At 68.4% G+C, this 56,107-nt stretch carries 58 protein-coding genes (2 of these 58 running past the window's edge); 24 read left to right on the top strand and 34 right to left on the bottom strand.

Features of this window, described 5'->3' with window-relative positions:
* From CJ179_RS19565 to CJ179_RS19555, 3 genes are all read right to left on the bottom strand, one after another.
* Window positions 1-359, bottom strand: the beginning of a protein-coding gene (locus CJ179_RS19565) for a glutamyl-tRNA reductase (RefSeq protein WP_072939879.1). It extends 1,078 nt beyond the left edge of the window; 359 of the gene's 1,437 nt are visible here — the first part of the coding sequence; the start codon lies at window positions 357-359; its stop codon lies beyond the left edge, outside the window.
* The gene (locus CJ179_RS19560; RefSeq protein WP_179377613.1) at window positions 356-1,210 is read right to left on the bottom strand and encodes a redox-sensing transcriptional repressor Rex; all 855 of its coding nucleotides are present in this window, start codon (window positions 1,208-1,210) and stop codon (window positions 356-358) included. Before CJ179_RS19560 ends, CJ179_RS19565 begins: the two co-directional genes overlap by 4 nt.
* Window positions 1,211-1,350: 140 nt before the next feature.
* On the bottom strand, window positions 1,351-1,611 hold the full coding sequence (locus CJ179_RS19555; RefSeq protein ID WP_072939874.1) for a glutaredoxin family protein: 261 nt from the start codon (window positions 1,609-1,611) through the stop codon (window positions 1,351-1,353).
* A gap of 179 nt (window positions 1,612-1,790) precedes the next feature.
* On the opposite strand from CJ179_RS19555, the gene CJ179_RS19550 reads away from it, so the two are divergent.
* Window positions 1,791-2,777 carry an HAD family phosphatase gene (locus CJ179_RS19550; RefSeq protein ID WP_072939871.1) on the top strand — a complete coding sequence of 329 codons (987 nt, stop codon included), beginning with the start codon at window positions 1,791-1,793 and terminating at the stop codon, window positions 2,775-2,777.
* A 15-nt stretch (window positions 2,778-2,792) separates the two neighbouring features.
* Here the strand turns inward: CJ179_RS19550 and CJ179_RS19545 are convergent, their stop codons facing one another.
* From CJ179_RS19545 to CJ179_RS19500, 10 genes are all read right to left on the bottom strand, one after another.
* A complete protein-coding gene (locus tag CJ179_RS19545) occupies window positions 2,793-3,812 on the bottom strand; it encodes a lysophospholipid acyltransferase family protein (RefSeq protein WP_072939868.1) in 1,020 nt (339 codons plus the stop codon).
* Window positions 3,809-4,852 (bottom strand): NAD-dependent epimerase/dehydratase family protein, encoded by a 1,044-nt coding sequence (locus tag CJ179_RS19540; RefSeq protein ID WP_083395791.1) that lies wholly within the window; start codon window positions 4,850-4,852, stop codon window positions 3,809-3,811. Before CJ179_RS19540 ends, CJ179_RS19545 begins: the two co-directional genes overlap by 4 nt.
* A 199-nt stretch (window positions 4,853-5,051) precedes the next feature.
* Complete coding sequence (locus CJ179_RS19535) at window positions 5,052-5,153, bottom strand: 30S ribosomal protein bS22 (protein WP_003402602.1); 102 nt, start codon at window positions 5,151-5,153, stop codon at window positions 5,052-5,054.
* Between the two features lie 200 nt (window positions 5,154-5,353).
* Entirely contained in the window at window positions 5,354-5,590 is a 237-nt protein-coding gene (locus CJ179_RS19530) for a helix-turn-helix domain-containing protein (protein ID WP_005258384.1), read from the bottom strand.
* Between the two features lie 125 nt (window positions 5,591-5,715).
* Window positions 5,716-6,531, bottom strand: a complete 816-nt coding sequence (gene proC / locus CJ179_RS19525) for a pyrroline-5-carboxylate reductase (RefSeq protein ID WP_072939866.1) — start codon at window positions 6,529-6,531, stop codon at window positions 5,716-5,718.
* A 36-nt stretch (window positions 6,532-6,567) separates the two neighbouring features.
* Window positions 6,568-7,410: a thioesterase family protein gene (locus CJ179_RS19520; protein WP_095862551.1), complete on the bottom strand. Its 843-nt coding sequence runs from the start codon at window positions 7,408-7,410 to the stop codon at window positions 6,568-6,570.
* Window positions 7,407-8,042 carry a MerR family transcriptional regulator gene (locus CJ179_RS19515; protein WP_072939861.1) on the bottom strand — a complete coding sequence of 212 codons (636 nt, stop codon included), beginning with the start codon at window positions 8,040-8,042 and terminating at the stop codon, window positions 7,407-7,409. The genes CJ179_RS19520 and CJ179_RS19515 overlap by 4 nt, the downstream gene beginning before the upstream one ends.
* 84 nt (window positions 8,043-8,126) lie before the next feature.
* Complete coding sequence (locus CJ179_RS19510; RefSeq protein ID WP_095862550.1) at window positions 8,127-9,068, bottom strand: sugar phosphate isomerase/epimerase; 942 nt, start codon at window positions 9,066-9,068, stop codon at window positions 8,127-8,129.
* Between the two features lie 7 nt (window positions 9,069-9,075).
* Window positions 9,076-10,374, bottom strand: coding sequence for a hypothetical protein (locus tag CJ179_RS19505; protein WP_095862549.1), 1,299 nt, complete (start codon window positions 10,372-10,374; stop codon window positions 9,076-9,078).
* Window positions 10,371-11,324, bottom strand: coding sequence for a Ppx/GppA phosphatase family protein (locus CJ179_RS19500; RefSeq protein ID WP_095862548.1), 954 nt, complete (start codon window positions 11,322-11,324; stop codon window positions 10,371-10,373). The genes CJ179_RS19505 and CJ179_RS19500 overlap by 4 nt, the downstream gene beginning before the upstream one ends.
* Before the next feature lie 66 nt (window positions 11,325-11,390).
* Between CJ179_RS19500 and CJ179_RS19495 the strand changes: the two genes are divergently transcribed.
* Both CJ179_RS19495 and CJ179_RS19490 read left to right on the top strand, forming a co-directional pair.
* Window positions 11,391-12,176 (top strand): hypothetical protein, encoded by a 786-nt coding sequence (locus tag CJ179_RS19495; RefSeq protein ID WP_095862547.1) that lies wholly within the window; start codon window positions 11,391-11,393, stop codon window positions 12,174-12,176.
* Between the two features lie 69 nt (window positions 12,177-12,245).
* Window positions 12,246-12,581: a hypothetical protein gene (locus tag CJ179_RS19490; protein WP_072939847.1), complete on the top strand. Its 336-nt coding sequence runs from the start codon at window positions 12,246-12,248 to the stop codon at window positions 12,579-12,581.
* A gap of 102 nt (window positions 12,582-12,683) precedes the next feature.
* Here the strand turns inward: CJ179_RS19490 and CJ179_RS19485 are convergent, their stop codons facing one another.
* The 8 genes from CJ179_RS19485 to CJ179_RS19450 all read right to left on the bottom strand — a co-directional run bounded on the left by CJ179_RS19485 (window position 12,684) and on the right by CJ179_RS19450 (window position 21,063).
* Window positions 12,684-13,373 (bottom strand): response regulator transcription factor, encoded by a 690-nt coding sequence (locus CJ179_RS19485; RefSeq protein ID WP_072939844.1) that lies wholly within the window; start codon window positions 13,371-13,373, stop codon window positions 12,684-12,686.
* Window positions 13,370-14,578, bottom strand: coding sequence for a cell wall metabolism sensor histidine kinase WalK (locus CJ179_RS19480; RefSeq protein ID WP_095862546.1), 1,209 nt, complete (start codon window positions 14,576-14,578; stop codon window positions 13,370-13,372). Before CJ179_RS19480 ends, CJ179_RS19485 begins: the two co-directional genes overlap by 4 nt.
* Before the next feature lie 149 nt (window positions 14,579-14,727).
* Entirely contained in the window at window positions 14,728-15,483 is a 756-nt protein-coding gene (locus CJ179_RS19475) for a phosphoglyceromutase (RefSeq protein ID WP_174705472.1), read from the bottom strand.
* A 43-nt stretch (window positions 15,484-15,526) separates the two neighbouring features.
* Window positions 15,527-17,122, bottom strand: coding sequence for an AMP-binding protein (locus tag CJ179_RS19470; protein ID WP_095862753.1), 1,596 nt, complete (start codon window positions 17,120-17,122; stop codon window positions 15,527-15,529).
* A gap of 106 nt (window positions 17,123-17,228) precedes the next feature.
* Window positions 17,229-17,720, bottom strand: coding sequence for a YbjN domain-containing protein (locus CJ179_RS19465; RefSeq protein ID WP_095862545.1), 492 nt, complete (start codon window positions 17,718-17,720; stop codon window positions 17,229-17,231).
* On the bottom strand, window positions 17,717-19,075 hold the full coding sequence (mshA, locus tag CJ179_RS19460; protein WP_174705471.1) for a D-inositol-3-phosphate glycosyltransferase: 1,359 nt from the start codon (window positions 19,073-19,075) through the stop codon (window positions 17,717-17,719). Before mshA ends, CJ179_RS19465 begins: the two co-directional genes overlap by 4 nt.
* Window positions 19,076-19,087: 12 nt before the next feature.
* Window positions 19,088-19,915, bottom strand: coding sequence for an alpha/beta fold hydrolase (locus CJ179_RS19455; RefSeq protein ID WP_095862544.1), 828 nt, complete (start codon window positions 19,913-19,915; stop codon window positions 19,088-19,090).
* Window positions 19,861-21,063, bottom strand: coding sequence for an MFS transporter (locus tag CJ179_RS19450; RefSeq protein ID WP_072939827.1), 1,203 nt, complete (start codon window positions 21,061-21,063; stop codon window positions 19,861-19,863). Before CJ179_RS19450 ends, CJ179_RS19455 begins: the two co-directional genes overlap by 55 nt.
* Window positions 21,064-21,119: 56 nt before the next feature.
* Between CJ179_RS19450 and CJ179_RS19445 the strand changes: the two genes are divergently transcribed.
* Genes CJ179_RS19445 through CJ179_RS19435 form a run of 3 tightly spaced genes read left to right on the top strand, consistent with a single transcriptional unit; the run spans window position 21,120 to window position 23,381 of the window.
* Window positions 21,120-21,893, top strand: a complete 774-nt coding sequence (locus CJ179_RS19445) for a PIG-L family deacetylase (protein ID WP_095862543.1) — start codon at window positions 21,120-21,122, stop codon at window positions 21,891-21,893.
* A gap of 47 nt (window positions 21,894-21,940) precedes the next feature.
* Complete coding sequence (locus tag CJ179_RS19440) at window positions 21,941-22,345, top strand: PaaI family thioesterase (protein WP_095862752.1); 405 nt, start codon at window positions 21,941-21,943, stop codon at window positions 22,343-22,345.
* Between the two features lie 4 nt (window positions 22,346-22,349).
* The gene (locus tag CJ179_RS19435) at window positions 22,350-23,381 is read left to right on the top strand and encodes a tocopherol cyclase family protein (protein WP_095862542.1); all 1,032 of its coding nucleotides are present in this window, start codon (window positions 22,350-22,352) and stop codon (window positions 23,379-23,381) included.
* Here CJ179_RS19435 and CJ179_RS19430 read toward each other — a convergent pair.
* Entirely contained in the window at window positions 23,374-24,039 is a 666-nt protein-coding gene (locus CJ179_RS19430) for a cysteine hydrolase family protein (protein ID WP_095862541.1), read from the bottom strand. The genes CJ179_RS19435 and CJ179_RS19430 overlap by 8 nt on opposite strands.
* 120 nt (window positions 24,040-24,159) lie before the next feature.
* On the opposite strand from CJ179_RS19430, the gene CJ179_RS19425 reads away from it, so the two are divergent.
* On the top strand, window positions 24,160-24,744 hold the full coding sequence (locus tag CJ179_RS19425; RefSeq protein WP_095862540.1) for a DUF742 domain-containing protein: 585 nt from the start codon (window positions 24,160-24,162) through the stop codon (window positions 24,742-24,744).
* 82 nt (window positions 24,745-24,826) lie between these two features.
* Here CJ179_RS19425 and CJ179_RS19420 read toward each other — a convergent pair whose 3' ends face one another.
* Window positions 24,827-26,101, bottom strand: a complete 1,275-nt coding sequence (locus tag CJ179_RS19420) for an ROK family transcriptional regulator (protein ID WP_072940413.1) — start codon at window positions 26,099-26,101, stop codon at window positions 24,827-24,829.
* A gap of 481 nt (window positions 26,102-26,582) precedes the next feature.
* On the opposite strand from CJ179_RS19420, the gene CJ179_RS19415 reads away from it, so the two are divergent.
* From CJ179_RS19415 to CJ179_RS19400, 4 genes are all read left to right on the top strand, one after another.
* Window positions 26,583-29,018: a penicillin acylase family protein gene (locus tag CJ179_RS19415; RefSeq protein ID WP_095862539.1), complete on the top strand. Its 2,436-nt coding sequence runs from the start codon at window positions 26,583-26,585 to the stop codon at window positions 29,016-29,018.
* Window positions 29,019-29,102: 84 nt separating this feature from the next.
* Entirely contained in the window at window positions 29,103-30,401 is a 1,299-nt protein-coding gene (locus tag CJ179_RS19410) for an MFS transporter (RefSeq protein ID WP_095862538.1), read from the top strand.
* A gap of 170 nt (window positions 30,402-30,571) precedes the next feature.
* On the top strand, window positions 30,572-31,519 hold the full coding sequence (locus CJ179_RS19405; protein ID WP_072939807.1) for a TauD/TfdA family dioxygenase: 948 nt from the start codon (window positions 30,572-30,574) through the stop codon (window positions 31,517-31,519).
* Window positions 31,520-31,528: 9 nt separating this feature from the next.
* Window positions 31,529-32,275 (top strand): SDR family NAD(P)-dependent oxidoreductase, encoded by a 747-nt coding sequence (locus CJ179_RS19400; RefSeq protein WP_072939805.1) that lies wholly within the window; start codon window positions 31,529-31,531, stop codon window positions 32,273-32,275.
* A 347-nt stretch (window positions 32,276-32,622) separates the two neighbouring features.
* Here CJ179_RS19400 and CJ179_RS19395 read toward each other — a convergent pair whose 3' ends face one another.
* On the bottom strand, window positions 32,623-33,807 hold the full coding sequence (locus tag CJ179_RS19395) for an Ig-like domain-containing protein (protein WP_095862537.1): 1,185 nt from the start codon (window positions 33,805-33,807) through the stop codon (window positions 32,623-32,625).
* Between the two features lie 32 nt (window positions 33,808-33,839).
* The gene (locus CJ179_RS19390; RefSeq protein ID WP_095862536.1) at window positions 33,840-34,931 is read right to left on the bottom strand and encodes a UDP-N-acetylmuramate dehydrogenase; all 1,092 of its coding nucleotides are present in this window, start codon (window positions 34,929-34,931) and stop codon (window positions 33,840-33,842) included.
* Between the two features lie 26 nt (window positions 34,932-34,957).
* On the opposite strand from CJ179_RS19390, the gene CJ179_RS19385 reads away from it, so the two are divergent.
* The 4 genes from CJ179_RS19385 to CJ179_RS19370 all read left to right on the top strand — a co-directional run bounded on the left by CJ179_RS19385 (window position 34,958) and on the right by CJ179_RS19370 (window position 38,710).
* Complete coding sequence (locus CJ179_RS19385; RefSeq protein WP_095862535.1) at window positions 34,958-35,455, top strand: DUF2505 domain-containing protein; 498 nt, start codon at window positions 34,958-34,960, stop codon at window positions 35,453-35,455.
* A gap of 51 nt (window positions 35,456-35,506) precedes the next feature.
* Window positions 35,507-36,007, top strand: coding sequence for a DUF2505 domain-containing protein (locus CJ179_RS19380; RefSeq protein WP_005560412.1), 501 nt, complete (start codon window positions 35,507-35,509; stop codon window positions 36,005-36,007).
* 21 nt (window positions 36,008-36,028) lie between these two features.
* Entirely contained in the window at window positions 36,029-36,826 is a 798-nt protein-coding gene (locus tag CJ179_RS19375; protein ID WP_072939793.1) for an SAM-dependent methyltransferase, read from the top strand.
* Between the two features lie 336 nt (window positions 36,827-37,162).
* Window positions 37,163-38,710 (top strand): TROVE domain-containing protein, encoded by a 1,548-nt coding sequence (locus CJ179_RS19370; RefSeq protein ID WP_095862534.1) that lies wholly within the window; start codon window positions 37,163-37,165, stop codon window positions 38,708-38,710.
* Window positions 38,711-38,726: 16 nt separating this feature from the next.
* On the opposite strand, the gene CJ179_RS19365 is transcribed toward CJ179_RS19370, so the two are convergent.
* Window positions 38,727-39,344, bottom strand: a complete 618-nt coding sequence (locus CJ179_RS19365) for a hypothetical protein (protein WP_072939789.1) — start codon at window positions 39,342-39,344, stop codon at window positions 38,727-38,729.
* A gap of 113 nt (window positions 39,345-39,457) precedes the next feature.
* Between CJ179_RS19365 and CJ179_RS19360 the strand changes: the two genes are divergently transcribed.
* Entirely contained in the window at window positions 39,458-40,225 is a 768-nt protein-coding gene (locus CJ179_RS19360; protein WP_072939786.1) for a DUF2993 domain-containing protein, read from the top strand.
* A 12-nt stretch (window positions 40,226-40,237) separates the two neighbouring features.
* Here the strand turns inward: CJ179_RS19360 and deoC are convergent, their stop codons facing one another.
* On the bottom strand, window positions 40,238-40,903 hold the full coding sequence (gene deoC / locus CJ179_RS19355) for a deoxyribose-phosphate aldolase (RefSeq protein WP_072939783.1): 666 nt from the start codon (window positions 40,901-40,903) through the stop codon (window positions 40,238-40,240).
* 57 nt (window positions 40,904-40,960) lie between these two features.
* Here deoC and CJ179_RS19350 point away from each other — a divergent pair, with 57 nt between their 5' ends.
* Together CJ179_RS19350 and purU are read left to right on the top strand one after the other, a co-directional pair.
* Window positions 40,961-41,794 carry a class I SAM-dependent methyltransferase gene (locus CJ179_RS19350; RefSeq protein WP_072939780.1) on the top strand — a complete coding sequence of 278 codons (834 nt, stop codon included), beginning with the start codon at window positions 40,961-40,963 and terminating at the stop codon, window positions 41,792-41,794.
* A 13-nt stretch (window positions 41,795-41,807) separates the two neighbouring features.
* Window positions 41,808-42,692 (top strand): formyltetrahydrofolate deformylase, encoded by an 885-nt coding sequence (purU, locus tag CJ179_RS19345; protein WP_072939778.1) that lies wholly within the window; start codon window positions 41,808-41,810, stop codon window positions 42,690-42,692.
* Between the two features lie 13 nt (window positions 42,693-42,705).
* Here purU and CJ179_RS19340 read toward each other — a convergent pair whose 3' ends face one another.
* Window positions 42,706-43,377: a GntR family transcriptional regulator gene (locus CJ179_RS19340; RefSeq protein WP_072939776.1), complete on the bottom strand. Its 672-nt coding sequence runs from the start codon at window positions 43,375-43,377 to the stop codon at window positions 42,706-42,708.
* 194 nt (window positions 43,378-43,571) lie between these two features.
* Between CJ179_RS19340 and CJ179_RS19335 the strand changes: the two genes are divergently transcribed.
* From CJ179_RS19335 to CJ179_RS19325, 3 genes are read left to right on the top strand one after another with little or no spacing between them, the layout of a single operon-like run.
* Window positions 43,572-44,324, top strand: coding sequence for an HpcH/HpaI aldolase/citrate lyase family protein (locus tag CJ179_RS19335; RefSeq protein WP_072939773.1), 753 nt, complete (start codon window positions 43,572-43,574; stop codon window positions 44,322-44,324).
* The gene (locus CJ179_RS19330; RefSeq protein WP_072939770.1) at window positions 44,321-45,673 is read left to right on the top strand and encodes an MFS transporter; all 1,353 of its coding nucleotides are present in this window, start codon (window positions 44,321-44,323) and stop codon (window positions 45,671-45,673) included. Before CJ179_RS19335 ends, CJ179_RS19330 begins: the two co-directional genes overlap by 4 nt.
* A 1-nt stretch (window position 45,674) precedes the next feature.
* A complete protein-coding gene (locus CJ179_RS19325; RefSeq protein ID WP_095862533.1) occupies window positions 45,675-46,475 on the top strand; it encodes a carbon-nitrogen hydrolase family protein in 801 nt (266 codons plus the stop codon).
* Window positions 46,476-46,543: 68 nt separating this feature from the next.
* On the opposite strand, the gene CJ179_RS19320 is transcribed toward CJ179_RS19325, so the two are convergent.
* The 4 genes from CJ179_RS19320 to CJ179_RS19305 form a co-directional block, all read right to left on the bottom strand.
* Entirely contained in the window at window positions 46,544-47,386 is an 843-nt protein-coding gene (locus CJ179_RS19320; protein WP_072939764.1) for an enoyl-CoA hydratase-related protein, read from the bottom strand.
* Window positions 47,387-47,430: 44 nt separating this feature from the next.
* Window positions 47,431-48,948, bottom strand: a complete 1,518-nt coding sequence (locus CJ179_RS19315) for a class I adenylate-forming enzyme family protein (protein ID WP_095862751.1) — start codon at window positions 48,946-48,948, stop codon at window positions 47,431-47,433.
* A gap of 82 nt (window positions 48,949-49,030) precedes the next feature.
* Window positions 49,031-50,512: an MFS transporter gene (locus CJ179_RS19310; RefSeq protein ID WP_072939761.1), complete on the bottom strand. Its 1,482-nt coding sequence runs from the start codon at window positions 50,510-50,512 to the stop codon at window positions 49,031-49,033.
* 3 nt (window positions 50,513-50,515) lie between these two features.
* The gene (locus CJ179_RS19305) at window positions 50,516-51,475 is read right to left on the bottom strand and encodes a PDR/VanB family oxidoreductase (protein WP_072939758.1); all 960 of its coding nucleotides are present in this window, start codon (window positions 51,473-51,475) and stop codon (window positions 50,516-50,518) included.
* Window positions 51,476-51,625: 150 nt separating this feature from the next.
* Here CJ179_RS19305 and CJ179_RS19300 point away from each other — a divergent pair, with 150 nt between their 5' ends.
* The 3 genes from CJ179_RS19300 to CJ179_RS19290 are packed head-to-tail and all read left to right on the top strand — an operon-like array spanning window position 51,626 to window position 54,025.
* A complete protein-coding gene (locus tag CJ179_RS19300; protein ID WP_072939756.1) occupies window positions 51,626-52,405 on the top strand; it encodes an SDR family NAD(P)-dependent oxidoreductase in 780 nt (259 codons plus the stop codon).
* Window positions 52,406-52,427: 22 nt separating this feature from the next.
* Entirely contained in the window at window positions 52,428-53,330 is a 903-nt protein-coding gene (locus CJ179_RS19295; protein ID WP_072939753.1) for an alpha/beta fold hydrolase, read from the top strand.
* Window positions 53,331-53,368: 38 nt separating this feature from the next.
* Window positions 53,369-54,025 carry a TetR family transcriptional regulator gene (locus CJ179_RS19290; protein ID WP_095862532.1) on the top strand — a complete coding sequence of 219 codons (657 nt, stop codon included), beginning with the start codon at window positions 53,369-53,371 and terminating at the stop codon, window positions 54,023-54,025.
* Between the two features lie 81 nt (window positions 54,026-54,106).
* On the opposite strand, the gene CJ179_RS19285 is transcribed toward CJ179_RS19290, so the two are convergent.
* Together CJ179_RS19285 and CJ179_RS19280 are read right to left on the bottom strand one after the other, a co-directional pair.
* Entirely contained in the window at window positions 54,107-55,600 is a 1,494-nt protein-coding gene (locus CJ179_RS19285) for an aldehyde dehydrogenase (RefSeq protein ID WP_072939747.1), read from the bottom strand.
* A 19-nt stretch (window positions 55,601-55,619) separates the two neighbouring features.
* Window positions 55,620-56,107, bottom strand: the 3' portion of a protein-coding gene (locus CJ179_RS19280) for a mycofactocin-coupled SDR family oxidoreductase (protein WP_072939746.1). It continues 337 nt past the right edge of the window; the window shows 488 of its 825 coding nt (coding positions 338-825); its start codon lies beyond the right edge, outside the window; its stop codon occupies window positions 55,620-55,622.

Below are 56,107 nucleotides of genomic sequence, written 5' to 3'. Positions count from 1 at the left end.
TGCCCCAGGATCTGCTGCTCGCCGATCACCATCGAGTCGAGACCACTGGCCACGGCGAACAGGTGCTCCGCCGCAGCCTCGCTGTAGCGGACGTACGCGTGCCGGTGCAGATCGGTCAGATCGAGCCCCGAATGGTCGGCGAGCAGTTCGCCGACCTCGGCCAGCGCACCGTGGAACGCATCGACGACGGCGTAGATCTCCACCCGGTTGCAGGTGGAGACGATCATCGCCTCCGAGATGTGCGACGACGCCAGAAGCTTGTCCGTCAACTTCGGGCGATCGGTGTCGGTGACAGCCACCCGCTCGAGAACCGGCACCGGGGCCGTCCTGTGCGAGACCCCGACAAGCAGAACACTCACGGCGCGATCACTGATCCGTTTCTTGGTGCGGTGGACGGGACAGCCGAATGTCCGATGCGGACGCGGGGAGCGGTGGGTACCGATTCCGTGTTGCGTGCGCTGTTGAACGACAGGACCTGCATTTCGACCGCGAGGTCGACGCGGCGCATCTCGACGTGATCGGGGACGTCGAGGGAGGTGGGCGAGAAGCTGAGGATGCAGCGCAGTCCGGCGCGCACGAGACGGTCGGCGACTTCCTGCGCCGCCTCGTCGGGGGTCGAGATGACTCCGATGGTGGCCTCGAGTTCGGCGCAGGCCTGCTCGAGTTCGTCGACGTGCCGCACGGTGAGGTCGCCCACCGGCGCACCGACCCGCGCCGGGTCGCTGTCGAACAGTCCGACCATGGAGAACCCGCGCCGGCCGAAACCGCCGTAGCCGGCGAGCGCCTGGCCGAGGTTCCCGACGCCGACGAGCACCACCTTGTGTCCGCGGTCCAGGCCGAGCGCCCGCTCGATGCGGGCCCGCAGGCGCGTCACGTCGTAACCGACGCCCCGCACACCGTTCGGGCCCAGGAAGGAAAGGTCCTTGCGAAGCTTCGCGGAGCCGACACCGGAGGCGGCGGCGAGTTCCTCGCTCGAGACGATGATCGTGCCGCGTTCGGTCAGCACTCCGAGGACCCGCAGGTATGTCGCGAGGCGCGTCACCGTAGCCTGGGGGATGTCCCGCGATTCGGCGAGCGGGGCCGCGCCGGTGCTCGAGGGGGCCGGCGACCCGACCACAGACTGCCCGACCGCCCCCGTGACGCCAGGGGCCACAGACCCATGCGTCTGGTGCGTTTCGGTCACGTCGTTGGCTCCTCGTCCGACCGGCATTCGATGCCGTTCTTCACGATGCTCCGGGGAATTGTTCACACCACGGTAACTGCTTGTGAACCCATGCACAAAGTCGCTGCGACTGCGCGACATGCGGTCCTACCTGCACGGCATCGGACGATCCCACTTTTAGGGTTCCCTTACTTGCGTAAATCCGAGCGAAGGCGCTCTTCGTCAACCTCCCAGTAACTGTGCTCACGTCCGTCGAGCAACACCACCGGCAATCGGTCGCCGAATTCGGCCCGGATTTCGGGGTCCGTGGCCGCCGCCGCGTCGACGTCTATGCACGTCAGTTCCAGCCCGAACTCCTCGCACAGAACCAGCAACCGCTCGCGGGCCGGCGCGCACGCACCGCACCCCGCCCTCGTGAGAAGCGTCACCTCGTGTCCACCCGTGCTCATGCCCCGCCACTTCCTTTCGACGCCTCCGGTGGAGTCACTGTGCCGTTTCGGGGTCCGCGGACGCCAATCGGCTCGGAGATGAACGTCACACAGTTCCCCCCGCGGGGCCATCCACCCGCCCCGTCCCCGATTCGGGGGATAGGCTGCTCCCAGAGGCTTCTGCGATACGGGAGGTGCGAGTGCCTGCGCGATCACTACCGAACGGCTCGGGTTTCGGTTCAGGTCTGGCGGGGATCATCCTCCCGGGCCGACGCCAGTTCAGGAATCCGCTGGGACCCAGCGAAGCCGAGGTACGTGCCAACGTCGCAGGTGAGGCGAGCGCCGACGCGGCCCTCGCACTTCACGTCGCGTCCGGCGAGGACACCGAACTGGTCGAACACGACGTTCCCCTCGACCTGACGGCCGCCGCGTTCTTCGACGTCGACAACACGATGGTCCAGGGCGCCTCGATCATCCACTTCGCGCGCGGGCTCGCCGCCCGCAAGTATCTGAAGACGTCCGACCTCCTCGACTTCGCGTGGAAGCAGGTCAAGTTCCGCGTCACCGGCAAGGAGAGCAGCGACGACGTCGCCTCCGGCCGGGAGAAGGCCCTGTCGTTCGTCTCCGGACGGTCGACGGCCGAACTCGCCCGGCTCGGTGAGGAGATCTACGACGAGGTGATCGCCGACAAGATCTGGCCCGGCACCCGGGCGCTGGCGCAGATGCACCTCGACGCCGGACAGCAGGTGTGGCTCGTCACCGCGACCCCGGTGGAACTGGCGCAGGTCATCGCGAAACGCCTCGGCCTCACCGGCGCCCTCGGCACGGTCGCCGAGAGCGAGGACGGGATGTTCACCGGACGTCTGGTCGGCGACATCCTGCACGGCCTCGGCAAGGCACACGCCGTGCGTGCCCTCGCGGTCCGCGAGGGCCTCAACCTCAAGCGCTGCACCGCCTACTCGGACAGCCACAACGACGTGCCGATGCTGTCGCTCGTCGGGACCGCGGTCGCGATCAACCCCGACACCGATCTGCGTGAGCTCGCCAAGAACCGGGGCTGGGAGATCCGCGACTTCCGGACCGGACGCAAGGCCGCCAAGATCGGCGTTCCCACCGCGCTGCTCCTCGGCGCGGCAGGCGGCGCACTCGCCGCCGTCGTCGCGCGCCGCCGCGAACAGGCGGCCTGAGCCGCCCGCCGCGGCTCAGCCCAGGAACACGTTCCGGCGCTTCGCGAGGAGCCGGTACAGCGTCTGCTGGATGGTCTCCCGGACGTGGTCGGTGACCTCGAACAGTTCCATCGGGTCGTCGGCCGCCGACGCGTCGTACGTGTCGGTGACGATCGGCTTGCCGAACTCGATGTACCACTTCGACGGCAACGGCACGAGCCCGAGCGGCCCGAAGTGCGGGAAGAGCGGGGTCACCGGGAAGTACGGCATCCCCAGCAGTCGGGCGAGCGTCCCGAGTTCACCGATCTTCGGGTAGATCTCCTCGGACCCCACGATCGAGCACGGAATGATCGGCGCACCGGTCCGCATGGCGGCGGACACGAAGCCACCGCGGCCGAACCGCTGCAACTTGTACCGTTCGCTGAACGGTTTGCCGATGCCCTTGAAACCTTCGGGGAACACGGCCGCGACCTCCCCGTCCTGCAGCAGGCGCACGGCGTCCGGGTGGCACGCGAGCGTGTGCCCGGCCTTGCGTGCGACACCACCGACGAGCGGCATCTCGAACGCGAGATCGGCGGCCAGCATCCGCAGCGGGCGATGCGCAGGGTGATGGTCGTGAACGGCGACCGAGGTCATCAGGCCGTCGATGGGCAGCACACCGGCATGGTTGGCGACCACCAGCGCACCGCCGGTCGATGGAATGTTCTCCAGACCGCTGACCTCCACGCGGAACCACTTGTCGAACAGCGGACGCAGGATGGGGAGCCACACGTTCTCGGCGAAGTGGGGGTCGTAGCCGAAGTCGTCGACGTGATAGTCGCCCGAGAGCCGGCGGCGCACGAACTCGGCGGTGTTGACGATCTGCTCGGCCAGGGCGTGGCGGACGGCGTCGACCGCCGAGGACTCGGTGACGGGCTGGGGTGGGGTGATCACGGAGGGCGGCGGCATCGCGGACGGATGTCTGCTCTCGCTCTGCTCACGCCTCGAACGTCCGATAGCGGTCCCGCGCGCGGCTGTCGCACCGTGCAACGGAATGACCTTCGCCACTTCGTTCACCTCTCCCCTTTCGCCGTGCCGGTAAGAGCGAGTAGTGCGTTCTCTGCTGCGTCGACCCATTCGTTCTTGATGATCGCCTTGACGCCGGCAGCACGAGCGAAGTCGTCGAGCGCCTGCATCGAGGTCCACCGTGGCTCGAAGGATAGTTCGGTTCGCATGCGCGTGGTGTCCAGTCCGCAACCGAAATGGAAGTACTCGAGTTGCTCGGTGGTGTACGACCGCATCACCGGCCCCATCAGCGCACGTCCGAGGTTGCGGAACAACCCGAACGGCATCGGGACCTCGATCCGCCCGGCGCGGCGGATGGCCTGCGACATCATCACGACGCCGTCGCCCGCGACGTTGAACGTGCCCGCCGGACCCGACACCGTGGCCCGTTCCAGCGCGGCCAGCGCGTCCTCTTCGTGCAGGACCTGCAGGCGTGCGTCCCGCCCGAGAATGGTCGGCACGACCGGTGAGGTGAGGTACTGCGCGACCGTCGCGTTGAGTCGCGGCCCGACCAGCGGTGCGAGGCGGACGATCGACACGCCGATGTCGGGGCGCCTGCGCCCCATTCCGCGCAGATACCCCTCGATCTCGATGCAGTCCCGCGCGTACGCGCCCGCCGGGCGGCGCCGGGCGCTCATCTCCTCGGTGAACTTGGCCGGGTCCTTGGCGCTGCAGCCGTAGACCACGGAGGCCGAACGCAACACGACCTTACGGACGCTCGGAGCCTTCTGGCAGACGGCGAACAACTGCATCGCGCCGATGACGTTCATGTCCTTCATGGCCGCGCGACTACCCGACTTCGGCGGGCGCGCCAGCGTCGACGCGTGCACGACGGTATCGACCTCGGCGTTACGAATAACCTTGCCGATCAAGGGATTCCGGATGTCGGCGCGCACGAACTCGGCGCGGCCCATGCGGCGCAACATGTCCTTGCTCGGCGACACCGCGTCCACCGCGATCACCCGCTCGATGGCCGGATTCTGAGCGAGCCGGGTGACCAGATATCCACCCAGAAACCTGCTGGCCCCAGTGACCAGCACGACGCGCGGCACCGCCGTCCGCGTAGTACTGTCTTCGTCACTCACAACCACTAAGACCCCCGATCACGTAGCGAGTGACGTCAACGATACGTGCAGGAAGGGGATGGCGCTCCGCACAACGACAATTGGTCGGTCGCCCGATACGCGACAGGCCCGCCGTGAAACGACGGATGCCCGCCACCAAAGGTGACGGGCATCCAGACGCAACTCTTTACTTACCGAGTTTCCTGCGCTGCACTCGGGTGCGGCGAAGCAGCTTACGGTGCTTCTTCTTCGACATGCGCTTGCGTCGCTTCTTGATCACTGAACCCATAGCGGGTGTCCCTCACGTTCTTCTCTAGCGTTCCTGCGCACGCCGATCACGTACGCTCGCGCCACTCTGGCGCCTGGGCCTCGTTTTAACTAGCTCAGCGCCTTACGACACCAGCTGGCTGGTACGACAGTCGCTAATCGTACCGGTGCGGGTCCTCTCCCCGAAAACGAGGTCGAAGTGACCCTCTTCGTGCCGATCGGTCAACCGGCGTCGAAGTACGAGGTTTCGAGGTAGTCGTGCACTGCTTTCGCATGCACTCTGAACGAACGGCCCACGCGGACGGCGGGCAGTTCGCCGCTGTGCACCAACCGATACACAGTCATCTTGGACACTCTCATCAGCGTCGCTACCTCGGCGACGGTGAGAAATTGCGTTCCGGCCAGTGCCGGTTGTCCGTCCGGGGCCGAGCCCTTGGACGGCTTTTTTGCAGACGTCATCAACCACTTACCTCCGGCACGTCTCGCGCCGCCGGCTTCCCCTCCGGCGGAACAGACACGCACGTGCTACTTCGAGCTTAGCGGGACGGATGGGGTTACTGCGACGGGTGTGGGCAATCGAATATTCATTCGGTCGTCGTGCCGAGTTCGGCAGAACGAATTTTCGCGGCTTCGAGGGCGTCGAAAAATGCTGTTCGGAGACCGTTTCCCTCCAGCCGGCGGATCGCCGCCGCGGTGGTTCCGCCGGGCGAAGTCACGGCGGCACGAAGTTCGGTCGCGCTCTCCCCCGACCTGTCGAGCATGGCCGCGGAGCCGACCATGGTCTGCACGACCAGTTCGGTCGCGGTCGCCCGGGTCAGTCCGAGCCCCACGCCCGCGTCGATCATGGCCTCGGCGACCAGGAAGAAATAGGCCGGACCGGAGCCGGAGACGGCGGTGACGGCGTCGATCTGCGATTCGGGGACGACGACGACCTTGCCGACCGACGACAGGACGCCGCGGACCAGTTCGAGGTGTTCCTTCTTCACGTGCCTGCCGGGCGCGAGCACGCTGACGCCCTCACCGACCAGCATGGGCGTGTTGGGCATGACCCGGACCACGGGGAACCCGGCGGGCAGTCTCGTCTCGTAGAAGGCGGTGGGGATACCGGCAGCGAGCGAGACGAGCAGCTGCTCGCGCTCGCCGTCGAGTTCCACCTTGGACACCTCGGTGAGCGCGGATTCGACGTCTCCCGGCTTGACGGCCATCACGATGACGTCGGCGCCTTCGGCGGCGTCGGACGGGGTGGTGACCCGCACCGAGTACGCCGCTGCCAGCTCGTCGGCGCGCGCCGGGTGCTGCTCGGCCACCACCAGATCCTTGACGGCGTGACCTGCCTGCAGAAGCCCCGAGATGAGGGCCTCGCCGATCTTGCCGCCTCCGATTACCGCGATTCTCGTCATGGCGAACAGCCTGCCACGACGCTCTGCGGCGCCTTCCTAGCGGGGGATCATCGCCAGTTGCCGGCTCTGCACGACGATCGCCCCGGTGGAGTCGAGGACGGTGTGGTCCTCCTCGAACCATGCGCCGCCGAGCACCGTGCTGCTGGCCATCACGCGCAGCCAGCCCGGCGCGGGCTGCCTGCGCAGGTAGGTGGTCAGCTGGACCGTCGGCGCCCAGCCGAACATGCCGCGGTTCATCGTCACGGGGGCGCTGATGTCGCCGGTCATGATCGCGAACAGCGCCGCCGTGTCCGGGTCGCTCTCGTCGCCCGCGCGCGGTCGCACCCACATGCGGACCTCGGGTTCGCCCTGGTTGCCGGTCAGGAAATGCGCCGACGTCCCGTCGACCCGCATGTCGCAGCCCTGGGCCACGTGGACGATCTGCCCCATCGGGTGGTCGGCCGTGAGCACGACGGCGTCGGCGGGCGGTTCCACCGGGAGCTGCGCCAGGGCGTGGTCTCCGCTGTACTGCGGCTCCCCCACGTCGGGGACGCCGAGCGTGACCGACGCGTGGACGGCAACGCGGTCGCCCTGCGTCAGCTCCACGTCGACGAACGACACCTGCTTGCCCTGCTTGCGCACCGTCGTCGACAGCGTCACCTCGCCCGGGTCGGGGGCGGACAGGTAGTTGGCCCCGACCGCGAGGGGCTGCACCCGGGCCGGCCCGGCATCGCCGGTCTCGTCGAGCAGTCGCCTGCGGGCGGCGGCGGCGCAGAGCGACATCATCGAACCGCCGTGCACCTTGGGGCCGATGGTCCAGATCGGGTCGATCGACGCCCGGTACGTCCCGTCACCGGCAGCGGTGAGGACGTTGAGATCGTGGAAGGGAGTTGAGCTCACTGCTGGTCCTGTTCTTCGGGGTTCCGGAGACGCTTCTGTGCGACGTCCTGGTGTGCGAGCCGGCGCATCGCGGCGATCACCGGTTCGTAGACGGCCGTGCCCAGCACCGCGTACCGGATCGCATCCTCGGCCGATGCGGTGGGCATGAGCCCGATGTCGATCTCGGCGATCCCGCGCACGTGGCGCCCGTAGGCGTCGAGTCGCTCCTCGGTCATCGGGATGCCGGCTTCCTCGAGTGCCACGAGGGCACGTTCGAGCTGACCGACCGCGACGTACCGGGGGTCGTAGACCTGCCCGAGCCTGTCGAGGACGGCGCGGGCCCGGGGGAACTCGTCGGCGTCGTCGGCGGGGGTGTCGAGGTAGGGCGGGAGTTGCGCGATGGCCTGGCCGAGCACGTCGAACAGTGAGCCGTCGGGATGGTCGACGAGGCGGAGTATCTCCCGGATGCGGGGAATCGGCAGTCCGGCTCCGGCCAGCGCCTTGACGAGGCCGAGGCGCTGCACGTGCTCCTCGCCGTACCGGGCCTGGGTGGCGCTCGTCGCCTCGCCGGGCATCAGCAGACCTTCGCGCAGGTAGTACTTCACCGTCGCGAGCGGAACGCCGGTACGGGCGACCAACTCGGAAACGCGCACGGCCCCTCCTTCGACAACCAGACTGGATACTGAAACTATCCAATGTGGCCCCGAGCTTACCGCAGGAGAAGCTCGGCAGACGCCTCAGGTGTCGTCGTGATCGCCACCGGAGTGGCTGCGTGGCGACCCCGACGCGGCGCGTCCCGGTTCGAGATGTTCACGGGCGAAGGCCAGCGCCTGCGCGAGCATCGACGACCGTTCCCGGCGGGTTCGGGCGTTCTGCGTGTTGATCTCGACCACGGCCTGCCCGTCGAACCCGGTGTCGACGAGGTGCCGGCACAGCTGCGCGCAGGGCTGGGCGCCGTGACCGGGAATGAGGTGCTCGTCCATCGACGCGCCCCGGCCGTCGGCGAGGTGGAGATGCGCGAGGCCCTCCCCCATCCGCTCCGCCAGTTTCATCGCATCCATCCCGGCCGTGGCCGTGTGCGACAGGTCGAGCGTGTAGTGGGCGTGCCCCGAATCGGTGGGGTCGTAGGACGGGCTGAACGCCGACAGCGCGGCCCCGGGTCCGCCCCGCCGCCGCAACCGCTCGGCGGATCTCTCCTTGCTGCCGAAGAAGCCGTCCGCCCGCATCGGGAACATGTTCTCCACCGCGACGATCACGTCGCTGCGCCGTTCCAGGTCGGCCACCTGATCGGCGAAGCCGTCGGCGTACCGGCGCTGCCAGCGGAACGGGGGGTGCACCACGACGCTCGTCGCCCCGAGCGATTCGGCGGTGCGGACGGAACGCTCCAGCTTCGCGACGGGGTCGGCGCCCCACACCCGCTGCGAGATGAGCAGGCACGGCGCGTGGATCGCCTGAACCGGGATCGCGTACCTGCGCACCAGCCCGGCCACGGCGGCGGCGTCCTGGCTGACCGATTCGGCCCACACCATCAGTTCGACGCCGTCGTATCCCAGATCGGCCGCGTACCGGAAGGCCGCCTCGGTGTTCTCCGGGTACACCGAGGCCGTCGACAGGCCCACCAGTACCTTCCGCCCACGCGGTGACCGTCGAATCTGCTCGTGCCCACTGTCCCCGACCATGAGCAACTCAGCCCGACGCAAGCATGAAGGCTAACGGCCCCAGAGTGACGATCATCCCGACGACGACGGCGATCACGAAGCTGGTGATGTCGTCGGTGCGGCGCAGGATGCGGACCATGGCGACCAGGCCCACGATGACGAGCAGCGCCAGAATCAGCGCGACCCACGGGAAGACGTCCCACAGCTTCTCGAAACCCTTGAAGAGCAGGGCCCCGGCGATCACGGCCACCACACCCTGGCCGATGAGAACGGCCCACTCACGGGTGGAGTTCTCGCCGGCCTCGTCCTTGCCTGTCTTCTCCGCTTTCGCGGCCTTCTCCGCCTTCGCCTCCTTGCGGGAACGGCGCGGGGTGTCGGACTTCTGCGTGTCGTCGCGCTGGCCGGTGTCCGCCTCGTCGGTGGCGGCCTCGATGAGGTCCGTCTCCTCGGCCGCGTTCGCCGCATCCGAGTCCCGGGACTGACGCATCAGGTCGCCGGCCAGCGTCGATCCGGACAGCAGCGCGGGCTCCGGCTTCGCCTTGGCGGGAGCCTCCGGCTTCGGCGTCTTCACGAACTTCGACGCGCCGTTCGACGCCGCTGCCGTACCCGACTTCGCTGCCGTACCCGACTTCGCTGCCGTACCCGACTTCGCTGCGGCGCCCGCCTTCGCCGGGGTTCCGGGTTTCGCCGGGGCCTCGGGCTTCGCGGGTGCGTCGGACTTCGCGGCCGGTTCGGCCTTGGCCGTTGTGTCGGGCTTGGCCGTTGTGTCGGGCTTGGCCGGGGGTTCGGCCTTCGGCGCCGGTGTCACCCGCGGAGCGGCGGCGGTCGGCTCCGGCTTCTTCACGATCGGGGCGGCCACCGTCGGAGCCGGCGTGGCGGCGGCCTGCGGCGCCGGCGGTTCCTTCCGGACGGACCGGCTGACCCAGGTTCCCTGTTTTTCGCGCGACGTCCCGCCCGACACCACGGCGCGGCCACGGCCGGCGGGGCGACTGGCGATGGGTTCGTCGTCGTCATCGTCGCTGTCGTCGACTGGAGCCTTGAAAGCGGCCGTGCGCTCGTCGGCCCTCGCCGACGGTGCTGCCGGCGCCGACGGTGCTGTCGGCGTGGGTGTGCGCGACGGCTCGGGCGCGGCCGGTTCCGGTTCCGGTTCGGATTCGAGTGCCCGCGATTCGGACGGATCCCGGACCACCGGAATTTCACCGGTCAACTCGGCGACGGAGATTCCTCCCGCGACGCCGCGCCGACGCCGCCCGCCCCGGGACTCCACCTGCTGCCCGTTGCGTTTGAGCAGTTCTGACACAGAGATCTGCTGACTGTCCTCGGTCATCGAGCACCCACCATCAATTCACCGCCCATTTCCGTATCGAGCTTGCGGAGGATCAATCCCTCGCGCAGAGCCCAGGGGCAGATTTCGAGTTCCTCCACGCCCAGTGCTCTCATGCTGGCCTCCGCAACGAGCGCTCCGGCCACGATCTGCTGCGACCTGTCGGAGCTCACCCCTTCTAATTCTGCACGGTCCGAGGCCGTCATCCGCGAAATGAAAGCTATGAGTTGCCTGAGACCGCTGGCGGTGAGCGTGCGCTTGACCCGCGGGCCCGCGCCGGACGGTGCGGCGCCCGTCAGCCGGGCCAGCGAGCGGAACGTCTTCGACGTGCCGACGGCCCGGTCCCACTGCCCCGCCGTGCGCAGTTCCTTCGCCGGGACGGTCAGTTCGGCGTCCAGCCAGTCCCTCAGCACCGCCACGCGGCGCTTGCCCGGCGGGTCTGCCTCGAGCCAGTCCCGGGTGAGCCGTCCCGCGCCGAGTTGCAGCGACAGCGCGACGTCCGGGTCCTCGTCGCCGCCCGTCGTCAGCTCGAGGGATCCGCCGCCGATGTCGAGGTTCAGGATGCGGCCGGCGCTCCACCCGAACCAGCGGCGCACGGCGAGGAACGTCAGCCGCGCCTCGTCGACACCCGACAGGACCTCCAGCGTCACGCCGGTCTCGTCGTGCACGCGCGCGAGCACGTCGTCCGAGTTGTTGGCGTCGCGGACGGCGGACGTCGCGAAGGCCATGAGTTCACCGCACCCGGATGTCCTCGCGATGCTGGAGAAGTCTGCCACCGTCGTGACCAGGCGATCTGCACCTTGAGCGGTGATGTCACCCTTGTCGTCGGTGTTCTCCGCAAGCCTCAGAGTCGACTTGGTCGAACTCATCGGTGTGGGGTGGCCGCCCCTGTGGGCGTCCACTACGAGAAGATGGACGGTGTTGCTTCCGACGTCGAGTACCCCTAGTCGCACATTGACACGGTACTGGGTCTACCGTCGGGCTTTGTGACAGCACGTAAAGCAGGGCGTTCACACAAGATGACACCCAGCCCCGAAGTACCCCTCGACTTCGCTCGCGAATGGGTCGAATTTCCCGATCCCGACAACGCCGAGCACCTCATCGCCGCGGACATGACGTGGCTGCTATCCCACTGGACCTGCGTGTTCGGCACTCCGGCCTGCCAGGGCATCATCGGCGACCGGCCGGACGACGGCTGCTGTTCGCACGGCGCGTTCCTCTCCGACGAGGAGGATTTGGAGAAGCTGAACAAGTCAGTGAAGCTGCTCACACCCGAGAACTGGCAGTTCATGGAGAAGGGGCTCGGCAAGAAGGGGTACATCGAGGAGGACGACCTCGAGGACGAGCCCGCGCTGCGCACCCGCCGGTATCAGGGGGCCTGCATCTTCCTGAACCGCCCCGGCTTCGAGGGCGGCGTCGGTTGCGCGCTGCACTCGATGGCGCTCGAGCGCGGGATCGAGCCGCTCGAGGTCAAGCCCGACGTGTGCTGGCAGCTTCCGATCCGCCGCACCCAGGAGTGGGTGGAACGCCCCGACGGCGAGCAGATCCTCAAGACCACCATCACCGAGTACGACCGGCGTGGCTGGGGTGAGGGCGGCTCGGACCTGGACTGGTACTGCTCGGGCTCACCCGACGCCCACGTGGGCGCCAAGGCGGTCTGGCAGTCGTACGCGCCGGAGCTGACGGAGCTGCTCGGCAAGGCCGCGTACGCGGAATTGGCGACGCTGTGCAAGCGCAGGGCCGGCCTCGGACTCGTCGCCGTGCATCCCGCGACCGTGGCCGCACAGAAGAGGGCCGCCGGGTAACGGATCGGACCTGCCGGTCGATTTAGCCGTCACGGCCCCATTCCGGGCACAGCCACGACGGGAGAGATCATGTTCGCTCGCATTCTGACCGGTGCCCTGCTGACCGCCGCCGCAACGCTCGCTCTCGCGCCGACCGCGTCCGCCGACCCGACCCCGGACTGGAACACCTTCTACGACAAGACGGCGAACTTCGTCGCACCGTTCGATCCGGGCGCCTTCGGCGACAAGGCTGACCGGGCCCTCGTCCTGAGCCCGTACGGAACCGGCAGGGTCATCGAGTGCAAGGGCGACGGACACTATGTCGCGGTCTACTGCAGGCAGTTCGACGACCAGGGCCGCGAGCACGCGATCACGCAGATCATCTCGGCGCCGTTCCGCGGCGTCTGGGTGTACAACCCGTTCTGACAGTCGCCCGTTCCGGCACACGCCCACGAATTCGTCAGCCGCACCGGCAATTGCCTGTGCGGCTGACGAATTCGTGCGCAACTGTGGCGGATCGGCGTCCGCTCACGCCTCCAGTTTGTAGCCCAGCCCGCGGACGGTGACGAGGTGTTCCGGCTTCGCCGGGTCGGTCTCGATCTTCGAGCGCAGACGCTTGACGTGCACGTCGAGGGTCTTGGTGTCGCCGACGTAGTCCGCGCCCCACACCCGGTCGATCAACTGTCCGCGGGTGAGTACCCGGCCCGAGTTCCGCAGCAGGTACTCGAGGAGGTCGAACTCCTTGAGCGGCAGCGTGACGGCGTCACCGTTCACCTGCACCACGTGCCGTTCGACGTCCATCCGGACCGGTCCGGCCTCGAGGACGGCCGAGTCCTGCGCGACGTCGAGTTCGCTGTCGACGCCGCGGCGCAGCACCGCCCGGATGCGGGCGATCAGTTCCCGCGCCGAATACGGCTTGGTCACGTAGTCGTCGGCGCCGAGTTCGAGACCCACCACCTTGTCGATCTCGCTGTCCCGTGCCGTCACCATGATGACGGGGACACCGGATCGGCTGCGGAGTTGCTTGCAGACGTCCGTGCCGCTCATGCCGGGCAGCATGAGGTCGAGGAGGACGATGTCGGCACCGGCCCGGTCGAACTCGGCGAGCGCGGATGGTCCGTCGCCGACGATCGTCGTCTCGAATCCTTCCTTGCGAAGCAGGAAGGCCAACGGGTCGGCCAGTGACTCCTCGTCTTCCACGATCAGCACACTTGTCATCGCTTGGCCTCCATACCGGTTTCTCTCCTCCCGACAGTTCCGCCGTCGGCGTCCCCGCCGTTCGTCTCTACTGTCTCGATGTGTGCAGGAATCTGCAGGGTAAACGTCGAACCCGTTCCTGGCTTGCTCCACAGGTCGATCGATCCGTTGTGGTTGGCGGCCACGTGCTTGACGATCGCGAGGCCGAGTCCCGTTCCGCCGGTCGCCCGGGCCCGCGCCTTGTCGACGCGGAAGAAACGTTCGAAGACGCGTTCCTGGTCGGCCTTGGCGATGCCTTCGCCGCGGTCGGTCACCGAGATCGCCACGTTGTCGCCGCGGATGGACCGGCTCACCGAGACCGGGGATCCCTTCGGCGAATAGGCGATGGCGTTCTGCACCAGGTTGGACAGCGCGGTGACGAGCAGCGCGCGGTCGCCGAGCACTTCGTAGCCGCTGTTGTGGTCCGTGGTGACGGCGATGCCTGCGGCTTCCGCGGAGATCTTGCAACGCTGCAGGGCCTCGTCCACCACCTCGTCGACGGCGACGGCCTCGAGGTCGGGCAGCTTCTCGGCGCCCTGCAGCCGGGACAGCGCGATCAGTTCGGTGACCATCTTGCCGAGCCTGACGGATTCACCGAGCACGCGTTCGCCGAAGTGCCGGACCGAATCGGGGTCGTCCGCCGATTCGAGAAGTGCCTCCGCGAGCAGTCCCATCGCGCCGACCGGGGTCTTGAGTTCGTGGCTGACGTTGGCGACGAAGTCGCGGCGGGTCGCTTCCATCCGCACCTGCTCGGAGTCGTCGTCGGCGAACAGGACCACGAAGTTGTGGTCTTCCTTGCTGAGCAGTCGTGCGGTGCCGCGCACCGCGATCCGGTCGCGCCCCCGCTGCGGGTTCTTGGTGCTGAGGTCGACCTCGACGGGTTCGCCGGTTTCGAGGACGCGGAGCGCCGCCACCCACGCACGGTCGTCGACGAGCCGGTTCCGCACCAAGCCCAGCTCTTCGGCGCGGGGATTGAACAGGACGACGTCGTGGAACTGGTCGACCACGGCGATGCCGCTCTCGGATGCCAGCACGATCAGGTCGAGGACCTGCGACATCGTGAGCCCCGACGTTTCTTCCATTCGCTGCGCCTGCCGGGTGGACAGCATGGGGATCAGCACGCCACCGACGAGGTAACCGACGAAGCCGCCCACGATGGCAAGCAAGACGGCTTGAACAACACTCACGCCTGAATCGTACGTTCGCGCGGCGGGCCGGTTACGCAGGGTCCAGGCATTTCCGCGCACGTCACACGCGGCAACCGGAGTCTTCGTCCGCAGTTAACCTGCTGTTGGCCGGACGTCCCGCGAACGGGACGTCCGGCCGGTTGCACGGGTTACTTCCCGCCCTGGTTCGCGACCGCGGCGGCGCCTGCGGCGGCCGCCTCGGGGTCGAGGTAGGTGCCGCCGGGGTTGAGCGGCTTCAGGTTCTCGTCCAGGTCGTAGCGCAGCGGGATGCCGGTGGGGATGTTCAGCCCGGCGATGTCCTCGTCGGAGATTCCGTCGAGGTGCTTGACGAGGGCGCGCAGCGAGTTGCCGTGCGCGGTGATCAGGACGGTCTTGCCGGCCTTCAGATCGGCCGAGATGGTGTCTTCCCAGTACGGGATCAGGCGGACGACGACGTCCTTCAGGCACTCCGTGAGCGGGACCTCGTCGAGGTTCGCGTAGCGGGGATCGGTGTCCTGGCTGTATTCGCTGCCGGCCTCGATCGTCGGCGGCGGGGTGTCGTAGCTGCGGCGCCACAGCATGAACTGCTCGTCGCCGTACTTGTCCTTGACCTGCGCCTTGTTGCGTCCCTGCAGGGCGCCGTAGTGGCGCTCGTTGAGACGCCAGTCGCGGATGACGGGAATCCAGTGCCGGTCTGCCGTGTCGAGCGCGATGTTGGCGGTGCTGATGGCGCGGCGCAGCAGCGACGTGTAGAGCACGTCGGGGAGCAGGTTGTGCTCGAGCAGCAATTCGCCGGCGCGCTTGCCCTCGGCGATGCCCTTATCGGTCAGGTGGACGTCCACCCAGCCGGTGAACAAGTTGAGCGCATTCCATTCGCTCTCGCCGTGGCGGAGCAGCACAAGGGTTCCGGTACTCATGCCGTTCATCCTGGCATGCCTGCCGGAACCCTCGCGCCGTGAACCCCTGCCGTCAGCTCCGGCGGGCCTCGCCGGCCCGGAGATCCTTGCGGAGGATTTTGCCTGCGGCGGACTTGGGGACGAGGTCGATGAACTCGACCCTGCGGACCTTCTTGTGCGGGGAGACCCGTTCGGCGACGAACGCGATCACCGCGGCCTCGTCCAGATCCTCGGCACCCGGCTGGGCGACGACGAACGCCTTCGGCACCTCCTCACCCTCGTCGTCGAGAACCCCGATGACGGCGGCGTCGGCGATCTGCGGATGCGTCAACAGCAGCGCCTCCAACTCCGCCGGCGGCACCTGATACCCCTTGTACTTGATCAACTCCTTCATCCGGTCCACGATCGTCACCACCCCCTCGGCGTCGACGGTCGCGATGTCCCCGGTGTGCAGGAACCCGTCCGCATCCAGGGTTTCCGCGGTCGCCGCCTCGTTGCCCAGGTACCCGGCCATGATGTTCGGACCCGCACACCACAACTCCCCCGGCGCGCTGACCCCCTCGGCCGGGTAGGCGACCTCCAGCCCGGTGGCCGGGTCGACGAGCTTGCATTCCATGTTCGCGATCGTCGGGCCGACCGAGTCGAGGGCGATGTCGTCCCGGTCGAACGGGATCGCGTGCGAGACCGGGCTCATCTCCGACATCCCGTAGCCCTGCCGGACCCGGCAGCCGAGCCGGGTCGCGACGGCCCTGCCCAGTTCCTGATCCAGCGGGGCGGCACCGGAGAAGATCGAATGCACCGAGGACAGGTCGTAGTCGTCGACCAACGGGTGCTTGGCCAACGCCACCGCGACCGGCGGCGCGATGAACACATACGTGCACCGCTGCCCGGAGACGATGCTCAAGAACTCGACGAGGTCGAACTTCGGCATCGTCACCAGGGCGGCCCGGTTGTAGAGGGCGGCGTTGAGCAGCACCGTCATCCCGTAGATGTGGAAGAACGGCAACACCGCCAAAAGCCTGTCGTCGGCGCCGATCCCCATCCGCGGGTTGATCTGACACACGTTCGCGACCAGGTTGCGGTGGGTGAGCATCACCCCCTTCGGCCGGCCGGTGGTCCCCGACGAATACGGCAGCACCGCCAGCTGCGTGGCCGGGTCGAACGACACCTCCGGCGCCGGGTGGCCCTCGGTGAGCAGATCCGCCAGGGACGGGTGCCCGTCGGCGCCGTCGAGGACGATCACATTCCCGGCCGGGATCCCGACCGTGACGGCCGCCGCCCGGGCCTGCGGTAGCAGTGGGGAGACGGTGAACAGGAACTTCGCGTGCGAGTCGGTGAGCTGTTTGGCGATGTCCTCGGCGGTGTAGAGGGCGTTGATGGTGGTGGCGACGCCGCCGGCGCGCAGGATGCCGTGGAACACCGCGGCGAACGCGGGCACGTTCGGTGAGTGCAGGGCCACCACCTCACCGACCGCGAGGCCGCGGGCGGCCAGCGCCCCGGCGACCCCGTCGATCTGCCCGACCAGGGTTCGGTAGGTGGTGACCGCACCGGAGGCGCCGTCGATCAGGGCGGGCCGTTCCGCATCCGCCGGGTCGACCCGACCGAACAGGAAATCGTAGACACTGAGGTTCGGGATCTCGACGTCCGGAAACGGGCTCTTGAAGCTCACGTGGGTCTCTCCCTCGAAGTGTTGCAGCAGCAGTTGTGACACCAGTCACAGGTTCGCCGCAACTCTACCCGCGCGCAATTCCCGTCCGCGGGAGGTCAACCCACACTCAGGACTGCGAGTCCTCGATGAGATGTTCGAACGGTTTCAGGTTCGCCAGCGACTCGCCGCGCGAGACACGCCATTCCCACTCCCGCTTGATGGAACCGGCGAATCCGAGTTCGAGAAGGGTGTTGAAGTCGCCGTCGGCCGCCTCGAGCACCTGCCCGAGAATGCGGTCCAGTTCGTCCGCGGTCACCGCGTGCTCGGCGATCTGACCGACCAGGTAGATGTCGCCGATCTTGTCGATCGTGTATGCCACCGAATACAGCCGGCGGTTGCGCCGCAGCAGGTACTTGTAGACGCCCTCGAAGTTCTCGTCGGGCTTGCGGCAGACGAACGCCTCGACGCGCAGGCCGTGCTTGCCGACGGTCAGCAGCGTGGTGGTCTTGAGCTTGCGCTCGCCGGGCAACTCGACGACGAAGTGTGTCGAGTCCTTCCTCGTGAAGTCCAACTCCCGGTCGGTCAGGGCGGACTCGATCACCTCGGCCAAATCGGTCATGCGCGTACTCCCCCGACCCTGCGCAGCTTCCACAATCCGCGTCCGCGACGCGGGGAGAATTCGCTGGGGCCGTGTCCGTAGTTGTAGTTGACGGTCGCCATCCGATAGCTCTCGAGGAGGCCGTCGGCGGTGTGTTCCCAGGAGAAGTTCTCGGCGTGCCGCGGAGCCTCGGCGGCCAGCGCGGCCAGCCTGCCGGGCGCAGACACCAGCGACTGCAACGCCGTCGCCCAGTCCTCGGTGCGGTGCCCGTCCACGAGGAGCCCCGTCTCGCCGTGACGGACCGCGACGCCGAGTCCGCCCACGTTCGCCGCGATCACCGGTGTGCCGCAGGCCTGCGCCTCGATGGCGACCAGACCGAACGACTCCGAATAGCTCGGCACCGCAACGAGATCCGAAGCCCGGTACACATCGGCGAGCCGATCGGGCGCCTGCGGCGGGAGGAACGTGACCCGCGCGGCGATGCCGAGCGAGGACGCGAGTTCGATCAGCGCGTCCGGCCGGGCCAGTCCGGATCCGGACGGACCCCCGACCACGAGCACCCGCAGCGACGACTCGGGATCCCGGGCGATCAGTTCGGCGGCGGCGCGGAGCAGGACGTCGGGAGCCTTGAGCGGCTGGATGCGTCCGACGAACGTCACGACGGTCTCACGGGGGTCGAGCCCCAGCTTCGCGCGGGCGGCGTCCCGGTCGCCGGGGCGGTACCGCGTCAGGTCGGCGCCGGGCGCCACCACGTCGATCCGGTTCGGGTCGGCGCCGTAGTGGCGGACCAGCTGATCGGATTCGTCGGTGGTGTTCGCTACGAGCCGGTCGGATTCGGCGACCACCTGCTGTTCGCCGATCTGACGGGCGGCCGGTTCGGGGGTGTCCCCCTCGGCCAGCGACAGATTCTTGACCGCGGCGAGCGTGTGCGCGGTGTGCACGAGCGGCACACCCCACCGGTCGCGGGCGAGCCAGCCGACCTGCCCCGACAGCCAGTAGTGCGAGTGCACCAGGTTGTAGTAGCCCGGTTCGTGGCGGGCCTCCTCGCGGAGCACCCCGGCCACGAACGCGCAGAGCTGCGTGGGCAGATCCTGCTTGTCGAGCCCCTCGAACGGGCCGGCGACGACGTTGCGGACGAGGACCCCCGGCGCCGCTTCCTGGACCGGGGCGTCGGCGGACGACGTGGCCCGGGTGAAGATCTCCACCTCCACGCCACGGCGAGCCATCTGGATGGCGGACTGCAGCACGTAGACGTTCATGCCGCCCGCGTCTCCGGTACCGGGCTGCGCCAGGGGTGAGGTGTGGACCGAGAGGACGGCCACCCTGCGGGGGCGCGAGTTGTGCAAGGGCGTCACCACTCCATACTGCTCCCCCACCGATCGGCCCCTTTAACCGAGGTTGTCGACGAACGCGCCGACCTCCTTCACGAAGCGGCCGGGATCCTCGACGAACGGTCCGTGGTCGCAGCCTTCCCAGAACGAGGCCCGCGCCTGCGGGATCAGGTCTGCAGCGTGCCTACCAGCCGAGACGTCGACGACGGAGTCCTCGGTCCCGTGCAGGACGAGTACCGGGACGTCGAGCGACCGGAGCAGGTCGTCGTGGCTCGCGGAGCGGTTGAACAGGGCGGCCCGCACGTGTGGCGGGGTGGCGAGGCCGGCGCCGAACAGCGCCTGCGACTGCGCGCCCTTTCCTTCGGGAGGTCCGGTGAGCGCGGTGCCGAACGCGCCCAGCGCGCGGATCGCCTCGCGTGGCTCCTCGGACATCGCGCCGGGGATCGCGGCGCGCATCGCCGCACCGACCTTGCCGCCGGCCTCCCCGCGACCGATGCTGGTGATGGCCCCGACGAGGACGACGCCGTCGACGGCGGACGTGCCCTGGGACGCCAGGTAGTCGCAGATCACGAGGCCGCCGTAGGACCAGCCGAGGAGCACCGCACCGGACGTGACGCCTTCCGCCGTGAGCACCGCGTCGACGTCCCCGGCCCAGATCGCGGAGTCGTCGTAGCCGGCGGCCGGGGCACCCGAGTAGCCGTGTCCGCGAAGGTCGACGGCGATGACGCGGTAGCGGTCGGCGAGTTCGTCGAGCACGCCGGCGCCCCAGCACTTCGACGACTGCGCCCAGCCGTGCAGGAGAACCAGGGCCCGCGCGTCGGGGTCACCGGTCACCGAGTAGACGAGGGGCGTTCCGTCGACGCCGACTGCTTCACGAATAGCCATGGGGTCACCATAGAGGCCAGCAGCGCAGCGACCGCCGCCACCGCGTACCCGGCGGTCGTGCCGAATTCGTCGATCATCCGGCCGGCGAGTGCCGACCCGACGGCGACGCCGACACCGAGTCCGGTGACGATCCAGGTGATGCCCTCGGTGAGCGCGGCCGCAGGCACGATCTGCTCGACCAGACCGGTGGTGACGATCATGATCGGCGCCACCGTCATCCCCGCCACCGCGTAGGCGACGGCGAGCGCCGGGATGCTGCCTGCCAACAGCAGCGGCACCATCAGCACCGCGACCGCGAGGACCGCGACCATCAGCTGTTTCCGGAGCGACGCCGACACCCGGACCGCGCCGAACACGAGGCCCGCCACCGCGGACCCGGCCGCGAACAGGGCCAGCACCACGGTGGCGGAGGCGGGTGCGTCGTGGCTCCGGGTGAAGGCGATGGCACCGACGTCGATGACGCCGAAGATCGTGCCCATCGACACCATGACGGCCACCAGGATCCACAGCGCGGGGGTCCGGACGACGGACGGGCGGCCGCCGTCCGGCGACGAGTGCACGGGCGGCTCGGTGCCACGCTGAGCGACGAGCGCGAGGGTGCCGACCACCAGCAGCACGAGTCCCGCGAGCGGTCCCGCCTCGGGGAACACCGTGACGGAGAGCCCGACGGAGACCACCGGTCCCGCGATGAAGCACAGTTCGTCCACGACCGCCTCGAATGCGAACGCCGTCCGCAGCAGTGGCGTCCCGCGGTACAGCTCGGTCCAGCGGGCGCGCACCATCGCACCGATCGTGGGCATGCAGCCGGCCGGGACGGCCCACACGAACAGCACCCAGTCGGGGGTGCCGAACCGCACGCACAGCAGCATCGCGGCGAGGGATGTCGCGCTGATCCCCGACGCGACGGGCAGCACCCGGGACTGCCCGTAGCGGTCGACCGCCCGGGACACGACCGGCGTGATGAACGCGTAGGTCAGCGCGAACACCGCGGCCAGGGCGCCGGCGAGCGCGTAGTCCCCGCGCAGTTCGGACAGCATCGTGACGATGCCGATGCCGACCATGGCGATCGGTACGCGCGCGACGAATCCTGCTGCCGAGAACGCTGCGGAGCCGGGGGCGGCGAAGATCTGACGATAGGTACCGAGCACGCGTCGAGCCTCACAGATCGTGGCCGCGACTTCCAGCACGTGCAAGTATTGCGCTCATGAGTGTCCTGGTGTGTTTCCACGCCCATCCCGACGACGAAGTGTTCACCACCGGCGGCGTGATGCGTCAGGCCGCCGACGCCGGTCACCGCGTCGTCGTGGTCACCGCGACGGACGGGGCGCTCGGCGAGGCGCCCGAGGGGATCCTGATCGACGGCGAGTCGCTCGCCGAGCGTCGGCGCCGCGAACTCGAGGAGTCGACGTCGCTGCTCGGCGCCCAGCGTGTGGTGTTGCTGCACTACGCGGATTCCGGGATGGCGGGATCGCCGGAGAACGAGAATCCGGCGGCGTTCTGCAACGTCGACGTCGAGGAGGCCGCTGCCCGGCTGGCCGCGATCCTCGTCGAGGAATCCGCCGACGTGGTCACCATCTACGACCCCAATGGTGGTTACGGGCACCCCGATCACGTCCAGGTTCATCACGTGGGCCTCCGGGCCGCCGAACTGGCCGGTGTGCCGCACGTCTACGAGGCCGCCGTCAGCCGCGACCACATCCGGCGACTCATGGCCGCGAATCCGGAATGGTCCGAGAACGCCCAGCCACCGGACCTCGACACGTTCGGTCTTCCGGACTCCGAGATCACCACGGTCGTGGACGTCACCTCGGCGATGGGCGCCAAACGCGCCGCGATGCACGCGCACGCCACCCAGATCGGGGACTTCGGCCCGTTCCTGCAGATGCCCGAGGAGCAGTTGCAGGCGGCGTTCGGTCAGGAATGGTTCCGCCGGCGCGGGGCGCCCGCGGGGCTCGCGGAGTCGTCGCTGCCGCTCTGACCGGAACTGCCTACGCGGGTTCGGGTCCGCGCCTAGCATCCACGGGTATGGATCCCGCTGATCTCGTCGCGACCATGCCGTTTGCCGTGCACACCGGGGTTCGCCTCACCAAGGCCGCACCCGAGGAGGTCGTCGGGCACCTCGAGTGGGACCGGCACCGCACCACGGCGGGAAACGGCATGCACGGCGGGGCCCTGATGACCCTCGCCGACAGTGTCGGCGCCGTCTGCGCGTTTCTGAATCTTCCGGCGGGGGCGTCCACGTCGACCACGAGTTCGAGCACCGTGTTCACCCGCGGCGTCCGCAAGGGCACCGTCACCGCGACCGCGCGTCCGCTGCACGCCGGACGCACCACGGTCGCCGTCGTCACCGAACTGCGGGACGACGAGGACCGGCTGGTGGCGCAGGTGACGCAGTCGCAGGCGGTGCTGCACCCCCAGCCGGGAAGCTGACCCCGTGTCGAGACTGCTGCGGGCGTACCGGTCCACGGGCGCGGATCTGCCGTTCGGCAACGTCCTCGCCGCACACGACGTCGCGATGGAAGGCTATTTCTGGCGGTTCACCCAGCCCGCGACCGGACAGGTCGTCATCGCGCTGGCCGGAATCAACAGGGCCGCGGACGGCCACTGGGCGACGCTCGGTCTGGCCGGTCACCCCACGAGGTTCCTGCGGACCGCCGCGCATCCGGAGGGCTACGCCAACCCGGCCGGACTCGGCGCGTTCGCCGGCGACGCGTTCCGCGGGTCCGTCGACCGCGTGCGGGTGGATCTCGGACCGGACGCCCGCCTCGACGTCCGGATCGGTGCCCAGGTCCCGTGGCCGCGTCGCAGGCTCGGCGGATCGAGCGTGTTCCAGACCGTGCCCGCGCTGAACCAGTACTGGCATCCGTGGTTGCTCGGCGGACGGGCCGAAGGAACCGCGGTTCTGGGCGGCACCGAGATCGACCTCGACGGCGCCCAGGTCTACGGCGAGAAGAACTGGGGCAGGGGCGGATTCCCCGACTCCTGGTGGTGGGGCCAGGCCCAGGGATTCGCCGACCGGCAGGCATGCGTCGCGTTCGCCGGCGGCGAGATCACCGCGGGTGGGCTGCGCACCGAGGTCACGGCCGTCGTCGTCGCGCTGCCCGACGGCACGGTGTTCCGCCTCGGCAACCCGGTCACCTCCCCCGTCCGGGCGCACGTGACGGACGAGCGGTGGTCGCTGCGCGGCCGCGGCCGCACGTGGAGCGTCGAGATCGAGGGTGCCTCCCCGCTGGGCTCGGCCCACGTGCTTCCGGTTCCGCTCCCCGCCGAGCGTCGCAACATTCCCGGCGCCCTCGAGCATCTGGCGGGTTCGATGAGTGTCACGGTCCGCCGCCGTGGTGAACTCGTCTGGGCGGACGAATCGCCGCTCGCCGCGTTGGAGCACGGCGGGATCGAGCGGGCGCGTGCGGAACTGCGCAGACGGGGTGCGCCGCCGGACGCGACGTCGGCTCCGCCCCTCAGCTGATCACCTCGAGTTCGGGTGGCTGCAACGCCTCGACGATCTCGTCGGTCTCCGCGTGCAGAACCCCGATCCGTCCGGCCTCCTCCAGGTGACGCGCGTCGACGCCCGAGATCGCATCGGCGGCGACGAGCACCTTGTAGTCCCGTTCGCTGGCGTCGACGATCGTGGCGCGCGGACAGTTGGGGTAGTTGCAGCCCGCGATCACCACGGTGTCGACCCGCCACCGGCGCAGGTGCTCGTCGAGCCCGGTGCGGTAGAACGCACTCCACCGCGGCTTGAACAGGACGTGTTCGGTGGGCGAGACGGCCTGGACGTCACCGGCGAGGAGCGATTCGGGGTCGAGTCCCGGCACTCCCAGCTCGGGCGCCACCTGGGATCCGGGGGTGCCCGGCCTGGCCAGATCCAGCCCGGCGGCGATCACGCGGCGCCGGCACAGGTCCACGTCGTCGCCCTCGTACAACCGGACGGCGTGCACGATCGGGGCCGAGGACTCCCGGTAGGCGTCCACGAGACGTGCGATCGCGGGCAGCACCGTCGACGTGCCCGGGATCGGGGCCCTCCCGCCGTCCACGAAGTCCACCTGCATGTCGACGACGAGCAGCGCGGACCGGCCGAGATCGGGCGCGAGGAACGGGTCCGAGTTCTGCCGCCAATGCGTCACGCAGCAAATCTAACGCTCACGCGGACTCTGTAGCCGGAATCACAGGGACCGGACCATGGGCATGGAACGCGGGTTTGGGACCATGGAACGGGTGGGGTAGTGCGAGAAGGGTCCCGACCGATGACTGTGAGCGATGAGAACTGGCCGATGATCGGCGCGACAGGGGCGCGCTTCGGTTCGGCCGGCCGACGCCGAAGCGGCAGGAAAGAGCAGTCGCCGACGGCAGAGCCGAGCCCGTCGCAGTCGGTCGAGTGGGTGGAGCCCGGCCGGGCCGAGGCCGTTCCCGAGCAGGCAGAGGCCGTGTCCGGACCCGCCGATCGAGCGCCCCGGACTTCCGAGGCCACCGAGTGGGCGGAACCCGAGGAGACCGTCTCCATCGTCCGGCCGTTCATTCTCACGGGCGGGCGAACGGAGTCCGGCGTCGATCTGCCGTTGGAGGCGGTCATCGTCGCCCGCGCGGACGGGGACGCCGTCGTGGACGCGATGCCGGCGCCGGACGAACTGCGCCGCGTCTTCGCGCTGTGCTCGGAACCGCGGTCGGTGGCCGAGATCGCGTCGCTCGCGTCGATCCCGCTCGGGGTCGCTCGCGTGCTCGTCGGCGACCTCGCGGCGGCCGGCGCGGTCACCGTGAACGAGACGGCCGGATCCACCGGCCCGGATCGGAAGCTGATGGAACGCGTCCTCGACGGGCTGCGCAAACTCTGAAGCCCCGCTCGCCGGGACAGATGCCCACGAATTCGTCAGCCGCACAGGCTATTTCCTGTGCGGCTGACGAATTGCTGGGACGCTACGGCGACGTGCGGCGCATCGCTCCGACCGGGTCGGAGTAGATGGTGCTCAGCGACACCACCGTCGACGCGTACTCCTGCACCCGGTTGCCGAATCCGGAGATTCGAATGTCCCTGCGCTCCAGCGACGATGCCTGCGCGAAGGCCTCCGCGACATGCGGGATTCCGGCCGGGTACTCGGTGAACGCCTGACCGCCGAGGATCACGCGGTCCGGGTTGAACAGGTCCCGCAGCATCGCGACCGTCTTCCCGAGCACCTGCGCGCGTTCCACCAAAATCTCGTGCGCGGGAACGGAACCCGAGGACGCCGCCTTGTAGAGCGCGCTCATCGTCGGACGCTGGTTCGACTCGGGGAGGATGCCGGCGTCGAGCGCGGCGGAGATGACCGCGCGATCGCTGATCGTCGCCTCGAGGCATCCGCGTGAACCGCAGGAGCACTGCGCCGACGAACCGGTCGGCAGGTGCGCGATGGAACCGGGGCCGCTCGACGGCGTGTGGACGCGGCCGTCGATCGTGATCGCGATTCCGGCCGTCTCACGGGCGTAGAAGTACAGACCCGTTTCGCCTTGCGCGACACCGTCTTCGCTGTCCGGGCTCAGCAGCAACTCGGATGCGGCCATCGCCTCGACGTGCGCCGCGACGGAGACGGGCAACCCGAGTCCGGTCGCGATGATGGCGCCGACCTGAGCCGACTTCCACCCCAGCCGGGGGTGGTCGACGACACCGGTCTGCGCATCGACGCGCCCGCCGAGCGCGACACCCGCCCACAGCGGGCGACGCCGGTGCCAGCGGGACGCGAAGGCCCGTGCGCTGCGGGCGATGCCGGTCAGCGCGTCGGCGGACGCGCCCTGCGGGGTGGGCACCTCGACCGCGCCGAGGACCTTCCCGCGGAGGTCGCTGGCGATGATGCTGGTCACGACCGCACCGATGTGGATGCCCACGGTCAGGTACGGCTCGTGGTTGACCTCGAACGGAACACGCGGACGACCGATCGCGCCGGACGGCGTGAGGTCGCCGCGTTCGCGCAGCAACCCGAGGTCGAGGAGCGCCGACACCTGACGGTTGACGGTGGCGATGCTCAGTCCGGTCGCCTTCGCGGCGACGTCCCGGGACAGCGGCCCGCGGGACCGGGCCACCCGCAGAACGCCGGCGGCGGGGCCGTCGCTGATCCGCAGTTCGGGAGGAACGATGTGGAGACGGGGTCGGGACACGGGCCGCTGGAATCGAGATGCGGATCCGGTCCGGGTGGGGCTGGAAAGAGTGGGGGTAGACACGTGGCAGTCCTTGCATGCGGAGGCGGTGCGCACCTTCGTCCGAACGCTGCATCGGTCCCGGGTGGAGATGGGGACGATCGAGGACGATCGATCAGGAGAAGACTGCGCGAATTAGCTGCAGATGCTGAGACAGCGACAACACAGTTCCCGCGCCAAGGGCAGCCGCGAACCCAGCGCGGAGGTCACGTAGGTGACCCGCGGAGCGGTCGACTGGCCTGAGGACATGTCACGAAAGTAGCAGCTTCGGTCGGTTTCACCAATCCGAAGGCGCCTCGGCGTGTACCGGCGCGCCACCCCTCTTCCCCAGTTCCCGCTGCTGCGGGGTGGCGGCACCCGCAGCAGCGGGAGACCGACGCCACTCTTGACGGGCAACCGTGTCTCACGACACAATACGTCGGGATACCAACCGAACGTACGGTTATAGGAGTGAGATGTATCGATGTGATCGTCACTGGTCGGCACACCGGGCCCGGAGTTGTCGATGAAGACGACGAGAGCGGTGCTCGCCCTCGGAGTGGGACTCACCGTGCTGTTGACGGCCTGCACGGCCACCGGAACGCAGGAGTCCACCGCAGCCGGAATCACCGTCAAGCGGGACGGCTACGGAATCCCGCACGTGTACGCCGACACCACGCGCGCGCTCTACTCCGGATACGGCTACTCCGTCGCCGAGGATCGCCTGTTCCAGATGGAGATGGCCAAGCGGTCCTCGGTCGGCACGGCGGCCGAGGTGCTCGGACCCGACTACGTCGAGATCGACAAGACGGCGCGGGGCAGCATCGATCCGCCGTCGATCAAGGATCAGCTCTCCCGACTGCCGCAGGCGGACCGCGACATCTTCGACGGCTACGCCGAGGGGTTCAACAAGCGGATCGACGAGGTCGCCGCAGACCCGGATCACCTGATGCCGAAGCAGTTCCTGGACGGCGATTTCCGGCCGGAGCACTGGACCGGGTACGACGTGGCGATGGTCTGGGTGCAGACCATGGCAAACAGATTCTCCCAGTCGAGCAGCGAACTCGCGAACCTCCAGGTCCTGAAGAGCCTGCAGGCGAAGAACGGCGAGGAGAAGGGCCGGCAACTCTTCGACCAGCTGATCTGGGCCGAGGAGGATCCCGCCGCCCCAACCACGGTCCCCCGCGACCAGTCGACGTCGCCCGGCGACGAACCGCACGCGATGTCCGCGGAAGCCGGGCTCTCCGACGTGACGCAGGCGCTCCCCGACGCAAATCTGACTCGCATGGAGAACGCGGGCGGTGGCGACTGGCCGCACATGAAACCCGAGGCCAGCAACCTCTGGATGGTCGGCGCCGACAAGACCACCGACGGCACGTCCGTTCTGATGAACGGACCGCAGTTCGGCTGGTTCAACCCGTCCTATGTGTACGGCGTGGGTTTGCACGGCGCCGGTCTCGACGTCGCGGGCAACACCCCCTATGCCGTCCCGACCGTTCTGTTCGGCACCAACAAGACGATCTCCTGGGGAGCGACCGCCGGGCCGCTCGACGTCAACGACGTCTACCAGGAAGTCCTCGACCCCTCGAACGAGCACGCATACCGATTCGACGGCGGGTACCGCCCGATGGAGATCCGGAACGAGACGATCGAGGTGCGCGGCGCGGCAGACGTCGCGTACCCGGTCTACTCGACGGTGCACGGCCGGGTCACCAGCTTCGACACCCCGAACGGAAGCGCCTACTCCCTGAAGGAGAGCTGGGCGGGGTACGAGATCCAGTCGCTGGTCGCCTGGATCGACATCATGAAGGCCACCAACTGGGACGAGTTCCTCGAGCAGGCGAAGAAGGTCGCCATCACCATCAACTGGTACTACGCCGACAACCAGGGAAACATCGGTTACGTCTCTCCCGGTCGACTGCCCGTCCGCCCGGCCGGCCAGGACCTGCGGCTTCCCGCGGTCGGTGACGGCAGCATGGAGTGGGAGGGCATCCGGTCCTTCGAGGACAATCCGCAGTCGTACAACCCCGAGCAGGGCTACCTGGCCAATTGGAACAACCAGTCCGCGGCAGGCGCACTCGCCGACGGCTACAACTGGTCCCCCGTCGACCGCGTGCGGGCCATCACCACCCGCCTCGAGGCCAAGGACAAGTTCACTCCCGGCGAGATCTGGGACATCAACCGGCAGGCGTCGTTCGCCGACCTCAACGTCGACTATCTGCTGCCGTACCTGGAGCAGGCCACCGGGCAACTACCGGACGGCGACCCTGTCGCCTCGGGCGTGAACCTGCTCCGCAACTGGGACGGACAGGCCACCGACGACAATGCGGACGGCGTGTACGACGGACCGGAACCGGTGATCATGCGCACGTGGCTGCCGATCCTGTTCGATGCGGTGATCCGCGACGACCTTCCGGACGACGTGTACGCGTCGTATGCGGCCAAGGTGTACCCCGCCGCGGGCACCGCACGTCCCGCCGAGGCGACGAAACTCGTCTACAACGCCTTGCGCGGCGACGAGTCCGGCGTTCCGCAGACCACCGACTTCTTCAACGGAGCGGACCGCATGTCCGTCCTCCGTTCGACGTTCGGCCAGGCGATGGACCGGCTGCGCGCCGAGCAGGGCCCCGACCCCGCCGGCTGGAAGTTGCCGGTCGGCGCGAACCGGTTCGACTTCAAGAACTACCTGGGCGTCCCCCAGGCCGGTAGCGACGAGGTGCTGTCGCTGTCGCCGTACATGAATCGCGGAACCCAGAACGACCGCATCGTGCTCGGCGACGGCATCGCCGACCTCTGCACCGTCGGGCCGCCCGGCCAGAGCGGTTTCATCGCACCGGACGGCACGCGGTCACCGCATTACAGCGACCAGATGGACATGTACCGGAACTTCCAGTGCAAGACCGACCACCTGACCGAACAGTCGGTTGATGCGAACAAGTCCGGCGAGGTGACGTTGAACTAACGGATTCGGCAGTTCGGTAGGCATTCCTCATCCCCCTGCCGGGGCGGCGCGTCCGCCGCCCCGGCGCCCTCGAAGGACATCGACATGACCTCCACGCAGATCTCCGTGACACCACAGGCGCCCGTCCGGCCGCTGAAGGTGGCCGGCGCCAGTCTCATCGGAACCGCCATCGAGTGGTACGACTACTTCATCTACGGCATGGCCGCCGCGATCGTGTTCGGCCCGCTGTTCTTCCCGTCCTTCTCCTCGATCGCGGGCACCCTGGCCGCGTTCGCGACGTTCTCGGTCGGCTTCGTCGCGCGGCCGATCGGCGGCGTCGTGATGGGCCACTTCGGTGACCGCATCGGACGCAAGTCCATGCTCGTGCTGTCGCTGATGCTGATGGGCGGCGCGACCGTCGGCATCGGACTGCTGCCTACCTATGCCACCATCGGCGTCTGGGCGCCGATTCTGCTGGTCACCCTGCGTTTCGTCCAAGGAATTGGGGTCGGCGGGGAGTGGGGCGGCGCCGTGCTGATGGCGGTGGAGCACGCACCCGCCAACCGGAAGGGCTTCTACGGGAGCTTCCCGCAGATGGGCGTGCCCGGCGGTCTGATCCTGGCGAATCTCGTGTTCCTCGGAGTGTCGACGAGCCTCAGCGAGGAAGCGTTCCTGGCGTGGGGCTGGCGGATCCCGTTCCTCGCCAGCGCGGTGATGGTGCTGATGGGTCTCGTCATCCGATTCACCATCACCGAGAGCCCCGACTTCGAGAAGGTCAAGGACACGCACCGCGATCAGCGACTGCCGATCGTCACCGTCCTGCGGGAGAACCTGCGCGAAGTGCTGCTGTCCGCAGGCGCGTTCATCGGCATCAACACCGTCGGATACATCTTCATGGCGTACCTGCTGTCCTATTCGACGAAGGTCCTGGGCATGAGCAAGACGCTGGTGCTCGTCTTCACGCTGGTCGCCTCGTTCGTGTGGCTGATCGTCATCCCCGTCGCGTCGATGCTGTCCGACCGGTACGGCCGCCGGCGACTGCTCGTCACCGGCTCGGTCGGGCTGACGGTCTGGGCGGCGGCGCTGTTCCCGCTGATCGATCTCGGCAACCCCGCGGTGATGATGATCGCGCTTCTCGGAACGGCCGTGTTCATGGGCATCGTGTACGGGCCGATCGCCGCACTGTTCACCGAACTGTTCAGTGCCGAGGTCCGGTACAGCGGTGCGTCACTCGGCTATCAGATCGGTTCGGTTCTCGGCGGCGGGCTCGCCCCGACGGTGGCCGCCGCGCTGTTCGCGAGCTGGGGTTCATCGGCACCGATCTCCGTGTACCTCACCGCGGTCACGCTGCTCAGCCTGCTCTGCGTCATCGCGATCACCCGGAAGGTCCGCGCCGCCGCGTAGCGCCGACAGAATGGATCACCCGTCTCCGCCGCACCGCCCGCCGGTGCGGCGGAGACGTCGTCGTGCGCCCACCCGTTGCGATCAGGGTGACGCAAATCCTTCCGGCGGCACACTCCCCGATGGTTCGGTTACAGGACTCCACACCGTCTCCGGTATCCGAAAGGCCCACCATGTCCATCGATTTCGCGCCCGAGCACGTGACCGACGCCGAGGGTTCCCAGAACGCGGCGAGCGTCGTCAAGCTGGGCGCCCACATCGGCGCCCGGATCGACGGCGTCCGGCTCGGCGGCCACCTCGACCCCGCCACCGTCTCGCTCATCCGTCAGGCCCTGCTCGAGCACAAGGTGATCTTCTTCCGCGGCCAGGAACATCTCACCGACGACTCGCAGTACGAGTTCGCGGAGCTTCTGGGCTCCCCCACCACGGCGCACCCGACCGTCACCTCGCGCGGCACCAAGGTGCTGCCCATCGACTCCGACTACGGCAAGGCCAACAGCTGGCACACCGACGTCACGTTCGTCGACCGCATCCCGAAGGCGTCGATCCTGCGCGCGGTGGAACTCCCCACGTACGGCGGCACCACCACCTGGGCGTCGGGTGTCGCCGCCTACAACGCGCTGCCCGAGCCGCTGAAGGTCCTCGCCGACAACCTGTGGGCGACGCACACCAACGTCTACGACTACGCGGCGACCAGCGCCGAACGCGCACAGGACGAGAAGTCGCAGGAGTATCGCGCCGAGTTCCAGTCCACCTACTTCGAGACGGAGCACCCGGTGGTGCGGGTCCACCCCGAGACCGGCGAGCGCACACTGCTGCTCGGTCACTTCGTCAAGAAGCTGGTCGGGCTGAGCAGCACGCAGTCGCAGGCGCTCTTCAAGGTTCTGCAGGATCACGCCATCTCCCTCGAGTTCACCACCCGGTGGAACTGGCAGTCGGGCGATGTCGCGATCTGGGACAACCGTGCCACTCAGCATTACGCCGTCGCCGACTACGACGACCAGTACCGGCGACTCAACCGCATCACCCTGGCCGGCGACGTCCCCGTCAACGTCCGGGGCGAGCGTAGCCGCAGCGTCGCGGGCGACGCGAGTGACTACTCCGTCATCGACGAGCCCTAACATGTCGGCATGACCTTTTCACCTGACACCCGCATCGCCGTCGTCACCGGAGCGAGCTCCGGAATCGGCGAAGCCACCGCCCGCACCCTGGCCGAGCAGGGATTTCATGTGGTGATCGGGGCTCGGCGACTGGATCGTCTGGAGAAGATCGCCGAAGACATCGGCGGTACCGCGCTCGAACTCGACGTCACGGACCAGGATTCCGTGGATGCGTTCGCCGCGGTACTGCCGAGGGTCGACGTGCTCGTGAACAACGCGGGCGGCGCCAAGGGACTGGCCACCGTCGCCGAGGCCGACCTCGACGACTGGCGGTGGATGTGGGAGACCAATGTCCTGGGCACCCTTCGGATCACCAAGGCGCTGCTGCCGAAGTTGATCGAGTCGGGTGACGGCCTGGTGGTCACCATCACGTCCGTGGCGGCGCTCGAGGCGTACGACAACGGCGCCGGGTACACGACGGCCAAGCACGCGGAGGCCGTCCTGCACCGCACGCTGCGCGGGGAACTGCTCGGCAAGCCGGTCCGCCTCACCGAGATCGCCCCGGGCGCAGTGGAAACCGAATTCTCGCTGGTGCGCTTCGAAGGAGACCAGGATCGGGCCGACAAGGTCTACGAGGGCATCACGCCGCTGGTGGCCGCAGACGTCGCGGACGTCATCGGGTTCGTCGCCTCCCGGCCGTCCCACGTGAACATCGACCAGATCGTCGTCAAGCCACGAGATCAGGCTTCGTCCGGACGTTTTCACCGTACGACGTAGGCGACTTCGCGGCGATCCGCCTGTCCTGGTGCTCGAGGAACAGGACCACCGCCCACAGTCCCGCCACGATCGTCACCAAACCCAGCAACATCCATCCCATCCCACAGCCCCCTGCCGATCAACGACTTTCGACCGAAACGGACTGTCGGGGTCGTCCGTCGACCCCTCGACAGCGGACGACTCCCCACAGTTGTGTCACCTGAGAACGCGGCGCCGTTGACGCGTCCTCATTCAGATAGACGCAACGGATCCGCTTTCGGTTCCACCGAGTGCGAAGAAAGTTTCAGAACGGGCGGGCAACCCATAGGTGAGCGGCAAAGTGTGCCCGAGCACACTTTGCCGCTCACCTATGCGAGGGCCGACAGGGACTGCCAGTCGGGCCAGCTGATCGCCCAGTCGTAGATGTCGCCGTCGGCGGCCGACAGGTCGATGGACGTCCCGGTCACCTCGACGGGGTCGCCGTACAACGCGGTGCCGAAGTACTCCTGGGCGTCCCCGAGGGACAGGTTGATGCAGCCGTTGGTGACGTTCGACGAACCCTGGACGCCGATGGTCTCGGGGTTGGCGTGGATGAACTCGCCGTTGTTGGAGATGCGGACCGCCCACCGTTCGCGGACGTTCTCGTAGAACGGCGGGTTGGACATGAGGAAGTCCTCGTGCTTCTCGGTCACCATGTGGATGCCGCTGCGGGTGACGTTGCGCGCCTCGTTGCCCTCGCCGTAGCTGACGGGGATGTCCATGATGGTTTCGCCGCCGCGCACCACCTGCATGCGGTGGCTGGGTGCGTTCGCGATCACGATCTGACTGCGCCCGACGGTGAAGTTCAGCGACAGGTCCTGCTCGCCGTACGCTCCCCCGCCGAAGTCCACTCCGTACAGCTTCGCGTCCAGGGCGACGGTGGTGCCGGGCGCCCAGTAGTTCTGGGGACGCCAGTGCGCCCTCGACCCGTTGTCGTCGGGCAGCCACGCCCAGGAGCCGGGGGTGGGCGGGTTGGTCGTGACGGTCATCGCCTTCTCGACCGCCGCCTTGTCCTCGACGGAATCGTGGAACTGCACGATGATCGGGGCGGCGATCCCGACTTCCTGACCGTCGCCGATGTTGAGTGTGGCGCCGATCGTCTCGTCGGGTTCGAGCGTGGTGAAGCTGCCGTCGACGGCGACGGACTTGCCGTCCGTGCCGAGCGCCGTGCCCTTCCACGTGTAGGTGGCGCCGTAGCCCAGCGCCTCCCCGACGGTGAACGTGGTCCGGTCGGGTGACAGCACACCCTGCACGGCACTCCCCTCGGCGTTGACGAGGGCGATATCGGTGAACGTGCCCTGCGACGTGGTCGCGGAGATCGGCGCCACCGGACTGACGTCCTCGGTGCCCGACGCCGGATTCTGGGTGACCTCGACCGCCGGTTCGGGCGGCGCGGTGGCGGTTCCCGACTCGGAGCCGACCGTGCATCCGGTCAGCAAAAGGAGAAACGCGATCAGCGCCGTCGCGATCAGCGCGACGCGCGACCGACTTGTCCGAGAACCCAGTTCATGCACAGCTAACAGGTTACCTGTGCTACGGACCTGTCTCAGATCGCGCAGCCGACCGTCACGGGTTCGGGTTCGAGCCGGACACCGAATGCCGACTGGACGCCGTCCCGGACGTCACGGGCCAGTGCCAGCAGGTCTTCGCTCTTCGCGGCGCCGCGATTGGTCAACGCGAGTGTGTGCTTCGTCGACAGCCGCGCGACGGCGTTCTCGCCCGGATACCCCTTCGAGAAGCCGGACCGCTCGATCAGCCAACCGGCAGACAACTTGGTTCCGCGGTCGGCCGGGTACTGCGGAACGGTGACATCGCCGAGGCGGGTCTCGATCGCGGCGAGGACCCCCGCCAGCTCGCCGTCGGAGACGACGGGGTTGGTGAAGAACGAGCCCGCGCTCCAGGTGTCGTGGTCGTCGGGGTCCAGCACCATGCCCTTGCCCCGGCGGAGATCCAGCACGGCACCCCGGACCTGCGCCGACGGCAACCGGTCGCCCTCGGAACCGTCGAGCGCCGAGACGAGTTCGCGGTAGCGCAGCGGCTCGGACAGTCCGTCGGGATGCACGGCCAGTTCGACGGCGAGCACCAGTGCCGCGTCGGAGTGCTTGAGGACGCTCGTGCGGTACCCGAGGCCGAGCGCGTCGGGTTCGACCCAGCGCGCCTCGCCGGTGCGCCGATCGAGGAGGTGCACCCGCCGCAGCATCGACCCGATTTCGACGCCGTACGCGCCGACGTTCTGCACCGGGGTGGCCCCGGTCGACCCGGGGATCCCCGACAGGCATTCGAGCCCGCCCAGTTGGGCGGCGACGGTCTGCGCGACCACCTGATCCCACTCGGCGCCCGCCTCCGCAGTGACGAATCCCTCCTCCAGGCCGACAGTGGTGTTGCACACACGCACCACCACACCGTCGAATCCGTCGTCCCCGACGACGAGATTGGAGCCGCCGGCGAGGATCAGCGTCGGGATGTGCGCGGCGTCGAGAAGACTCACCACGTCGACGAGGACCTGCGTGGTCGGGCACTCCGCCACGATCCGCGCCGGCCCGCCGACCCGCAGCGTGGTCATCCCCGACAGTTCGAGGTTTTCCGACACGAAGGCACCCGAATCGACGAGTTGACTGACAATGCTCACGTCCCACACAACCGCAAACGGTAGCGTGGCCGATCGTGAGCCGCCGCATCGAGCATTCGTCGTCCTATGCGTTTCCCGTCGCCCAGGTCCATGCGGGCCTGATCACCGAGCAGTACTGGCGCGACCGTCTGAACAAGGTCGGAGGACCGGGGGCCACCCTGGACCAGGTCACGACCGGCCCGGGCACGATCTCGGTGGCCATGTCGCAGTCGATTCCCGCCGAGCACCTGCCCAGCATCGTCTCGAAGGTCCGTCCGGGCGACCTCGTGATCAAGCGCACGGAGACGTGGGGCACGCTCGACGGCGATCACGCCGAGGGCACGTTCACGGCCGAGGTCGTGGGTGCGCCCGCGACGATCTCCGGAACCCAGACGCTGACGGCCGACAGTTCAGGGTCGAACGTGCAGGTCGAAGGCAAGGCCGAGGTCAGGATCCCGCTCATCGGCGGCAAGATCGAGAACGCGATCGCGGACGAGGTCCTCCGCCTGATCACGAAGGAGCAGGAGTTCACCGAGCAGTGGCTCGGGAGCTGACCTGGGGCGGGTGTCCATTGTGTTGGGTCCCAGCCGGTAACCTAGGCGATCATGGCTCGCCGCATCGACTACTCAGCCCGTTACAAGCACACCCCCAAAGAGGTGTACAACGCGTTCACCAACCGTGACTACTGGGATGCGCGCATCGAGGAGATGCGGAAGTACTCCGAGAATCACATCGAGCACTTCGACGTGAACGACGACGGGATCGACATCGTCCTGCACCACATCCTGCCGCGGTCGGAACTCCCCGAGATCGCGCAGACCGTGATGAAGAAGGACATGGTCATCACGCGCAAGGAGTCGTACACGCCCTTCGGTGAGCCGACCACGGGCACGTACGAGGCGTCGATCCCGGCGGGCCCGGGCAGTCTCACGGGCACCATGAAGCTGTTCGCCACCGAGACGGGGTGCACGTTCCGCACCTCGTCCGAGGCGAAGGTGTACCTGCCGTTCATCGGTGGAAAGCTCGAGCAGCTGATGCTCGTCAATCTGATCGACCTGTTCCGTGCCGAGGCCGAGATCACCGAAACCTGGTTGTCGCAGCACTAGCACCCACCGCACGGATTTCCCATGACTTCAGCGACGCTGAGGCGGCCCCACGGTGTCATCACCCGGGGTACGACAGGCATCAACAGGCTGCGCCGCAGCGACCGCTGGCTCGTCCACGACGCGCTGGTGCGCCGGACGCTGCACGCGTCCGCTGACCCGCTCGTCGTCGACCTCGGGTACGGCGCCCGGCCGCACACCACGTTCGAGCTCGCCGACCGGTTGACCGCCGTGCGCGGCGACCGCCGGGTGGTCGGGCTCGAGATCGACCCCGAGCGAGTGGTCGAGAGCAGGAACGGAGTGAGTTTCGCCCGCGGCGGGTTCGAACTCTCCGGACTGCGTCCCGTCCTGGTCCGTGCGTTCAACGTGCTGCGGCAGTACCCCGAGGATGCGGTCGGGCCTGCCTGGGCGCGGATGCAGTCCGGGCTCGCACCGGGCGGGTTGATCCTCGACGGCACGTGTGACGAGCTGGGCCGCCGCTGCGCGTGGGTGCTGCTCGACGCCATCCGCCCGCTGTCGCTGACACTGGCGTGGGATCCGTTCGCGGTGGAGAAGCCGTCGGACATCGCCGAACGACTGCCCAAGGCGCTGATCCATCGGAACGTCCCGGGTGAGCCGGTCCACGCCCTCCTCGCGGCGGCGGATCGCGCGTGGGCCACCGCGGCGCCGCACGGCTCGTTCGGACCGCGGGTGCGGTGGCGGGCCGCCCTCGAACTGCTGCGCGCGCAGGGACTTCCCGTGCAACCGCAGCGCCGCCGGATCCGCGACAACATTCTCACCGTTCCGTGGGATCTGGTCGCACCCGGTTCCGGCACGAATTAATTCACGCGACATCCCCCGACGCGCCCCGTAGAGTCGGTTCACGAAACATGTTGTGCCGGTGCGCAGGCGAGGGCTACTTCGACTGTGGATCGCGTGGTCGCCGGTTCGAATCCGGTCAGGGACGCAGGTCCCTGTAGCTCAGTGGTAGAGCGCGTCCGTGCCTCCGCCGACTTCGAACTCGGCACGACATGTGTGCGCGCACCCGGTGCGCAGACGACGGATACTTCTCTGGTGAAGTGCGTGGGGCACGCGGTTCGACTCCGCACCCCGTCGTCGCCTCGACCTCGGGTGGCGCGCACCCACGAGCACCGGCACCTCCCGGAAGGAGGAACGACCATGAGCAAGTTCAACCCGAAGATGCTGCGCCGCAACAAGGTACGGAGCCCCATCACGTCGGAGACGCAACCGTCGGGCCGCACCTTCGAGGGCGGCAGCGGCTACGCCCGCGACGCGAAGAGTGAGCTGTTCCTCCTCGCGGTCACGAACATGGTCGGTGAGCACACGTTCTACGAGTCGGCTTCGGACTGCGACGGGCGGTTCGTCGCGCTGATCCACGAAGTCGCACTGTCGGACCCGGAGTGGACCGCCCGCCTGATCGGGTGGCTGCGCCGCGATGCGCATCTGCGTTCGGCGTCGGTGGTGGCCGCAGCCGAGTTCGTCCGGGCCCGGCTGGGTGCCGGTCTGCACGGCGGCAACCGTGCCGTCATCTCCTCCGCACTGGAGCGGGCCGACGAGCCGGGCGAGATCCTCGCGTACTGGATGTCCCGGCACGGCCGTTCGATCCCGAAGCCGGTCAAGCGCGGTGTCGCGGACGCCGCCGCCCGGCTGTACTCGGAACGCTCACTGCTGAAGTGGGATTCCGAGAGCAGGGACGTCCGCTTCGGCGACGTTCTCGAGCTCACCCACGCGTCGCCGTCGGCGGCGTGGCAGGGCGAGCTGTTCCGGCACGCGATCGACCGGCGGCAGGGTCGCGAGAACGCCGTGCCTGCCGGTCTGCGCATGCTCACGGAACGGTCGGCGCTGGCGGCACTCCCGCCGGAGGACCGGCGTGCCGTTCTCCGGGCCCCGGAGCGGCTGTCGGCGGCCGGCATGACGTGGGAGTCGCTCGCCGGCTGGCTGCAGGGACCGATGGATGCCGCGGCCTGGCAGGCGGTGATCCCGTCCATGGGATTCATGGGGCTTCTCCGCAACCTGCGGAACTTCGACGAGGCCGGGATCCCCGACCACGTCGCCGAGCAGGTGGCGGCCCGGATCGCCGATCCGGGGGAGGTCGCGAAGTCGCGGCAGCTGCCGATGCGCTTCCTCGCGGCGTACCGGAACGCGCCGAGCCTGCGGTGGGGGCACGCGCTCGAGCGTGCGCTCGGGGCATCACCGTCCGCGGTCCCGTCGCTGCCCGGCCGCACCCTGGTTCTCGTCGACCGGTCCGGGTCGATGTTCTACAGCCGCGTCTCGGCGCGGTCGGAACTGACGAGGGCGGACGCGGCCGCCGTGTTCGGCACCGTGCTGGCGGCACGAGCCGAGCAGGCGGACCTCGTCGAGTTCGGCACGGACAGCCGGATCGTTCCGTTCGTGCATCAGGCGGTCCTGCGGGTGGTCGACAGCTTCGGCGACCTGGGCGGCACCGACACGGCATCGGCGGTGCGGAAGCATTACCGCGGCCACGATCGCGTCGTCATCGTCACCGACGAGCAGGCGGCGTGGGGAGATCCGATCCGGCACGTCCCGGCCGACGTCCCCGTCTACACGTGGAACGTGGCGGGCTACCGGCACGGTCACGGGCCGGCGGGGTCCGCGAACCGTCACACGTTCGGCGGACTGTCGGACGCGGGGTTCTCGATGATCCCACTGATGGAGGGCACCCGGGACGGCGAGTGGCCGTTCTGAGTGCCGCGGTATTCCGTCAGGTGCAGGTGGCCAGTGCGTGTTCGACGCGCTGCGCCACCTGCGCCGGCAGGGATCCGCATTCGCCGTGCAGTGCGCGGGCGTTCAGTCGCCCGATCGCGACGCCGTCGGCGACCACCTCGTCGAGCAGTTCCTGCGAGATTCCGCTGGCGGCGAGGTCGAGGGCCGTGCACAGCGGCGTGGTGATGCGCAGCGGGCCGACCTGCTCGCAGTCCTCCGGGCGGAGTGACCGCCGGTGCAGCGCCAGCTGCTGAGTCGGCGAGGGCGGCGACAGCACCGTCGAGAGGTGGATGAACCGCGGGTACAGGTGTCCGAGACCGTGAAGTTCGGCGGCACTCTGGTGGGAGACCGCGGCGGCGGCACCGAACCAGGTGCACCATTTTGCGAATTCCTCGAGATCGGAGTGCGGACAATCCTTCAAGCGGAACAGGTCTCGCTCTATCTTGACCCATGAGCCGTCGGCGAGTCGCTCGCCGATCTCGTCGGCAGCGAACCCGAGGCGCAGCACCTGCGCAGTGGTGAAGAAACCCGCCTGAGCCGTCGCGACGCGTGTCAGCTCTTCACCGACACCTTCGCGCTCCGGGTCACCGGGACGTGGAGCCAACCATCCGGACATTCCCCTACATTACTGGGCAATTGTGGCAGGTATCACAATTTCTACGGATCTCGACGACCCGCCGCCGACGCATTCACAGAATTTGTTCAGAGTTGTCGGGAAGAATCCGTGTAATGGCAGCCCGAACGAACTCCGCACCCCGAAGTAACCGTGTGCTCGTCATCTCTCTGGTCGTCATCGCCGCGCTCGTGGCGGTACTCGTCGGCGGCGAACTCTTCGTCCGCCACAGAGTGAAGACCTGCATGGCAGACCAGTTCGAGAGCCAACTCGGCTCGCAGGTGGACGTGGGACTGAGCTGGAAGCCGGTCCTGCTGCAGTCGATCGACAAGAACGTCCCCTACATCACCATCGACAGCGACGACACCAAGTTCGGCCCCGCACAGGGAATGCAGGTGCACGCCCAGGTCAACGACATCCGGATCGAGAACACCGCGGACAGCAGCGGCACCATCGGCAGTTCCGACGCGGACGTCACCTGGTCGACCGCCGGCATCCTCGCGACCCTGCAGCAGCAGGCGTTCGGCTCGCTGATCAGCGGTGTCACCGCCGATTCGAGCGCGGGAACCCTGAAGTTCTCCGTCGGCCCGGCCGGGCTCGCGGATCTGACCGTCAAACCGGAGGTCGTGAACGGGACCGTGAAGGTCGACACGGTGGGCGCTGCGATCCTCGGCTTCGGGCTTCCCACCGACCTCGTCGACGGCGTGGTCCAAATCCTGACCTCGAGCCTGCAGACCTACCCGCTGGGCATGCAGCCGACGGCGCTGAAGGTCACCGACGACGCGATCGAGATCACCCTCGAAGGCGGCGCCTACACGATGCCTGCCGCCCCCACCCAGCAACAGCAGCAGGAACAGCAGAGCAGCTGCGGCCTCCTCGTCTGATCGGCGGCCGGGTCAGTCGGGCAGTCCGTCCAGGACGGCGCGGGTGCCCGACAGGCCGAGCCGCGTCGCACCGGCCGCGATCATGTCGAGCGCGGCCGCCGCGGTGCGGATCCCGCCGCTCGCCTTGACCCCGATCCGCCCGCCGACGGTCTGCGCCATCAACCGCACCGCCTCCACGGTCGCTCCCCCGGCCGGGTGGAACCCGGTGGACGTCTTCACGAAGTTCGCGCCTGCCCGCTCGGCGGCCCGGCACGCTTCCACGATCGCCTCGTCGCTCAGCGCGGCGGTCTCGAGGATCACCTTGAGGACGGTGCTGTCGCCGACTGCCTCGCGCACGGTGAGGACGTCGGCGAGCACCGCGTTGAAGTCGCCTGCCACGGCGGCACCGATGTCGATCACCATGTCGATCTCCTGGGCGCCCTGATCCACGGCGAGCCTGGCCTCGGCCCCCTTGACCAGCGAGTGGTGCTTCCCCGACGGGAACCCGACCACCGCCGCGGTCACCAGCCCGGGTGCCTTGACCGGAAGCATCGACGGCGACACGCAGACTGCGAGCACACCGAGCGAACGCGCCTCGTCGATCAGCGCCTTCACGTCGTCGGTGGTGGCCTCGGGTTTGAGGAGCGTGTGGTCGACGAGGTCGGCCACCTGGGAGCGGGTCAGTGCAACGTCGGACATACCTGTGAGCTTCGCACAATGCCTTCCCGGGCCCGCCGCACGGCCTAGCATCGCCGTATGAGTGATCCGGGATCGGTCTTCGACGAGGCACGGCTCGAGTTCGACCGGCTGACGACGGCCGTGTGGGGACCGGCCGGGCAGTCCCTCGCCTTCCAACTCGGATTGCGCCCCGGGGACGCCGTCCTCGACGTGTGCTGCGGCGCAGGGTCTTCGGCGCTTCCCGCGGCCACCGCGGTGGGTCCGTCGGGTCTCGTCCACGGCGTCGACCTGTCCGACGAACTCCTGGAGGTGGGGCGCCTGAAGGCATCGGACCGCGGGCTGCAGAACATCGAGTTCGTCCGCGCGGACGCCACCACGTGGGAGCCGCCGAGCACCGTCCCGGCGGCAGGCTACGACGCACTCGCCTGTTCGTACGGCGTGTTCTTCCTGCCCCACATGGACGCCGCGTTCACCCGGCTCGCGCGCCTCGTCCGGCCGGGCGGCAAGGTCGGGATCACGGTGTGGCGGCGGGGCGCGTTACGGGACTTCGCCGAGGCGCTCCACGACGCTGTCGCCCGGCACCGGGAACCGGAGGCCGACTCCGGCGGGTCGCCGTTCGACGCGCTCGAACACATCGACACCCCGGACGGGCTGCACCAGTGGCTCGGCGAGCTGGGCGCGCACTCGACCGAGGTCCGGGAGCTGTCCAACATCATTCCCGCGACACCCGAGTTCGTATGGGACCTCGTGATGGGCGGGAACCTGCGCCGCGCGCTGTCCCCGTTCGACGACCGGACGGTCGAGCAGATCCGTCTCGATTTCCTGCAGCTGCTCACCGAACGCGCGATCCACGACGTCGACGCCGGCACCCTCGTCGGCACCGCCGTGGTGAACGGCCGGAGTGCGACCTGAAAGACTGGTGCCCATGAGCGCTGCTTCGACCGAGGACCACCGGTACGTCCTTTCTCTCGGCTGCCCCGACCGCACCGGCATCGTCGCCCGGATCTCGACGTTCCTCGCCGAGGTCGGCGGCTGGATCGTCGAGGCGGCGTACCACGCCGACGCCGACACCGGCTGGTTCTTCACCCGTCAGGCGGTGCGGGCGTCGTCCGTCGACATGTCGATCGGAGAACTCCGGGAGCGGTTCGCGGCCGTCGCCGCCGAACTCGGCCCGGAGACCGAGTGGACCGTGTCCGACACGGGCGAGCGCAAACGGGTGGTGCTGCTGGTGAGCAAGGAGGCGCACTGCCTCCACGACCTGCTGGGCCGCGCGGCCGGAGGCGAGTTGCCCGCCGACATCTGCGCGGTGATCGGCAACCACCGCGACCTGGAGGCCGTCACGCGACAGCACGGCATCGACTTCCATCACGTGCCGTTCCCGAAGGATCCCGCCGAGCGCGGGCCCGCGTTCGAGCAGGTGCGTGAACTCGTCGACGCCCACGACCCCCATGCTGTGGTGCTGGCACGGTTCATGCAGGTGCTGCCGTCGGAACTGTGCGAGCACTGGGCCGGCCGGGCGATCAACATCCACCACAGCTTCCTGCCGTCGTTCGTCGGCGCCCGCCCGTACCACCAGGCATTCGCCCGTGGTGTGAAGCTGATCGGCGCGACCTGCCACTACGTGACGGCCGAACTCGACGCGGGCCCCATCATCGAGCAGGACGTGATCCGCGTCGACCACGCCGACGAGGTCGCGGACATGGTCCGGCAGGGTCGCGACATCGAGAAGCTCGTGCTGTCCCGCGGCCTGCGCTGGCACCTCGAGGACCGCGTCCTCGTACACGGCCGTAAGACGGTGGTGTTCAGCTGATTTCGCCGCCCGGCTACTGGGACGGCAGCAGCGCCAGCACTTCCGGGACGGGCCGCAGGTGGGCGGTGAGGATGTCCAGCGCCGTGTCCGCGTCGACCGCGTCGAGTGCGGCGACGAGCGCCCGGTGCTGCGCGTTGATGGTGTCGAGCCGTTGGGGCCCGACGTGCAGCGCGCGGACGGCGACGCGCTGCTGCCGTGACCGCAGCGAATCGTAGAGTTCGGTCAGGACGGAGTTCTGTGCGGCACTGACCATGGTCAGGTGGAATTCGCGGTCGAGGCCGGACACGGCGAACCAGTCCTGCTCGCGCCCGGCGGCTTCCATCGGCTCGATCAGATCGACCATGTGCGCGGGTGCGCCGGCTCCCCGCGCGCACAGGGCGGCCACCGCGTGGCCCTCGATGAGCAGCCGGGTCTGGTAGACCTCTTCGAGTTCACGAGCCGTGACCGTGCGCACCTGCGCCCCCTTGCGCGGGAGCAGCGTGATGAATCGTTCGGCGGCGAGGCGGTGGAACGCTTCTCGCACCGGAGTCCGTGACACCCCCATCGTCCCGGAGACCCAGAGCTCGTCGAGGAATCGGCCGCCTTCGATGGATCCGCGGATGATCTCGTCCCGCAGCCAGACGTACACCCGATCTCGTGCCGGTCCGGATTCACCGGTGGGCCCGGTGAGCGTCGATGCCGACATCGCGATCCCTTCGTCAGACGACCCGCCGGGATTGACGGACTCGTAACAAATTGATCATACAAGCTATGGACACACCAAGTATTCTTTGTGTATACATGACATATACAGAGCGGATGTGGGAGCGGTCACAGCGCAGTGACGGCCGAGAGCCACCCGTTTCCGGCAAGTGACCCCCGAAAAAGGAGACCACCAGCATGTACAGCACTCCCGCCGATCGGCGTTACGCGATCTGGCTGTCCGACCCGAGCTTCGCCGCAGCGGAAATCGCGCGCGGCATCGGCTACGGCGCCGTGGTCCTCGACATCGAGCACGGATCGTTCGACCTCGCGGATCTCGAACGGTTCATCCCGTTCCTGCGCAGCCTCGGCATGGAGGTCTTGGCCAAGGTACTCGGACCCGAACGCGGACCCATTCAGCAGGCGCTGGACTTCGGCGCGACCGCGGTCGTCATCCCGCACATCGAAAATGCCGCTCATGCAAAGGAAATCACGGCATTCGCGAAGTTTCCGCCGCTCGGCGACCGGAGCTTCGCGGGCGGGCGGACCACCGGCTACGGCGGTTTCACCGACGAGTGGGTCGCGGAGCAGGACGCGTTCACCCGCTGCTACCCGATGATCGAGGACGCCGGAGCGATCGAGGCCATCGCCGAGATCCTGGCGCTCGACACCGTCGACGGTGTGTTCGTCGGGCCCTCGGACCTGTCCCTCCGCCGCGAGCGGGGAGCATACTCACGCAAGGAGGGTGACTTCACCGACCTCGCCGCGGTGGCCTCGGCAGCCGCCGAAGCGGGCAAGCCGTGGGTGCTCCCCGCGTGGAGCGTGGAAGAGAAGGAGTTCGCGGTGCAGCACGGGGCCGATCAGATGGCGCTGATCATGCAGCACGGCGCGCTCGCCGCAGGGTTCGCGGGACCGTTCGAGCAGATCAAGCAGATCAGGGAGTCACGATGACGACCCGGACGTCGGGATCCGCTTCCCCCACAGGCACGGACGCGGCCGTCCGCCCCCGCGTGGGTCGTGCCCGGTGGACGATCGCCGGAGTTCTCGGCGTCGGCATGTTCGTCAACTACATCGACCGCGTCAACCTGTCGATCGCAGCCCCGGAGATCATGCGGGACTTCGATATCAGCGCCTCGCAGATGGGCATGGTGTCCTCGGCGTTCCTCTGGACCTACGCCATGCTGCAGATGCCGATCGGATCGTTCATCGACAAGATCGGCGTCCGGTGGGTCAACCGGGTGGCGGCGTTCCTGTGGGCAGTCGCCTCGTTCGCGTCCGCCGCCGCGGGCGGTCTCGGCATGCTTCTCCTCGCCCGTCTGGTCCTCGGCGTCGGTGAGGCGCCGACGGTACCCGCGGGCTGGAAGGCGATCGGCCAGTGGTTCCCCCGCCAGGAGCGCGGAACCGCGACGGCCGTCTTCGACGGGTGCGCGAAGGTCTCCAACGTGATCGGCATCCCGATCATGGCCTTCCTCGTCACGACGTTCAGCTGGCATGCGGCGTTCATCTTCACCGGCATCCTGTCCGTCGGCTATCTGGCCGTGTGGTGGCTGCTCTATCTCACCCCGAAGCAGGCGCTCGCCAAGGGGCGCCTCAGCCAGGAGGAATTCGACTTCATCCGCGAAGGCGGCGCCGAGGACGAGGACGCCGAGACGGCGGGCTCACTGAACGGACTGGGATACCTTCTGCGCCGGCGCAAGACGTGGGGCCTGGCGCTCGGCTACGCGTCGTACACCTACGCGTACTACGTCCTGCTCACCTGGTTGCCCGCCTACCTGGAGAAGCAGTTCGGGGTGAACCTGCTCAAAGGAGGCATCTACACGATGATTCCGTGGCTGGTGGCCGTCATCGCGCAGTTCCTCATCGCGGGCATCCTGATGGACCGATGGCTGGCTCGGACCGGCGACGTCACCAAGGTGCGCCGGACGGTGCTGGTGGTCAGCCTTCTCGCGTCCCTGGCCGTGACGGGTGCAGCGTATGCGGGATCGATCGCGGTCGCGCTGATCTTCCTGTCGATCGGTGCCGCCGGTCTGGCCGTGTCCGTTCCCGCGGGTTCGAGCATCGTCGCCCTGATCGCACCGCAGGGCTACACCGGATCGCTCGGCGGAATCGTCAACTTCGTCGCCAACCTCCTCGGGATCGCAGCGCCTATCGTGACCGGCATGGTGGTCGACTCCACGGGCTCGTTCGCGGGCGCCTTCATCGCGACCGGAGCCGTACTCGTCGGCGGAATCTTCTGCTACACCGTGGTGCTCGGCAAGATCGAACGCATGCCCGCACCCATCACCTCGGAAAGGTACTGACATGATCGACGTCGCAATCGCACAGTTCGCATCGGGTGCGGACAAGCACGACAACCTCGCGCAGATCGCGAAGTTCGCGGAGGAAGCGGCCGCGGGCGGCGCCCGGGTGCTGGCGACTCCCGAATACGCGATGTTCACGCTCCCGGTGATGGACGAGCGGTTCGTGGACTCCGCCGAATCCCTCGACGGTGAATTCGTCACCGGCCTGCGCGAGATCGCCGTCCGGCACGGGCTGACGCTCGTCACCGGGATCAACGAGGCGATCCCGGGCGAACGCAGGATCTTCAACACCCTCGTCGCGATCGCCCCCGACGGCGGCATCGCCGCCACGTACCGAAAGCTGCATCTGTACGACGCGTTCGGCTACCAGGAGTCGGAGTTCGTGCAGGCGGGGACCATCGGCGATCCCGAGACGTTCACGGTCGACGGCATCACGTTCGGCCTGCAGACGTGTTACGACCTGCGGTTCCCGGAGGTGACCCGGCGCATCGTCGACGCGGGCGCCGACGTCCTGGTCCTGCCGGCCGAGTGGGTGCCCGGCCCGCTCAAGGAGGACCACTGGACCACGCTGGTCCGCGCCCGGGCCATCGAGAACACCATCTACGTCGCCGCGGCCGATCAGTGCGCCCCGGTGGGTTCGGGCGCGTCCGTCATCGTCGATCCGATGGGCGTGGTGATCGCGTCCCTCGGCGAACGGACCGGGACCGCGATCGGCACCGTCTCCGCCGAGCGCATCGCCGACGTCCGCGCCAAGAACCCGGCGCTGACGCTGCGCCGCTTCGAGGTGGTGGCCAAGCAGTAGATGCCGGCGAATTGGTCAGGCTCACACGCTATTGCGTGTGAGCCTGACCAATTCGCGCGCAACGGTATTCAGCGGAAGACGTCGGGCAGGCCGTCGGACACCGACTGGGGGAAGTCGGGTTGCCGCTTGTCGAGGAACGCTGCGACCCCTTCCCGGACATCCGCCGACGTTCCGCGGACGTGGATGGCGATCGACTCGGCCCGGTGCGCGACCTCGGGGCTGTCGGCGCCGAGCATTCTCCACATCAACTGCCGGGTCAGCGCGACGGAGACCGGCGAGGTGCCCGCCGCCAGTTCGCGCGCCACCGCAATCGCTCGCGGCAGCACGTCTGCGGCGGGGACGACCTCGCGGACGAGGCCGCGTTCGAGCGCCTCCGCCGCCGACACCATCTTCCCGCCCACGGCCCACTCGACGGCGGTCGAGATCCCGACGATCCGGGGCAGGAACCAGGTGGAACAGGCTTCGGGCACGAGCCCGCGACGGGTGAACACGAAACCGAACTTGGCTGTGTCGGAGGCGATCCGGACGTCGGCGGGCAGTGTCATCGTCACACCGACTCCCGCTGCAGGACCGTTGATCGCCGCGATCACCGGCTTCGTCGACCGGTAGATCCGCAGCGACGCCTGACCGCCCGAATCGGGCGGCGCCTCGCCGCTTTCCGCGTCGTCCTCCGTGACGAACGTCTCGCCGCCCTTCGCGAGGTCGGCCCCGGCGCAGAAGGCCCGGCCGGTTCCCGTGAGGACGATCGCACGGATGGTGTCGTCGGCATCGCACTCGTCGAAGACCTCGATGATGCGGTCCCGCACCTCGAGAGTGAAGGCGTTGAGTCGATCCGGGCGATTCAGCCGCACGATCGCGATCTCACCGTCCCGCTCGAGTTGGACGACGCTCTCGGTGGCGATACTCGTCATGAACTGTTCTCTTTTCGTCGTGTGGTCCCGTGTCGCGCGGTGTGTCAGCGCACCTTCGAGAACCGTTCGGATACGTCGCGGTACTCGGATCTGATCGCGGTCTTCGACAGCTTTCCGCTGGGGAGGCGCGGCAGGGGTTCGTTCCGGATCACGACGTACCGGGGCACCTTGTAGTCGGCGACGAGTCGGTCGCAGTGCTCGACGATGGCGACCTCGTCGACGTCGCCGGTCACCGTCACGATCGCGGCGGGAGTCTCACCGAATCGTGGGTCCTTCGCGGCGATCACCGCCACTTCCTCCACTCCCTCGATCTCACCGATCACGCGTTCGAGTTCCACCGGAGAGATGTTGATACCTCCGGTGATGATGAGGTCCTTGAGCCGGTCGACGAACTGCAGACGCCCTTCGCCGTCCCGCGTTCCCAGATCACCGCTGTGCAGCCAGCCGTCCCGCAGCGCGGCCGCGGTGGACTCCTCGTCGTTCCAGTAGCCGGGCGTGACGCCGGGCCCGCTGAGGAGAATTTCGCCTTCCTCGCCGGGGTCGGCCTCTGCCCCGTCCGGGCGGACAACTTTCATCTCGGTGAAGATGGAGCCGTTTCCGCACGTCCCGGGGTGGTCGAATGCCTCGCTCACGAGGGTGGCGGTCGCGACTCCCCCGGCCTCGGTCATTCCATAGATCTGCCGGAGCGCCACTCCCTTGTCCGCCCACCGCTGCAGCAGAGCGGGTGCGACGGCGGCGCCGCCGACGATCGCCGTGCGCAGGGAACCGAGATCCGCGTCGTCGAATTCCGGGGCACGGGAGATGGCCTCGAAGATCAACGGGACACCGAACAGGGCCTGGACCTTGTGTTCGCTCAGCAACGCCGCGGCGCGTCCCGGCTTCAGCTCGCGTTCGATGATGATGGTGCCGCCGAGCACGGTGGTCATGAGCAGACCCCACACGAGGCCCGGGGTGAAGACGAGCGGCAGCACCAGCAGTGTCGTCGCACCGGGCCGCAGCCCCTCTTCGGTCAGCGACGCCTCGAAGACGATGTTGAGCAGGGTGCGATTGGTGCAGATCACGCCCTTGGAGAGCCCCGTCGACCCGCTGGTGAACAGCAGCGCCGTGGGGTCTTCGGGACCGACGTCGATCCGGAAGTCGTCCACACCGCCACCGCGCAACGCCGCGAACTCGTCGAAGGGCAGCGAATCGAACGTCGCCCCCAGGGTGCGGGTCGCGTCGACCGCGTCGCCGAATTCGGCGGGCGCCAGCACCAGCCGGGCTCCCGCGTCGTCGACCACCTTGCGGAGTTCCGCCGGCTTGAGCCGGGGGTTCAGAGGGACGAGGACCGCGCCCGCCTTGAGCACTCCGAGCGCGACGGCCGGCCACTCGAGCGAGTTCGGGCCGAGCACGCCGACTCGGTCACCCGGCTCGATTCCGGCCTCGACGACCCGGCGAGCGACGCGGCTCGACCAGTCCTGCAGTTCCCGGTACGTGAGCGCGTCGTCGTCTACGACGATCGCCCGCTGGTCGCCCTTCGTCGCCGCCCACCAGTGCAATGCCGACCCGATTGTCGCAGCCATCTCCACTCAACCTTCCGCCGTCGCCGCCGGGCGACATCGATGTCACGGCAGACGCCTCGCGCCACCGCTACAAACCTATGATCTATAGATTAACTGATACTGCACCGAATCGGACACCCCGATCGGCACGTTTTCTCGAAAAGTGTTCCGCTCGAGCGATTGCCAACCCGGCCGATCCCGCCGCCGCGCCGCCCACCCAGAACGCGATCACGAACGCCCGCTCCGACGCCAGATCCGTGCCGGCGACCGTCACGGACGCGAGCAGTGTCGCGACCAGCGCGCTGGCGAGGGAACTGCCAAACGTCCGCGCAATCGCGTTGACGCCGTTGGCGACCCCGGTGAATTCGGCAGGCACGGCGTCGACGAGCAACGCGGGCAGCACCGCGTAGGACCCGCTCACGAAGACGTTGATCACGACGAGCGCCACGATCACCTGCCACAACCGGGAGTGGGCCAGTGCCAGCATCGCGAATCCGGCCACCCCGATCCCGCAGGCTGCGACGAGCACGCGGTCGGCGCGGAAGCGGTGAACGAATCGGCCGCTCGCCGACGCCGCCACCACCCCCGCCACCGAACCGGGGAGCAGCACGAGGAGGCTGGTGCGCAGTACCGAGGCGTCGAAGCCGTATCCGACGGCGGCGCGCGAGGCCTGCACGAACTGCGCCGAACCGAGGAACTGGATGTACATGGCCATCCCGACGAGAAACGCCGCGAGGTGCGTGCCCGCAACTCGCCGCCCGGTCAGCAGCATCGGCGGGACGAGAGGCGCCCGGGTCCGTCGCTCGTGCAGGTACCACCCCGCCGTGACGGCGATCCCCAGTGCCGCCACGCCGATCGTCGCCGGTGAGGCCCAGCCCCACCGGCCGCCTTCGGCGAGGGCGATCAGGATCGCGGACAGGCCCACGGCCATGAGTCCGACGCCGACCGGGTCCATGCCGCTGCGGGTCCGCGCCGCGCCGCCGCGAGGTACGGTCACCCAGGCGACGACGAGGGCGGCGAGGTTCAGCCCGACGAGCAGGGCGAACACTCGCCGGAAGTCCGCGCCCTCGGCGTGCAGGACGCCGGCGGCGACCATGCCGAGTCCCCCGCCCACGGCCAGGATCCCCGACATCAGCCCGATGGCCCCCAGGAGCCGGCGCGGGTCGAGACGCCCTCTCAGTACGGCGACGCCGATCGGGAACAGCGCGAACGACACCCCCTGAAGGATTCGGCCGAGCACGAGGAACGGGAGTTGCTCGGTGACGGTGCACAGCACCGAACCGAGGAGCACCAGGACGAGCGTCCCCAGCAGCACCGGGCGCGGACCTTGCCGATCGGCGAGTCTGCCGAGAACCGGAGTGCACACTGCCGCGGCGAGCAGGTTCGCGGTGACCACCCAGCCCACGGCGGCCGAATCGACCCCGAGTTGCGACGCCATCGCGGGGAGCAGCGGCACGACCGCCGTCTGGATGACGGCCGTGGTCATGACGACGAAGCACAGCGCCGGGACCAGCAGCCGATCGCGCTTCCCGGACCGTCGGGCCGGAACCGTGACCGTGGCCGACTCCGCCCCCGTCGTCACCATCCGTCAGAGATCCAGGATCAGCTTGGGTGTGCAACTCCGGGACACGCAGATCATCATCGCGTCGTTCTCCGCCTGCTCGTCCTCGCTGAGAACGGAGTCCCGGTGATCAGGGGTGCCGCCGAGCACCGCGACCTCGCACGTTCCGCAGGTGCCCTCCCGGCAGGAGAAGTCGACGTCGAGGCCTTCCCGGAGGACGGCGTCGAGAACCGTCTCGTCCGCGGCAACCTGCACCGTGCGCCCGGATCGGCCGAGTTCGACCTCGAACGCGCCGTCGTCGCCTTCCGGAAGCGCCTTCGGCGCGAAGCGCTCGACGTGCAGGGTGACGTGCGGACGTTCCCGGCACGCCGATTCGATGGCCTGCAGCAACGGTTCCGGCCCGCAGCAGTAGACGACGGTTCCGGGCTCGGCCTCGTCGAGGGCCGTGGCGAGATCTAGGTGTCCGTGCTCGTCCTGCGGGCGGAGGAGCACCCGATCCGGGTGTGCGTCCGCGAGTTCGTCGGCGAATGCCATGCTCGCGCGGGTCCGCCCGCCGTAGAGCAGGCGCCAGGGCGTTCCCTTCGAATCCACTTCCCGCGCCATGGGGAGCAGGGGCGTGATGCCGATCCCGCCGGCCACGAACAGGTACGAGTCGGCGTCGACGAGGGCGAAGTGGTTCCGGGGACCTGCCACGGTGACGAGGTCGCCGGATTCGAGCTTGTCGTGGACGCGGATCGAGCCGCCTCGACCGTCGGCCTCACGGAGCACGGCCACGGTCAGCGACGTCGTGTCGCCGGGATCCCCGCACAGCGAGTACTGGCGGGTGATCGTGTCGTCGAGGACCAGATCGATGTGTGAACCCGGTGTCCAGGCCGGGGCCGCGGCACCGGACTCGTCGACCAGCGTGAGTCGCACGACGCCGTCGGCAAGCGTTTCCTTACCGGCGACCTGCATCTGCAGCCGCTCCTGGTTCGCATTGCTGGTCATGTACCTGTCTCGTTCCACTCGACTCCACTTGCTCGTAAATCTTATGTCATTAGATTAATGTCACGCAAGACGCACGTCGGAGATGTTGCCCCGCGGCAGCACCTGCGATAAACCTATGTGCATTAGAATTTTGGATGGGAGACCTCGCTCATGAACCCGCAGGCAACCGAATCGGTGCTCGACCTGTTCCGCCTGACCGACTCCGTGGCCGTCGTCACCGGCGCGGGCAGCGGCCTCGGCGCAGGTTTCGCGTGCGCGCTCGCCGAGGCGGGCGCGGATGTCGTGATCGCCGCACGACGGCGCGACCGACTCGACGCGGTCGCCCGATCGGTGACCGAACGCGGTCGCGACTGCCTGGTCGTCCCCACCGACGTGACCGATCCACAGCAGTGCGACGCGCTCGCCCGGGCGGCGATCGACCGGTTCGGCAGACTCGACATCCTGGTGAACAATGCCGGGGTCACCCACGCTGCACCCGCCACCCGCGAGCGGCCCGAGGACTATCGGGCGGTGCTCGACGTGAACCTCTTCGGCGCCTACTGGGCCGCGCAGGCCTGCGCCCGCGTGATGGGCCCCGGTTCCAGCATCGTCAACATCACCAGCATGCTCGGCCTGGTGAAGTCGGTACTCCCGCAGGCCGCGTACTCGTCGAGCAAGGCGGGGCTTATCGGCTTGACCAGGGATCTGTCGAACCAGTGGTCGGGGCGCAAGGGCATCCGGGTCAATGCGATCGCACCGGGATTCGTCGACACCGACATGATCGGCGAGATGTCGGCGGAGACACTCGCGGCATTCCTCCACGACTGTTCACTCGGACGAACCGCCACCCAGCGCGAACTCGACGCGGCGGTGGTCTTCCTCGCCAGCCGGGCCTCGGGCTACATCACCGGTTCGACGCTCGCCGTCGACGGCGGAACCTCCGGTCACTGACCGACGAAAGGCGACAACGACCATGCCGATCACCACGATTCGCACCGAACTGCGAGGCGACGGACTCACTCTCGTCGCGGACCGGTGGGAGCCTGCGTCCGCGAAGAAGGGAATCGTCCTGCTGCTGCACGGTGGTGGGCAGACCCGTCATTCGTGGCAGCGCACCGGAATTCGACTCGCCGACAACGGCTGGTGCGCCCTGGCCATCGACGCTCGCGGTCACGGTGAGAGCGAGTGGGCCGAGGACGGCGACTACGGCAGCAACGCCCACGCGCGCGACCTCGCGGCCGTCGCCGCCGGTCTCGACGAGCCACCGGTGCTGGTCGGCGCGTCCATGGGCGGAATGGCGTCGTTGCTCGCGCAGGGCGACCACGGCATCGGCCGCGCGCTGGTCCTGGTGGACATCACCCCCCGCGCCGAACCCGGCGGCCTCGCCAAGATCACGTCGTTCATGGAGAGCGGCCTCGCCGGTTTCGACACCCTCGACGACGCGCTCGACGCCGTCGTCGCCTACAACCCGCACCGTCGTCGTCCGCCGCGCGTCGAGGGACTTCGCAAGAACCTTCGCCTCCGCGACGGGCGCTGGTACTGGCACTGGGATCCACGGATGATCACGTATCGGGAGAACACCGACGACCACGCCGAGGTCCGGGAGGCGCGGGCCCGTGCCGCGGCGCGCGCGGTGCGCGTCCCGACCCTCCTCATCCGGGGCGCGCAGTCCGACGTCGTCAGCGCGGACGGTGCCCGTGACCTGCTGGAACTGATCCCGACGGCCCGTCACATCGATGTCGGAGGGGCCGGGCACATGGTCAGCGGCGACGACAACGACCTGCTCAGCGGCGGCCTGCTCGATTTCCTCGACGGCGACGTCGCCTACACCCATGAGGTGACCACGACCGACTACGATTCACCTCATCATGACTGACAACCATCCGAGCGAACACCCTGACCGGAAAGCCTGACATGCCCCGACCATCGAAGCCCCTGATCAGCCGCGCGGCTGCGGTGCAGGCGTCCATCGAGATCATCGATTCCCAAGGACTCGAGGCATTCAGTCTGCCGCGACTGGCCAAGCACCTCGGAGTGCAGGCGCCGTCGTTGTACCACCACTTCGCGGATAAGAGCGAGATCCTCTCCGCGGTGGCTCGGCACATCGCCGGCGCGTCCGTAGTCCGTCCCCGCCGCAAACCCGGTCCCGACTGGCCCGAGTTCTTCGTGGCGTTGAGCATGAATTTCCGCCAGGCCATCCTGCGCCACCGGAACGCCGCGCCGATCCTCCTGCAGTATCTGCCGCGGGACCTCCTGATCGGCACGTACGAGGACACGGCCCGGTTCCTGCTGGACTCCGGTGTGCCGACGCATCTCCACGTCCAGATTCTGGACGGGATGGAGACGTTGTCGATCGGCGCGGTCCTCACGGAGGCGATGTGCAAGCCGAGCACCCGGGCAACGATCTTCCCGAACGTCGATCCGGAGTCTCAGCCACTCCTCGCCGAAGCGCTTGCCGCCAACGAACTATCGTCGAAGCGATTGTTCGAGGAGATGATCCGCAGCTTCCTGTACGGCGTGATGCGAAACGATGCGGCCGCCGCGAACGCACCGCAGGAACGCTCCGCCTGACACGCCGGCACCCGACGAGGCGAAGGGCCCCTGGGACACGATGTTCCAGGGGCCCTTCGTCATCTCGGTGCCGGCGATCCGCTACCCGATGGCGGGCAGATGCACCGTCTTGGTCTCGAAGAACTCCTCGAGACCCTCGACGCCGCCTTCACGTCCGACGCCGGACTGCTTGTAGCCGCCGAAGGGCACGGTGAAGTCGATGATGGTGGCGTTCACGCTGACCGTTCCGGTCCGGATACGCTGGGCCACCTCGAAACCGTGCTCGAGGTCGGCCGTGTACACCGCGCCGGACAGTCCGTAGATCGAGTCGTTGGCGATGGCGATCGCCTCGTCCTCGTCCTCGTAGGTGATCACGGAGACGACGGGACCGAAGATCTCCTCCTGCGCGACCCGCATGTCGTTGCGCACGCCGTCGATCAGGGTCGGTTCGACGAAGAAGCCGTGGTCGACGCCTGCGGGGCGGCCGCCTCCGAGCACGACGGTCGCGCCCTCCTCCTTCGCCGAGGCAATGTAGCTCTCGACCCGGTCACGCTGCCGTTCCATGGCGAGCGGGCCGAGGAATGTCGTCTGCTCCCACGGGTTTCCCATGGTGAGGAAGCCCAGTGCGCCCTTGAGCGCCTCGACCACCTCGTCGTGGCGCTTGCGTGACACGAGCACCCGCGTCAGCGCGATACACGCCTGACCGCTCTGCATGCAGCCACCCATCGGGAGCGACTGCATGACGTGCCCCAGATCGGCGTCGTCGAGGATGATCGCCGCCGACTTGCCACCGAGTTCGAGCGACACCCGGGCGATGCGCTCACCGGCGAGCGACATGATGCGCCGCCCGGCGAGAGTGCTTCCGGTGAACGTGATGTGATCGACGTCGGGATTGGTGACGAGAGTTTCGGACACCTCCCGGTCGGCGCAGAGAACGCTGACGACGCCATCCGGAATCTTCCCTTCGGCCGTCAGTTCCCCGATGACGTCGGCGAACACGGACGGCGACAGTGGGGCTTCCGGCGCCGTCTTGAGGATCACCGAGCACCCTGCGGCGAGGGCGGGGGCCACCTTGAAGGCGATCGTCCCGATGGGCCCGTTCCAGGGGATGATGGCTGCCACGACCCCGGTCGGTTCCTTCAGGATTCGCGAGACCCCGCCGTCGGCGCGGGTCCGGTCGTCGCGGGTGGAGTAGTCGCGGGCCACGGCCGCCACGGCGCGGAACAACCCGGCGGTCATCTGCTGGGTCGGGCCGCTGACCGCGACGGGGATGCCGACCTCGATCACGCCGAGCGGGGTCAACTCCTCCACGCGGCTCTCGAGTCGCGAAGCGATCTCGTCGAGGACGTCGGCGCGTTCGGCCATCGTGCGCGACGCCCACCCACCGGAATCGAATGACGTGCGAGCGGCCTGCACGGCGCGTTCGACGTCTTCGGTTGTGGCGCTGCGGATTCGCGCCGCCTTATTCTCGGTGAACGGGTCGACGAGGTCGATCCACTCGTCTCCCGTCGACTCCACCCACCGGCCGCCCACGAACACCTGCTCGCGATCGGCGATCTTCGGAGGCGCTGCGGCCGCCGACTCTGTTGTCGTCATGGTCGAAAATTCCCTTCGCTCAGCGGTTGTTGTAGCCGGCATCGACCGGCAGGGTCACGCCCGTGACGTACCGCGCCTCGTCGGAGGCGAGGAACACGATGGCGTTGCTGATGTCGACGGCCTCGATCAGCTCGACCGGCATCGGATTCTTGTACGATTCGTCGTTCGCGACCTCGGGGTGCGAGTTGACGAACTCGCCGTATTCGGCGTTGGCCACCATCGGGGTGTTCACCCCGGTGGGATGCACGGTGTTGACCCGAATGCTGTGCTTCGCAAGCTGCTTCGAGTACAGGCGCATGAGACCGACGACGCCGTGTTTGGCCGCGGAGTAACCGGCCTGGCCGGGGAACGTGTTGAGCCCGATGCTGGTGAGGCCCGCGGCGGAACTGGTGATGACGATCGACCCGCCCTCGCCCCGCTCGATCAGCCCGGGCACCGTCACCTCGAGTACGTGCCACACGCCGGTGAGCATCACGTCGATGGCGTCGTGCCACGCCTGCGGCTGAT

It is taken from the genome of Rhodococcus sp. ACS1, assembly GCF_002300155.1.
In the GTDB taxonomy this organism is placed as follows: domain Bacteria; phylum Actinomycetota; class Actinomycetes; order Mycobacteriales; family Mycobacteriaceae; genus Rhodococcus_F; species Rhodococcus_F koreensis.
This window is presented reverse-complemented; position numbering and strand designations above follow the sequence as displayed.

Coding starts and splice junctions, on each gene's coding strand:
- CJ179_RS19560 (WP_179377613.1), bottom strand. CDS start 1,210: ATGCCGGTCGGACGAGGAGCCAACGACGTGACCGAAACGCACCAGACG.
- CJ179_RS19555 (WP_072939874.1), bottom strand. CDS start 1,611: ATGAGCACGGGTGGACACGAGGTGACGCTTCTCACGAGGGCGGGGTGC.
- CJ179_RS19535 (WP_003402602.1), bottom strand. CDS start 5,153: ATGGGTTCAGTGATCAAGAAGCGACGCAAGCGCATGTCGAAGAAGAAG.
- CJ179_RS19530 (WP_005258384.1), bottom strand. CDS start 5,590: ATGACGTCTGCAAAAAAGCCGTCCAAGGGCTCGGCCCCGGACGGACAA.
- proC (WP_072939866.1), bottom strand. CDS start 6,531: ATGACGAGAATCGCGGTAATCGGAGGCGGCAAGATCGGCGAGGCCCTC.
- CJ179_RS19510 (WP_095862550.1), bottom strand. CDS start 9,068: ATGGTCGGGGACAGTGGGCACGAGCAGATTCGACGGTCACCGCGTGGG.
- CJ179_RS19505 (WP_095862549.1), bottom strand. CDS start 10,374: ATGACCGAGGACAGTCAGCAGATCTCTGTGTCAGAACTGCTCAAACGC.
- CJ179_RS19495 (WP_095862547.1), top strand. CDS start 11,391: ATGACACCCAGCCCCGAAGTACCCCTCGACTTCGCTCGCGAATGGGTC.
- CJ179_RS19490 (WP_072939847.1), top strand. CDS start 12,246: ATGTTCGCTCGCATTCTGACCGGTGCCCTGCTGACCGCCGCCGCAACG.
- CJ179_RS19485 (WP_072939844.1), bottom strand. CDS start 13,373: ATGACAAGTGTGCTGATCGTGGAAGACGAGGAGTCACTGGCCGACCCG.
- CJ179_RS19475 (WP_174705472.1), bottom strand. CDS start 15,483: ATGAACGGCATGAGTACCGGAACCCTTGTGCTGCTCCGCCACGGCGAG.
- CJ179_RS19465 (WP_095862545.1), bottom strand. CDS start 17,720: ATGACCGATTTGGCCGAGGTGATCGAGTCCGCCCTGACCGACCGGGAG.
- CJ179_RS19455 (WP_095862544.1), bottom strand. CDS start 19,915: ATGGCTATTCGTGAAGCAGTCGGCGTCGACGGAACGCCCCTCGTCTAC.
- CJ179_RS19445 (WP_095862543.1), top strand. CDS start 21,120: ATGAGTGTCCTGGTGTGTTTCCACGCCCATCCCGACGACGAAGTGTTC.
- CJ179_RS19440 (WP_095862752.1), top strand. CDS start 21,941: ATGGATCCCGCTGATCTCGTCGCGACCATGCCGTTTGCCGTGCACACC.
- CJ179_RS19425 (WP_095862540.1), top strand. CDS start 24,160: ATGACTGTGAGCGATGAGAACTGGCCGATGATCGGCGCGACAGGGGCG.
- CJ179_RS19415 (WP_095862539.1), top strand. CDS start 26,583: ATGAAGACGACGAGAGCGGTGCTCGCCCTCGGAGTGGGACTCACCGTG.
- CJ179_RS19410 (WP_095862538.1), top strand. CDS start 29,103: ATGACCTCCACGCAGATCTCCGTGACACCACAGGCGCCCGTCCGGCCG.
- CJ179_RS19405 (WP_072939807.1), top strand. CDS start 30,572: ATGTCCATCGATTTCGCGCCCGAGCACGTGACCGACGCCGAGGGTTCC.
- CJ179_RS19400 (WP_072939805.1), top strand. CDS start 31,529: ATGACCTTTTCACCTGACACCCGCATCGCCGTCGTCACCGGAGCGAGC.
- CJ179_RS19380 (WP_005560412.1), top strand. CDS start 35,507: ATGGCTCGCCGCATCGACTACTCAGCCCGTTACAAGCACACCCCCAAA.
- CJ179_RS19375 (WP_072939793.1), top strand. CDS start 36,029: ATGACTTCAGCGACGCTGAGGCGGCCCCACGGTGTCATCACCCGGGGT.
- CJ179_RS19370 (WP_095862534.1), top strand. CDS start 37,163: ATGAGCAAGTTCAACCCGAAGATGCTGCGCCGCAACAAGGTACGGAGC.
- CJ179_RS19365 (WP_072939789.1), bottom strand. CDS start 39,344: ATGTCCGGATGGTTGGCTCCACGTCCCGGTGACCCGGAGCGCGAAGGT.
- CJ179_RS19360 (WP_072939786.1), top strand. CDS start 39,458: ATGGCAGCCCGAACGAACTCCGCACCCCGAAGTAACCGTGTGCTCGTC.
- deoC (WP_072939783.1), bottom strand. CDS start 40,903: ATGTCCGACGTTGCACTGACCCGCTCCCAGGTGGCCGACCTCGTCGAC.
- CJ179_RS19350 (WP_072939780.1), top strand. CDS start 40,961: ATGAGTGATCCGGGATCGGTCTTCGACGAGGCACGGCTCGAGTTCGAC.
- purU (WP_072939778.1), top strand. CDS start 41,808: ATGAGCGCTGCTTCGACCGAGGACCACCGGTACGTCCTTTCTCTCGGC.
- CJ179_RS19340 (WP_072939776.1), bottom strand. CDS start 43,377: ATGTCGGCATCGACGCTCACCGGGCCCACCGGTGAATCCGGACCGGCA.
- CJ179_RS19335 (WP_072939773.1), top strand. CDS start 43,572: ATGTACAGCACTCCCGCCGATCGGCGTTACGCGATCTGGCTGTCCGAC.
- CJ179_RS19330 (WP_072939770.1), top strand. CDS start 44,321: ATGACGACCCGGACGTCGGGATCCGCTTCCCCCACAGGCACGGACGCG.
- CJ179_RS19325 (WP_095862533.1), top strand. CDS start 45,675: ATGATCGACGTCGCAATCGCACAGTTCGCATCGGGTGCGGACAAGCAC.
- CJ179_RS19320 (WP_072939764.1), bottom strand. CDS start 47,386: ATGACGAGTATCGCCACCGAGAGCGTCGTCCAACTCGAGCGGGACGGT.
- CJ179_RS19315 (WP_095862751.1), bottom strand. CDS start 48,948: ATGGCTGCGACAATCGGGTCGGCATTGCACTGGTGGGCGGCGACGAAG.
- CJ179_RS19310 (WP_072939761.1), bottom strand. CDS start 50,512: ATGGTGACGACGGGGGCGGAGTCGGCCACGGTCACGGTTCCGGCCCGA.
- CJ179_RS19305 (WP_072939758.1), bottom strand. CDS start 51,475: ATGACCAGCAATGCGAACCAGGAGCGGCTGCAGATGCAGGTCGCCGGT.
- CJ179_RS19300 (WP_072939756.1), top strand. CDS start 51,626: ATGAACCCGCAGGCAACCGAATCGGTGCTCGACCTGTTCCGCCTGACC.
- CJ179_RS19295 (WP_072939753.1), top strand. CDS start 52,428: ATGCCGATCACCACGATTCGCACCGAACTGCGAGGCGACGGACTCACT.
- CJ179_RS19290 (WP_095862532.1), top strand. CDS start 53,369: ATGCCCCGACCATCGAAGCCCCTGATCAGCCGCGCGGCTGCGGTGCAG.
- CJ179_RS19285 (WP_072939747.1), bottom strand. CDS start 55,600: ATGACGACAACAGAGTCGGCGGCCGCAGCGCCTCCGAAGATCGCCGAT.